41 protein-coding genes and 1 pseudogene (1 of these 42 running past the window's edge) are annotated in these 41,403 nt (G+C 74.1%); 27 read left to right on the forward strand and 15 right to left on the reverse strand.

Going from position 1 to position 41,403, the window contains the following annotated elements; translation table 11 throughout:
- The 3 genes from AB0E62_RS30730 to AB0E62_RS30740 all read right to left on the reverse strand — a co-directional run.
- Positions 1–287: the 5' portion of an alkaline phosphatase PhoX gene (locus tag AB0E62_RS30730; RefSeq protein WP_362201047.1), read on the reverse strand. 1,081 nt of this gene lie to the left of the window's left edge; 287 of the gene's 1,368 nt are visible here — the first part of the coding sequence; the start codon lies at positions 285–287; the stop codon falls past the left edge of the window.
- A 178-nt stretch (positions 288–465) separates the two neighbouring features.
- Positions 466–1,419: a LysR family transcriptional regulator gene (locus tag AB0E62_RS30735; protein ID WP_362201050.1), complete on the reverse strand. Its 954-nt coding sequence runs from the start codon at positions 1,417–1,419 to the stop codon at positions 466–468.
- A 626-nt stretch (positions 1,420–2,045) separates the two neighbouring features.
- The gene (locus tag AB0E62_RS30740) at positions 2,046–2,933 is read right to left on the reverse strand and encodes an NAD(P)-binding domain-containing protein (RefSeq protein ID WP_362201053.1); all 888 of its coding nucleotides are present in this window, start codon (positions 2,931–2,933) and stop codon (positions 2,046–2,048) included.
- Positions 2,934–3,012: 79 nt separating this feature from the next.
- Here AB0E62_RS30740 and AB0E62_RS30745 point away from each other — a divergent pair, with 79 nt between their 5' ends.
- From AB0E62_RS30745 to AB0E62_RS30755, 3 genes are all read left to right on the forward strand, one after another.
- Positions 3,013–3,363: a helix-turn-helix domain-containing protein gene (locus AB0E62_RS30745; protein ID WP_362201055.1), complete on the forward strand. Its 351-nt coding sequence runs from the start codon at positions 3,013–3,015 to the stop codon at positions 3,361–3,363.
- Between the two features lie 206 nt (positions 3,364–3,569).
- A complete protein-coding gene (locus AB0E62_RS30750; RefSeq protein WP_362201159.1) occupies positions 3,570–4,142 on the forward strand; it encodes a WHG domain-containing protein in 573 nt (190 codons plus the stop codon).
- Between the two features lie 17 nt (positions 4,143–4,159).
- Positions 4,160–5,329 (forward strand): GDSL-type esterase/lipase family protein, encoded by a 1,170-nt coding sequence (locus AB0E62_RS30755; protein WP_362201058.1) that lies wholly within the window; start codon positions 4,160–4,162, stop codon positions 5,327–5,329.
- Positions 5,330–5,331: 2 nt separating this feature from the next.
- Here the strand turns inward: AB0E62_RS30755 and AB0E62_RS30760 are convergent, their stop codons facing one another.
- Both AB0E62_RS30760 and AB0E62_RS30765 read right to left on the reverse strand, forming a co-directional pair.
- A complete protein-coding gene (locus AB0E62_RS30760) occupies positions 5,332–6,000 on the reverse strand; it encodes a class F sortase (protein ID WP_362201060.1) in 669 nt (222 codons plus the stop codon).
- Between the two features lie 157 nt (positions 6,001–6,157).
- Entirely contained in the window at positions 6,158–6,748 is a 591-nt protein-coding gene (locus tag AB0E62_RS30765; protein WP_362201063.1) for a hypothetical protein, read from the reverse strand.
- Positions 6,749–7,118: 370 nt separating this feature from the next.
- On the opposite strand from AB0E62_RS30765, the gene AB0E62_RS30770 reads away from it, so the two are divergent.
- The 5 genes from AB0E62_RS30770 to AB0E62_RS30790 all read left to right on the forward strand — a co-directional run bounded on the left by AB0E62_RS30770 (position 7,119) and on the right by AB0E62_RS30790 (position 11,204).
- Positions 7,119–7,997, forward strand: a complete 879-nt coding sequence (locus tag AB0E62_RS30770; protein ID WP_362201066.1) for a hypothetical protein — start codon at positions 7,119–7,121, stop codon at positions 7,995–7,997.
- 156 nt (positions 7,998–8,153) lie between these two features.
- Positions 8,154–8,990, forward strand: coding sequence for a fructosamine kinase family protein (locus AB0E62_RS30775; RefSeq protein ID WP_362201162.1), 837 nt, complete (start codon positions 8,154–8,156; stop codon positions 8,988–8,990).
- 99 nt (positions 8,991–9,089) lie between these two features.
- Positions 9,090–9,281: a putative ATP-grasp-modified RiPP gene (tgmA, locus tag AB0E62_RS30780; protein ID WP_020938095.1), complete on the forward strand. Its 192-nt coding sequence runs from the start codon at positions 9,090–9,092 to the stop codon at positions 9,279–9,281.
- 17 nt (positions 9,282–9,298) lie between these two features.
- On the forward strand, positions 9,299–10,282 hold the full coding sequence (gene tgmB / locus AB0E62_RS30785; RefSeq protein ID WP_362201069.1) for an ATP-grasp ribosomal peptide maturase: 984 nt from the start codon (positions 9,299–9,301) through the stop codon (positions 10,280–10,282).
- Positions 10,283–10,316: 34 nt separating this feature from the next.
- Positions 10,317–11,204, forward strand: a complete 888-nt coding sequence (locus AB0E62_RS30790; RefSeq protein WP_362201072.1) for a Gfo/Idh/MocA family oxidoreductase — start codon at positions 10,317–10,319, stop codon at positions 11,202–11,204.
- 33 nt (positions 11,205–11,237) lie between these two features.
- On the opposite strand, the gene AB0E62_RS30795 is transcribed toward AB0E62_RS30790, so the two are convergent.
- Positions 11,238–12,149, reverse strand: coding sequence for a GNAT family N-acetyltransferase (locus tag AB0E62_RS30795; protein ID WP_362201075.1), 912 nt, complete (start codon positions 12,147–12,149; stop codon positions 11,238–11,240).
- Positions 12,150–12,389: 240 nt separating this feature from the next.
- Between AB0E62_RS30795 and AB0E62_RS30800 the strand changes: the two genes are divergently transcribed.
- The 5 genes from AB0E62_RS30800 to AB0E62_RS30820 all read left to right on the forward strand — a co-directional run bounded on the left by AB0E62_RS30800 (position 12,390) and on the right by AB0E62_RS30820 (position 18,402).
- The gene (locus AB0E62_RS30800) at positions 12,390–13,532 is read left to right on the forward strand and encodes a PP2C family protein-serine/threonine phosphatase (RefSeq protein WP_362201077.1); all 1,143 of its coding nucleotides are present in this window, start codon (positions 12,390–12,392) and stop codon (positions 13,530–13,532) included.
- Between the two features lie 198 nt (positions 13,533–13,730).
- On the forward strand, positions 13,731–14,963 hold the full coding sequence (locus tag AB0E62_RS30805; protein ID WP_362201080.1) for a cytochrome P450: 1,233 nt from the start codon (positions 13,731–13,733) through the stop codon (positions 14,961–14,963).
- A gap of 401 nt (positions 14,964–15,364) precedes the next feature.
- On the forward strand, positions 15,365–15,985 hold the full coding sequence (locus tag AB0E62_RS30810; protein WP_362201083.1) for an L-threonylcarbamoyladenylate synthase: 621 nt from the start codon (positions 15,365–15,367) through the stop codon (positions 15,983–15,985).
- A gap of 309 nt (positions 15,986–16,294) precedes the next feature.
- Positions 16,295–17,050: a dienelactone hydrolase family protein gene (locus AB0E62_RS30815; RefSeq protein ID WP_362201086.1), complete on the forward strand. Its 756-nt coding sequence runs from the start codon at positions 16,295–16,297 to the stop codon at positions 17,048–17,050.
- Positions 17,051–17,202: 152 nt separating this feature from the next.
- A complete protein-coding gene (locus AB0E62_RS30820) occupies positions 17,203–18,402 on the forward strand; it encodes a glycoside hydrolase family 64 protein (protein WP_362201089.1) in 1,200 nt (399 codons plus the stop codon).
- A 58-nt stretch (positions 18,403–18,460) separates the two neighbouring features.
- Here AB0E62_RS30820 and AB0E62_RS30825 read toward each other — a convergent pair whose 3' ends face one another.
- Entirely contained in the window at positions 18,461–20,860 is a 2,400-nt protein-coding gene (locus tag AB0E62_RS30825; RefSeq protein WP_362201091.1) for a M4 family metallopeptidase, read from the reverse strand.
- Positions 20,861–21,178: 318 nt separating this feature from the next.
- Between AB0E62_RS30825 and AB0E62_RS30830 the strand changes: the two are divergent.
- The 5 genes and pseudogenes from AB0E62_RS30830 to AB0E62_RS30850 form a co-directional block, all read left to right on the forward strand.
- Positions 21,179–21,418 (forward strand): annotated as a pseudogene (locus AB0E62_RS30830) (SAM-dependent methyltransferase); the annotation flags it as partial.
- Between the two features lie 92 nt (positions 21,419–21,510).
- Entirely contained in the window at positions 21,511–22,500 is a 990-nt protein-coding gene (locus AB0E62_RS30835; protein ID WP_362201094.1) for a WYL domain-containing protein, read from the forward strand.
- A gap of 353 nt (positions 22,501–22,853) precedes the next feature.
- Complete coding sequence (locus AB0E62_RS30840) at positions 22,854–23,891, forward strand: LLM class flavin-dependent oxidoreductase (RefSeq protein WP_362201097.1); 1,038 nt, start codon at positions 22,854–22,856, stop codon at positions 23,889–23,891.
- A 68-nt stretch (positions 23,892–23,959) separates the two neighbouring features.
- A complete protein-coding gene (locus AB0E62_RS30845) occupies positions 23,960–24,571 on the forward strand; it encodes a DNA polymerase ligase N-terminal domain-containing protein (protein ID WP_362201100.1) in 612 nt (203 codons plus the stop codon).
- A 109-nt stretch (positions 24,572–24,680) separates the two neighbouring features.
- Positions 24,681–25,115: a cupin domain-containing protein gene (locus AB0E62_RS30850; protein ID WP_362201103.1), complete on the forward strand. Its 435-nt coding sequence runs from the start codon at positions 24,681–24,683 to the stop codon at positions 25,113–25,115.
- Positions 25,116–25,122: 7 nt separating this feature from the next.
- Here AB0E62_RS30850 and AB0E62_RS30855 read toward each other — a convergent pair whose 3' ends face one another.
- From AB0E62_RS30855 to AB0E62_RS30865, 3 genes are all read right to left on the reverse strand, one after another.
- Positions 25,123–25,590 (reverse strand): peroxiredoxin, encoded by a 468-nt coding sequence (locus AB0E62_RS30855; RefSeq protein ID WP_362201106.1) that lies wholly within the window; start codon positions 25,588–25,590, stop codon positions 25,123–25,125.
- Complete coding sequence (locus AB0E62_RS30860; RefSeq protein ID WP_362201109.1) at positions 25,587–25,967, reverse strand: hypothetical protein; 381 nt, start codon at positions 25,965–25,967, stop codon at positions 25,587–25,589. Before AB0E62_RS30860 ends, AB0E62_RS30855 begins: the two co-directional genes overlap by 4 nt.
- 148 nt (positions 25,968–26,115) lie before the next feature.
- A complete protein-coding gene (locus AB0E62_RS30865; protein ID WP_362201112.1) occupies positions 26,116–26,508 on the reverse strand; it encodes an ATP-binding protein in 393 nt (130 codons plus the stop codon).
- Positions 26,509–26,714: 206 nt separating this feature from the next.
- Here AB0E62_RS30865 and AB0E62_RS30870 point away from each other — a divergent pair, with 206 nt between their 5' ends.
- Complete coding sequence (locus AB0E62_RS30870) at positions 26,715–27,482, forward strand: IclR family transcriptional regulator (RefSeq protein ID WP_362201115.1); 768 nt, start codon at positions 26,715–26,717, stop codon at positions 27,480–27,482.
- Between the two features lie 43 nt (positions 27,483–27,525).
- The gene (gene glpK / locus AB0E62_RS30875) at positions 27,526–29,040 is read left to right on the forward strand and encodes a glycerol kinase GlpK (protein WP_362201118.1); all 1,515 of its coding nucleotides are present in this window, start codon (positions 27,526–27,528) and stop codon (positions 29,038–29,040) included.
- A 23-nt stretch (positions 29,041–29,063) separates the two neighbouring features.
- Here the strand turns inward: glpK and AB0E62_RS30880 are convergent, their stop codons facing one another.
- Positions 29,064–29,741: a TetR family transcriptional regulator gene (locus tag AB0E62_RS30880; RefSeq protein ID WP_362201121.1), complete on the reverse strand. Its 678-nt coding sequence runs from the start codon at positions 29,739–29,741 to the stop codon at positions 29,064–29,066.
- Positions 29,742–29,968: 227 nt separating this feature from the next.
- Between AB0E62_RS30880 and AB0E62_RS30885 the strand changes: the two genes are divergently transcribed.
- The 3 genes from AB0E62_RS30885 to hemC all read left to right on the forward strand — a co-directional run bounded on the left by AB0E62_RS30885 (position 29,969) and on the right by hemC (position 34,190).
- A complete protein-coding gene (locus AB0E62_RS30885) occupies positions 29,969–31,438 on the forward strand; it encodes an MFS transporter (protein WP_362201124.1) in 1,470 nt (489 codons plus the stop codon).
- Between the two features lie 345 nt (positions 31,439–31,783).
- A complete protein-coding gene (locus AB0E62_RS30890; protein WP_362201127.1) occupies positions 31,784–32,812 on the forward strand; it encodes an ATP-dependent DNA ligase in 1,029 nt (342 codons plus the stop codon).
- A gap of 442 nt (positions 32,813–33,254) precedes the next feature.
- Complete coding sequence (hemC, locus tag AB0E62_RS30895; RefSeq protein WP_362201130.1) at positions 33,255–34,190, forward strand: hydroxymethylbilane synthase; 936 nt, start codon at positions 33,255–33,257, stop codon at positions 34,188–34,190.
- A gap of 76 nt (positions 34,191–34,266) precedes the next feature.
- Here the strand turns inward: hemC and AB0E62_RS30900 are convergent, their stop codons facing one another.
- The gene (locus tag AB0E62_RS30900; protein ID WP_362201133.1) at positions 34,267–34,791 is read right to left on the reverse strand and encodes a hypothetical protein; all 525 of its coding nucleotides are present in this window, start codon (positions 34,789–34,791) and stop codon (positions 34,267–34,269) included.
- Between the two features lie 404 nt (positions 34,792–35,195).
- On the opposite strand from AB0E62_RS30900, the gene AB0E62_RS30905 reads away from it, so the two are divergent.
- Positions 35,196–35,987, forward strand: coding sequence for an RNA polymerase sigma factor SigF (locus tag AB0E62_RS30905; RefSeq protein ID WP_362201136.1), 792 nt, complete (start codon positions 35,196–35,198; stop codon positions 35,985–35,987).
- 22 nt (positions 35,988–36,009) lie between these two features.
- On the opposite strand, the gene AB0E62_RS30910 is transcribed toward AB0E62_RS30905, so the two are convergent.
- The gene (locus AB0E62_RS30910) at positions 36,010–36,324 is read right to left on the reverse strand and encodes an ANTAR domain-containing protein (protein WP_362201138.1); all 315 of its coding nucleotides are present in this window, start codon (positions 36,322–36,324) and stop codon (positions 36,010–36,012) included.
- 129 nt (positions 36,325–36,453) lie between these two features.
- Here AB0E62_RS30910 and AB0E62_RS30915 point away from each other — a divergent pair, with 129 nt between their 5' ends.
- The gene (locus AB0E62_RS30915; RefSeq protein WP_362201141.1) at positions 36,454–37,269 is read left to right on the forward strand and encodes a VOC family protein; all 816 of its coding nucleotides are present in this window, start codon (positions 36,454–36,456) and stop codon (positions 37,267–37,269) included.
- Between the two features lie 16 nt (positions 37,270–37,285).
- On the opposite strand, the gene glgX is transcribed toward AB0E62_RS30915, so the two are convergent.
- Together glgX and AB0E62_RS30925 are read right to left on the reverse strand one after the other, a co-directional pair.
- Positions 37,286–39,403 (reverse strand): glycogen debranching protein GlgX, encoded by a 2,118-nt coding sequence (gene glgX, locus AB0E62_RS30920; protein WP_362201144.1) that lies wholly within the window; start codon positions 39,401–39,403, stop codon positions 37,286–37,288.
- Positions 39,404–39,438: 35 nt separating this feature from the next.
- On the reverse strand, positions 39,439–39,951 hold the full coding sequence (locus AB0E62_RS30925; RefSeq protein ID WP_362201147.1) for a pep a2: 513 nt from the start codon (positions 39,949–39,951) through the stop codon (positions 39,439–39,441).
- A 302-nt stretch (positions 39,952–40,253) separates the two neighbouring features.
- Between AB0E62_RS30925 and AB0E62_RS30930 the strand changes: the two genes are divergently transcribed.
- Both AB0E62_RS30930 and AB0E62_RS30935 read left to right on the forward strand, forming a co-directional pair.
- Complete coding sequence (locus AB0E62_RS30930; RefSeq protein ID WP_362201150.1) at positions 40,254–40,553, forward strand: DUF5133 domain-containing protein; 300 nt, start codon at positions 40,254–40,256, stop codon at positions 40,551–40,553.
- Positions 40,554–40,663: 110 nt separating this feature from the next.
- Positions 40,664–41,403: maltotransferase domain-containing protein (locus tag AB0E62_RS30935; protein WP_362201153.1), on the forward strand; the 740-nt coding region annotated here is incomplete at its 3' end.

The raw sequence follows: 41,403 nt of genomic DNA on the forward strand, positions 1-41,403 counted from the left end.
GTACGACCGGCCCGGCCGGCGAAGGCGGCCATGCCGTCGTGGTGGGAGGGCACCAGGCCCTCTCCGGAGCGCAGCGGGTCGCCCTCGCGGGAGAGCACGGTGTAGCGGAAACCTTTCGGCAGGTCGAGCAGGCCGTTCGGATCGGGAACGAGCGGGCCGTGGCCGGCGTGGCCCATGGGGTGGGCGGCGGCGGTACCCGCGAAGACCTCGGACAGGGCCCCGGTGAAGGCGATCCCCGCTCCCAGGGCGCTCGCGGCGGACAGGACCTGACGGCGTGTTGCGGACATACGGCGGTGACCTTCCTGCTGGCGGACAGGAACCGTGACCCCGCCGTGTCTACCACCTGGTGCGGGCAGCGGGAACCACGCGCGGCGCACGTCCGGCTCCGTTCGGCGCAGTGCCCGTTGCCACGCGGCCGGGGCGCGGCGCGTCCGGGTCACGGGGGCGCGCCCACGACCGGGTGACCTACATCCCGGCGGCGCTCCAGGTGCGGGAGGCCCAGGCGCGCAGGTGGGGGGCCTGGGCGACCAGATCGCGGTACGCGTCCGCGGCGGACCCCACCACGGTCTCCACGAGGTCGTCGGTGACGGCGTCCGGCCGCCAGGCCAGCACATAGCGGCACCACAGCGGGGAGCCCACCAGCGGCTTGACCACGACCTGCGGGATCGGCCGCAGCGTCGGCTGCACCAGGGACACCCCCAGACCGTCGGCGATCATGCTCTGCAGCTGGGTCTGGTCGCCGAGCCACTCGTGCACGGTCCGCGGGGCGAACCCGGCCGCCGCGCAGGCGTCGTAGAACACCCCGGGCCAGCCGGCGCCGTCGTCCGGGGTCACGAACCAGGCGTCCTCGGCGAGGTCGGCGAGCTGGACCTGGGGGTGCGACCGCAGCCGGTGCCGGGCGGGCAGGGCGACGAAGGTGGGCTCGGTGACGATCCCGCGGTGCCGTACGGCGGCCGAGTGACGCAGCTCCATGCCCGGGTAGTCGGCGGCGATGGCGGCGTCCACCGCACCGTCCTCCAGCAGTTCCACGATCCGCGAGGACGCGTAGACGCTGGTCACGGCCAGGGTCAGCGCCGGCAGCCGGGTACGGACCCGGGAGACCGTGCCGGACAGCACCGGCGAGTTGGTCGCGGCCACCCGCAGGGCGCGGCGGGGGCGGGCCGCGGCCGGGCGGTGTCCAATGGCGGCGGCCCGCGCGAGCACGTCCCGGGCCTGCTCGACGACCTCGGCGCCGTACCGGGTCGGCCGGACCCCGCCCGGCCCGCGCTCGAACAGCGGCTCGCCCAGGTGGCGTTCGATGCGCCGGAGCTGGGTGCTCACGGCGGGCTGCGAGTAGCCCAGCTGGGCGGCGGCGCGGCCCACACCGCCCGCGTCGGCGATTGCGCACAGCACCCGCAGATGCCGCAGTTCCAGCTCCATCGGTCCGCTCTCCCCCGTTCGTCTCCCGCGGCCGGCCCGGCGCCGAGGCCCCGGTGGTGCCAGGCGGCACGGCCCGCGCACCGCCCTGTGCCCGCCGTAGGTCCGCGCACCGCCGGGGCCGAACGCGAGGGCGACCGGCGGACCGAAGCGTTCCACGACGTCCCGCGCGGCACAAGCCGCAGGTCCGCCAGGGTGCGGGCGGTCACACCGGACGGGTGCCGTTCGTCCGGGACGCCCCGGGGGCCGGGCGCCGGCGGTCGAGCGGGAGGGCGGCCGCGTCCACGGGCGGTGCCCGGCGGCACACATGCCGGTACCCGCCGCCAGGTGGGCGTTCGCCCGCCGGGTGATCTCCTGCCCGCCGCTCACGACGAGAGCGCCGGCCAGGCGGTCGCCGCCGCCGCCGAAGCCCGCGATGGGGGCGCGCGAGAAGAACGCGCCGGCCCGGGCGACCGCCCTTCGGACACCACCGCATGCCCGCTCGGCCGTCCGCCTTCGGACACCACCGCATGCCCGGTCGCCCGTGTCTCCGGGCGCGTGCGGCCACGCTGACACGGGGCGCGGCCGCGACGGGGCGGCCCGAAGAACCCGGGCATCCCCCGCGCCGGCCCGCCCCCGCACGCCCCGTGTCAGCGCCGTCCCAGCATCTCCGCCACCCGGATGAACCCGTCCCCGCCGTGCCCCAGCCCGATGACGCGGCGGGCCAGGCCCTCCACCGAGCGCATCACGCCCGCGTCGATGCCGTGGGACTCGGAGACGGCGACGACGTGGGACATGGTGGAGACGGCCGAGGTGATGGGGTTGATCTCGCCCGAGTAGGTGCCCTCGTCGGCATCCCGCGCGAACTCCTCGAACAGGGGCGGCAGGATCGCGCCGATGCCCTGGGCGAACGGGGCGAGTTCCCCGGCGCTGACGCCCTCCGCCCGGGCGAGCGCGACGGCGTGCGCGTACCCCGCCATCGCGGTCCAGAAGATGTCGAGCAGCGCGATGTCGAAGGTGGCCGCGCGCCCGATCTCCTCCCCCAGGTGGGTGTGTGTGCCGCCGAGCGCGTCCAGCACCGGCCGGTACCGCTCGTACAGGTCGCGTGGTCCGCTGTGCAGGAAGACGGCCTCCGGGGTGCCGATGCTGGGGGCCGGCGTCATGATCGCGCCGTCCAGGTAGCCGATGCCGTGGGCCGCCGCCCATTCGGCGGTGTCCCGGGCCCGGGCCGGGGTGTCGGCGGTCAGGCTGACGACGGTACGGCCCTTCAGCGCGCGGGTGACGTCCGCGCGGCGCAGGATCGCGTCGGAGGCGTCGTAGTCGACCACGCAGACGACGGTCAGCTCCGAGGCGCCGACCGCCTCTTCGGCCGTCGCCGCGCCGGCCGCCCCCCGTTCCGTCAGCTCCCGGTCCCTGCCGGGCGTGCGGTTCCACACCGTGGTCCGCAGGCCGGCCTCGAGGAACGCGCGCGCCAGCGAGCGGCCCATCGGACCGAGGCCGAGCACGGTGACGGCAGGAAGATTCACGGCTGTTGGCATGTTGCGACTCCAGTATGCGGTGTTCGTGGACGATGGCGGGAGCGGCCGGAGGGCCGCGGGAAAGACGAAGAGGACGACGATGACGCGCAGCCGTGCCCAGGATCCGGACGTCTGCGGAGTGACCGCCGCGATCGCGGTGATCGACGGCAAGTGGAAGACGTCGCTGCTGTGGCTGCTGGAGTCCGGCCCGCACCGGCCCGGCGAACTGCGCCGCCGGCTGGCCGGACTGAGCGAGAAGGTGCTGACCCAGGCGCTGCGCGAGATGGAGCAGGACGGACTGGTGCACCGGGAGGTGCACGATGTGCTGCCGCCGAAGACCGTGTACTCGCTGACCGCGTTCGGCCGCGACCTCGCCACGGCACTGGACCCGCTGGCCGAGTGGGGCCACCGTCGCCTGGACCTGCTGCGTGAGAGCGGGGCCGCGTCCTGACGCGCTTCGGCTGTCACCTCCTGATCCGTTGTCCGGCAGCCCCTGACCTCGGTGAACAGCCTCTCCCGGCCGGCCGGGGCTGCCAAGTACCCACAAAAAAGTGGGTGTCGGCGCCACCGCGGGCCCCTGCCCCTAATCACTGATCCAATTTGCCTAAACCCTTTAGGAAGTTTCATACTCCTCTCCTGCAGACGGGAGAGAAGATGATGGCGCGCGCGGGTCTGACCACCGAGCGGCTGGTCCGGGCCGGGGCGGAGCTGGCCGACGAGGCCGGCTTCGAGCAGGTGACGGTCTCGGCCCTGGCCCGGCGGTTCGACGTGAAGGTGGCGAGCCTGTACTCGCACCTGCGCAACTCCCAGGACCTGAAGACCCGGATCGCGCTGCTCGCCCTGGAGGAGATGGCCGACCGCGCCGCCGAGGCGCTGGCCGGCCGGTCCGGCAAGGACGCCCTCACCGCCTTCGCGAACGTCTGCCGGGACTACGCCCGCGCCCACCCGGGCCGCTACACGGCGGCCCGCCACCCGCTGGACCCCGCCACGGCGGCCGGCAGCGCGGGTGTCCGGATCGCCCAGCTGACCCGGGCCATCCTGCGCGGCTACGACCTGCCGGAGCCCGACCAGACCCACGCCGTACGCCTCCTCGGCAGCGTCTTCCACGGCTACGTCAGCCTGGAGACGGCCGGAGGCTTCGCCCACAGCGCCCCCGGTTCCGAGGAGTCCTGGGCCCGCATCCTGGACGCCCTCGACTCCCTGCTGCGCACCTGGCCCGCCCACCCCTGAGACCCCTGGCAGTCACCATGCACACCATCCCCCTCACCGCCGGCCTGATCCGCGGCGCCCTCGAACTCGAGCGCACCGCGCGCGGACTGCTGCCGCACCGGCTGCCCGCCCGGGCCCGCGCCCAGTGCGCCGACCCACAGCTGGCCCTGGCCGAGGCCCAGCCCTCCGGCGTGCGGCTGGCCTTCCGCACCCGCGCCACCGCCGTCGAACTGGACACCGTACCGACCAAGCGCGTCTACACCGGCGCGCCGCCCCGCCCTGACGGCGTCTACGAGCTGCGGGTGGACGGCCGTCCGGCCGGCAGCGCCTCCCTCGCCGAGGGCGACACGCTCACCCTCGACCTGGCCACCGGCTCCGCCGAGCACCGGCCCGGCCCCGTGGGCACCGTGCGTTTCGCGGGCCTGCCGGATGCCGTCAAGGACGTGGAGATCTGGCTGCCGCACAACGAGCGGACCGAACTCGTCGCGCTGCGCGCCGACGCCCCCGTGGAACCCGTACCGGACCGGGGCCGCCGGGTGTGGCTGCACCACGGCAGCTCGATCAGCCACGGCTCCGACGCGGCGAGCCCCACCACCACCTGGCCGGCGCTGGCCGCGTCGCTGGGCGGAGTGGAGCTGATCAACCTCGGGCTGGGCGGCAGCGCGCTGCTCGACCCGTTCACCGCCCGGACGCTGCGCGACACGCCCGCCGACCTGATCAGCGTCAAGCTCGGCATCAACGTGGTCAACACCGACCTGATGCGGCTGCGCGCCTTCGGCCCCGCCGTGCACGGCTTCCTCGACACCGTGCGCGAGGGCCATCCCGGCACCCCGCTGCTCGTGGTCTCGCCGGTCCTGTGCCCGATGCACGAGGACACGCCCGGCCCCACCGCCATGGACCTGGCGGCCCTGGGCGAGGGACGGCTGCGGTACCGGGCCACCGGGGACCCCGCCGAGCGGGCGGCCGGGAAGCTCACCCTCGGGGTCGTCCGGGAGGAGCTGGCGCGGATCGTGCGCGAGCGGGCCGCCGAGGATCCCGGGCTGCACTACCTGGACGGCCGGGAACTGTACGGCGAGGCCGACTTCGCCGAGCTGCCGCTGCCCGACGGCCTCCACCCGGACACCGCCGGCCACCGCCGGATCGGCGAACGGTTCGCGGCGCTGGCGTTCGCCCCGCAGGGCCCCTTCGCCGCGCGCGCCGCCGCCTGACCTCAGACCAGGTGGGCGAAGACGACCAGGTTGTCGGTGTAGTCGCGCACCTGACGGTCGTAGTCCCCGGCGCAGGTGATGAGCCGGACCTCGGGACGGTCGGCGTCCGCGTAGACCCGCTCGCTCGGGAAGTCGTCCTTGGCGAAGGTCTCGGCGCTGTCCACGACGAACTCCGCCGTACGCCCGTCGGCCCGCTCCACGGAGAACCGGTCGCCGGGCTCCAGCCGGCCCAGATCGGCGAAGACGGCCGCCGAGGTCACCGTGTCGACGTGCCCGGCGATGATCGCGGTGCCCCGCTCACCGGGCGAGACACCGCCGGCGTACCAGCCGACCAGGTTGGTGTCGGCCGCGGGCGGCGGTTGCAGCTGGCCCGAGGCGCCGAGGGACAGGGTGGTGAAGGGGGCGTCGACGGAGATCTCCGGGATGCGCAGCCGGGTCGGCGCGGACCGGGGCAGTGCCTCGTCCGATGGCCGGGGACCCGCCGGAACGGCGGCTTTGGCGCCCGGGGCCCGGGGCGGTCCGGGATCGGCGGCCGGCTGGTGACCGCCGAACAGGCTGACGGCGAGGAAGGCCGCCGCCACCCCCCACAGCGTCAGCCGCCCGCCGGAGCCGGAGCGCCGGTCGTCCGCGGGCGACGACGCCGCGGGGGCCGCGGAAGGATCTGCTGCCATCGGACACCACCTCACTCGGGCACGGCAGCACGGGTTTCGGGGCAGGACGGAGACGGGCGGGGCACCGCCGCGCGCAGAGCGGGACGGGGCGGTCCGGGCGCGCGGGCCGCCGGCGCGCCGGCGGTGTCCGCCGCCCCTGGCACACGGCGGCCGCCCGTCAGGACGCCGGTCCGGCGGCCTTCTTGCGGCGCAGGGTGTACGCGCCGGTGGCGGCCACGGCCAGCACGGCGAGGCCGCCCGCGGTGACACCGGGTGTGGCGAGCGCGCCGCCGCCGGTGTGCATGCCGCCGCGCGGCTTGCCGCCCTCGTCGTCCTCGCCCCACTCGCTCTTGCCGCTCCTGCCGCCCTTGTCGCCCTTTCCGCCCCCCTTCTCCTCCTTGCCGCCCTTCTCCTCGCCGTCGTCGTCCTCGCCCTTGTCGCGGTAGCTCTCGGGGTCGAACCTGCTGTCGTCGTTCTCCGAGCCCCAGCCGCCGCTGCGCACCGTGGCGAGCGCTCCGCCACCCGTGTGCATTCCGCCGCGCGGACCGTCGTGTTCCCCTCCGCCGCCGCGCTTGTTGCCGTAGTCGTTGTCCTTGTCGCTGTCGGATCCCTCGTCACGGCCGGAGTCGCTGTCGTCCTCCCTGCTGTACGAGGAGTCGTCACGACCGCTGTCGTGTCCCGCCGGAACGGCGAACGCGGCTCCGGGCGTCGCGAAGGCGAGGGCGGCCGTGGTGGCCGCCGTCGCCAGGAGCATGCGGGCAGAGCGCATAGTGATGTCCTTCCGCCGTGACCGGGCAGCGGACACCTCATCAGCTGGATGGACCCGGTCCCGACATGAACCACCGTCAGTGAGGCCTCCGGCTCCCACCATCCGAGCCGCCCAGCCGGGTCACCACGCCACCCGTCTGCCCCAGCGCGCCCGCTTCCCGGCCCCCCGTCCGGGTCAGTCGCGCGGCGGGCCGCCACCCCGCTCCCCGTCGGCCGCGTCCGGGCCGGCACCGGGTGAGGCCGGGCCCCTTGTTATGACTGCTGTCATAAAGCAGGCTGGTGCCTGCGGACGGCAGGGCGGGCATACGGTGGCGCTGCCGTACGGCAGCGGTCGGGCGGCGCTACGGCAGGCGGCATGACGGGAGGAAGCGGTGGCGGACGGAAGGGCACGCGCCCTGTGGGAGCGGTACGAGCCGGTGCACGACCTCGTGTACTTCGCGCCGGAGGCGCACCGGGCGGCGGACGCGCTCGGGCTGCGCGGGGGCTGGATGGGATATTTCGCGTTGCGCGCCGCCCCGCTCGGCGCGGTGTCCGCGTCCGTGGTGACGAGCTGTTTCTACGTCTTCCATCCCTCGCGGGTGACCCGGGCGCTGCCGGACGCCTGGGCGTACGCGGCTCCGGAGGAGGTGCTGACGGCCCGGCTGGAGGCGATGGACGCGGCGATGAGCCATCTGTTCGGGGCGGGTGTCGTCGGTGACGCCTCCTTCGCGGAGGCCGCGGACCTCGCGTGGGAGGCCGCCGCGGCGGCGGACACCACGGGCAGGGTGCTGGGCGCCGCCAACCAGGCACTCGACCGTCCGGAGCGGCCCGCCGCCCGGCTGTGGCAGGCGGTGACGACCCTGCGCGAGCACCGGGGCGACTCGCATGTGGCGGTGCTGGTCGGTCTGGGGCTGGGACCGGTGGAGGCCATGGTGCTCAAGGCGGCGGCCGGCGAGTCCGACGGGGACTTCCTGCGCGAGACGCGGAAGTGGCCGCGCGAGGAGTGGGCGGCGGCCCAGGAGCGGCTGCGCGCGGACGGCCGGCTCGCGGCCGACGGCTCGCTCACGCCCGCCGGTGCGGCGCTGCGCGCCGAGACGGAGGCGTTGACCGACGCGGCGGCCGAGCGGCCGTGGACCGTGCTGGGCGCCGAGCGGACCGAGCGGCTGGCCGCGCTGCTGGAGCCGATGGCCGGCGCGGTGGCGGAGTCGGGGCTGCTGCCGGCCAGGAATCCGGTGGGGGTGACCCGGGGGACGCGGCCCCTCGGGCGCTGAGCCCGGCGGTCACCGGCGGCCCCCGGATTCCTTCGCCGGTGACCTCATCCGTGTGACCGGCATCAGTGGTATCAATCGTTGAACTGCCTGGCGAGGCACCCTTGTTGGGGGCCGTACCCTGGGGCCGTGGTCAACCGTGCAGAGGATCCAGGACAGGTGGCGGCCCGGCTCACCGGGCGGGCCGTCACCGGGCCCCGGCCGTCGTCCGGCTCGCCCGCCGAGGTGCTGCTGGACGACGGGACTCCGGTGATGGTCAAGCGGGGCGACGGCCGGGGGGCGGTGCGTGCCGAGGTGGCGGGGCTGCGCTGGCTGGGTGCCGCGGGCGCGGTCCGGGTGCCGGCCGTGCTGGGACACGACGAACACTGGATGGTGACCGAGCGGATATCGGCCGGGTCCCCCGGGCCCGGGGCCGCGCTGCGTTTCGGCCGGGGCCTGGCCGCCCTGCACCGGGCGGGCGCGCCGCACTTCGGGGCGGCGCCGCCCGGCGGGCCCGAGGACGCCTGGATCGGCCTGGCCCCGATGCGGAACGCGCCGGGCACCGACTGGCCGGCCTGGTACGCCGAGCACCGTGTGCTGCCCTATGTGCGCGGTGCGGTGGACCGCGGGGCGCTCCGCCCGGCCGAGGCGGACGTGTTCGAGCGGGTCTGCGCGCGGCTGCCGGAGGTGGCGGGTCCGGCCGAGCCGCCCGCCCGGCTGCACGGCGACCTGTGGAACGGCAATGTGCTGTGGGGCGCCGACGGCGAGGTCCGGCTCATCGACCCGGCCGCGCACGGCGGACACCGGGAGACGGACCTGGCGATGCTCCACTTGTTCGGCTGCCCGCACCTGGAGCGGGTGCTCGCCGGTTACCAGGAGGCGGCGCCCCTGCCCGACGGCTGGCGGGACCGGGTGGGTCTGCACCAGCTGTTCCCGCTGCTGGTGCACGCGGTGCTGTTCGGGCGCGGGTACGCCGAACAGGCCCTGGCGGTGGCGCGGGAGACCCTCGCGCGGTAGGAGTCCACGGCGGCCCCCGAGCCGTGGTCACGGAGAGTGAGGAAACCAATCATCCGTTCGACACGTATAAGGACGTGACAGCCTAATCAGGGAGAGACCATGCAACCGTTCACGCTCAACTACGCGCGCCCCGCTGTGCAGTTGGACGTCACCACTCCGTATGCGTACGACTCCGGACTGCAACTGAACGTCCTCCCGGACGGGCGGATCGCCGCCACCGATCACGCGACGTTGAGAGCCCTCGGAACCACGACCTCGACCGCCGGTTCCAAGACGCACTTCGACGACTGAGCCGCGGATCCCCACAGATGACCGTACTCATCCTGACCAGTGAGGAAGACGTGACGGCGGACATGGTGGTCCTCCGGCTGGGCGAGGCCGGCGTGCCCGTCGTCCGGCTCGACCCCGCCGACCTGACCGACGGGGTGGCACTGTCGGGCGAGTACGTGCGGGGCGCCTTCAGGGGACATGTGTCCGTCGGCGGACGCCTGGTGAGCATGGACGGTCTGCGCTCCGTCTGGGTGCGCAGACCGGGCGCCCCGGCCGCCCGCGCCGCCCAGCCGTCCGCCTGGCTGACGGAGGAGTCGTCGCAGGCGCTGTACGGCATGCTGCGGTGCGGCGACGCCCGCTGGATGAACCATCCGGACGCCGCCCGCCGCGCCCGGCACAAGCCGTGGCAGCTGGGCCTGGCCCAGCGCAGCGGTCTCGCCGTGCCGGCCACCCTCATCACGACGTTCCCCCAGGCGGCGCGGGAGTTCGCGGAGCGCTTCCCGGATCTGGTGGTCAAGCCGGTCTCCGGGGCGCATCCGCAGGAGCCGCCCCGGTCCGTGCCGACCAGCCGGGTCGCGCCGGACGCCGATTTCACCGCGGTGGCCTACGGGCCGACCCTGCTGCAACGGCGGATCGCCAAGCGGGCCGACATCCGGCTCACCGTCGTCGGCGGCACGCTGCTGGCCGCCCGCAAACCCGCCGACCCGGACGCCCATCCGGACGACGTGGACGTCCGTTTCGCGCCGTCGGTCGCTCCCTGGCTGCCCGCGGACGTGCCCCCGCGCGTCGCCGAGGGCGTGCTGCGTTACATGGCGGGTGCCGAACTGGCGTACGGGGCCTTCGACTTCGCGGAGGACGCGGACGGCATCTGGTGGTTCCTGGAGTGCAACCAGTCCGGCCAGTTCGGTTTCGTGGAGATGGACACCGGTCAGCCGATCGCCGCCACCATCGCCGCGTGGCTCGCGGGGCGGGGGAACCCGGGCGGCGGGTGTGCGCGGGACGAGCGCGGCACACCATCCTGAAGAGGCGGGAACGGCTGTGAGAGAGGAACGCGACATGCGCATCGGACTGCTGGGGACGGGCCCGTGGGCGCGGGCGACGTACGCTCCCGCCCTCGCCGCGCACCCCGGGCTCCATTTCGCCGGGGTCTGGGGGCGCCGGCCGGAGGCGGCCACGGAGCTGGCGGAGCGGTACGGCGTCACGGCGTACGCCGACGTGGACGCGCTGCTGGCCGACGTGGACGCGGTGGCGGTGGCCCTGCCGCCGGCGGTGCAGGCACAGCTGGCGGTGCGCGCGGCCGGCGCGGGCCGTCATCTGCTGCTGGACAAGCCGCTGGCGGTGTCGGTGGCCGAGGGCCGGGCCGTGGTGGAGGCGGTGGAACGGGCCGGGGTGGCGTCGGTGGTGTTCTTCACCGCGCGCTTCCAGCAGGAGCCGGACGCCTGGGTGGAGGAACAGGCCGCCGTGCCCGGCTGGTTCACGGCGCGGGCGCAGTGGCTGGGCGCGGTGTTCACGGGCGACAGCCCGTTCGCGGCCTCGCCGTGGCGGCGGGAGAAGGGCGCGCTGTGGGACGTCGGCCCGCACGCCCTGTCGGTGCTGCTGCCGGTTCTCGGCGACGTACGGCGGGTCCTGGCGGCGGCGCGCGGTCCCGCGGACACCGTCCATCTGGTGCTCGAGCACGCCGGCGGCGCGTCCAGCTCGCTCACGCTGAGCCTGACGGCCCCGCCGGCGGCGGCCGGGGCCGAGGTGGAGCTGCGGGGCGAGGCGGGCGTGTCGGTCATGCCCGGGAGTGCGCAGGGGGCGGTCGCCGCGCTGTCCCGGGCCGCCGACGCCCTGATGCGGTCCGCCGGCACGGGCCGGCCGCACTCCTGCGATGCCGCATTCGGTCTCCGGGTGACCGAGGTCCTGGCCGCGGCGGAGGACCGGCTCACGGCCGCCGGGGAGTAGGCCGCCCGGTGCCGTGAGCCGGTCTTCGCGCCGTCAGCGCCCGTCGCCGGCCGCCGGGTCGGCCCAGTAGGAGACGCGTTCGCGTACGACGGGGTAGCGGGCCGCGGTGAAGTGCGCGGCCATCGGGAAGTTGCCCTGGTCGGTGGCGGCGGCGATGAAGTGGGCGCCCTGTCCGGCCAGGAAGCGGGTGCAGTCGGCGAGCAGGTCGTAGGCGTAGCCGTGGCCGCGGTGTTCGGGCACCACCCCGATGAAGCCGACGCACGGTCCCGCGGGGTTGCGGGCCGGGATGTGGATGCCGACCGGCTCGCCCGCGGGGGTGCGGGCGAGCCGCCACCAGTCGCGGGGCGAGGGGAACCAGTGGAAGAAGTCCAGTTCCTCCCTGGCCGCCCGGTCCACGCCGCCCCGCTCGACGGCCCGGCGGGCGTGGGCGTCGAGGGTGGCGGAGTGGATGCGGCACAAGAGGTCGTAGAACACGCTGTCGTCCGGTTCGGCGGTGAACACGAGGCGCCCGGGCCGTTCGGGCAGGCCCCGGTCCGGGGTCCAGCGGTAGGTGAACCGCTCCACCAAGGGGGTGTAGCCGGCCCGGCGCGCGGCGGCGGCGCCGGTGCCGGCCGCGGCCCGCCGGCGCGGGTCGTCCCGCCAGCCGGGCGGCAGGTCGAGTTCGAGTTCGGGGGTCCGCCAGGGGGCCGTCCGCAGCAGTGCGGCACCGGCCTCCTCCTCGCCCTCGGCCACGTCGAGCCAGTTGATCACCAGGGGCTCGGGGTCCTCGGGCCGGGCCCACCAGGCGGCGCGTGCCACGACGCGGCCCTCGCGCAGGGCGACGCGCTGCCAGTCGGGGCGGTAGCGGGTGTGCCGGTGCCGTTCGCCCAGGGCGAGCGGGTCGGGCATCGTGTGGAACAGGTGCGCGCTGCTGTCGTCGAGCGCGCGGATGACCAGGCCGGTCATGGATTCCTCCGGAATGCGTGGATGGGCGACGCTCCCGGTCGGATCATCGGATCAGATGTGACACGCCCGCGGCGCGGGGAGGGGGGAGCGCCTGCTGCTGTCGTGCATGACACTCGCCTCCTTCTTCCGTCCGGTCCGGGCGTGGCGGGCCCACGCTAGGCGGGCGGCCGGGCGGACGTCCACCGGTTTTCGCGTTCTCCCGCGAGGTGCGGGGCATCGGCGGCGGCGTAGCGTGGGGATGTGGGATCGGTACGCGGCCGGTGGGTGCGCGGGGAGAGCCGGGAGCGCGGCTGGCTGCGCGGAGCGCCACCGCCGTGGTGGGTGCGTGTGCTGCCCGTCCTGCTGCTCGCGGTCGTCGGCTCGGCCACGCTGATCACCCCCCACGCCCGCGATCTCGGCTTCCTGCTGGGCGCGATCCCGCCGCTGGCGGTGCTGTCGTACGGTCCGCTGACCACCGGGGTGCTCGGCCTGGCCGTGGTCGCGGTGCTCACCGTGCCGGCCACCCATCTGAACCGCCCCGGTGACACCGACCTGCTGACCGTCGTGTTCGTGGCCGCGCTGAGCGTGTTCGTGTCCTATGTGCGCAGCCGCCGGGACGCCCAGCTCGACACGGAGCGGGCGATCGGCGAGGCGGTGCAGCGGGCCGTGCTGCCGCCGCTGCCGGACCGGGTCGGGCGGATCGGGTGTGCGGCCTACTACCGGGCCGCGCAGGACGGAACTTTGGTGGGCGGGGACTTCTTCGACGTACGGGCCGGACCGTACGGGGTGCGCGCGGTGCTGGGCGATGTGCGGGGGCACGGGCTGACGGCCGTGGCCACGGTGGTGTCGCTGCTGGGGGCGTTCCGGGAGGCCGCGCTGGACCAGCCGGACCTGGAGTCGGTGGCGGCGCGGCTGGACCGCCGGCTGGCGGTGGACGCGGCGGCCGTGGGGCACGCGGAGCTGTTCGCCACGGCCCTGCTGCTGGAGTTCGCCGACGGCACGGCCGCGGTACGGGTGGTCTCCTGCGGGCATCCGGCGCCGGTGCTGGTGCGGCCCGCGGCGGCCCGGGAGGTGACCGTCGCGCCCGCACCGCCGCTGGGCATCGGGCTGACCGGCGTTGACCCGCCGAAGGAGGTCACCGTGCCGCTGCGCCCGGGCGACCGGCTGTTCCTGGCCTCCGACGGCGTGTGGGAGGCCCGGGACGCCGACGGCGCCTTCTATCCCCTGCCCCAGCGGCTGGCCGCCCTGTCAGGCACCCCGTCCGCCGAGCTGCCCGGCGCGGTGTGGGAGGACCTGGTACGACGCCGCTACCGCGTCCGCGACGACGCGACCATGCTGGTGCTGACACCGGAGGCCGGGGAGGACAGCGCCCCGGCCGGACGGGGCGTCCCGCCGGCCCGGTGACCGGCCGGCGCGGGGCGCCGGCCGGAGGGCTCCGCGCTGCCCCGGCATGCGATCGGCACGCGGTGCCGGGCCGGCGCGAAGGAGCGAACTCGGTCTGATTCCTGGCCGGATGACACCGGAACGGTGGGTACCCGCCCGGTGACGCGGTGTACTTGGAGCGGGACCGCATCAGGCAAGGCCGACCAGTCTGGAGACCGTGTGACCGTCACCGACCGCATCGCCCTCGACCCCTTCGGCTCCGACATCGCCGCGGAGGCCGCCCGGCTGCGCGCCCTCGGCCCCGTCGTCCCCGTGGAACTGCCCGGCTCCGTCCCCGCGTGGGCGCCGACCGGCTACGACTCCCTCAAGGCGCTCATCCTCGATCCCCGGGTCAGCAAGGACGCGCGCCGGCACTGGCGGCTGTGGCCGGAGCTGGAGGAGCATCCGTCCTGGGGCTGGCTGGCCAACTGGGTGAGCGTGGTCAACATGCTGACCACCTACGGCGCCGACCACATCCGGCTGCGCAGGCTGGTGGCGCCGAGCTTCACCCACCGGCGCACCGAGGCGATGCGGCCCCGGGTGGCGGCGCTGACGGCCGAGCTGCTGGACGGGATGGCGGCGGCGGGGGCCGGCGGCGCCGCGGTCGACCTGCGCGAGGGGCTCGCGCATCCCCTGCCGATGCGCATGATCGCTGAACTCCTCGGGGTGCCCGACGAGTTGCGGCCCGATGCCGCGCGTCTCATCTCCGACTTCATGAAGACCTCCGACCCGAGTCCCGAGTTCGCGGCCTCGGTGCGCGAGCGCGTCGGCTCGGTGCTGGGCGCGCTGATCGAGTACCGGCGGGCCCGGCCGGGCGACGACATCACCACGGAACTGATCCGGGTCCGGGACGAGGACGGTGGCCGCCTCTCGGACGAGGAACTGCTGCACACACTGCTGCTGGTGGTCGGCGCCGGCTTCGAGACCACCGTCAACCTCATCGGCAACGCGGTGGTCGCCCTGCTCGCCGACCCGGGGCAACTGGCAGCGGTGCGCGCCGGGAAGACCGGCTGGGGCGCGGTGGTCGACGAGACGCTGCGGGTGCATCCGTCCATCGCCGCGCTGCCGTTGCGGTTCGCGGTGGAGGAGCTGACGGTCGGGGGCGTGACGATCCCGGCCGGGGACGCGATCATCACGACGTACGCCGCCTCGGGGCTGGACCCGGCGCACTACGGCCCCGACGCGGCGGTCTTCGACGCGGCGCGGGCGGCCGAGGACCATCTGGCGTTCGGTGTCGGCGTGCACCGCTGCATCGGGGCTCCGCTGGCCCGGCTGGAGGCGCTGACCGCGCTGCCCGCCCTGTTCTCCCGCTTCCCCGCCCTGCGTCTGGCCCGCCCCGCCGGCGAACTGCGCCACGTGCCGTCGTTCATCTCCCACGGCTGGCAGGAGATCCCGGTTCTGCTGGCGGACTGAGGTCCGGGGAGCGTGGACCCTTGCGTCCGGTGGCCCGGTGACGCCGGACACGGCTCCGCCGGCGGCCCGGGGGGAGTGGGCCGCCGGCGGAGACACCGCGCCCGGGGTGGGGGGAGCCCCGGGCGTCTCAGTTGCTCGGATGCCCCGCTTTCCTGGAGGTACGCAGTCGATTTCCAGACGATCCGAGAAAATTCCCGGACGGCCCGGGAGGTGGGGAGGGCGGGCGTGGAGTGACCGGCGTGACGCCCGGCGGGCCGCCGCCGCTCCTGCGGCTCCGCGCCCCGCGCGCTCGTGTGACTCCGCGCCCGGCGGGCAGAGGGCGCCGGTGACGACGGTCGAGACGCGCGCGGGTGGGTGCCGGTGAGGCGCGTGGGGTGTGCGGGACGGCATAAGCTCGACGGGTGGCGAAGTATTTCGACGTGCATCCCGACAATCCGCAGCCGCGCAGCATCGCCCAGATCGCTGACGCGGTGCGCTCGGAAGCGCTCATCGCGTATCCGACCGACTCCTGTTACGCGCTCGGCTGCCGGCTGGGCAGCCGGGACGGCATGGACCGGATCCGTGCCATCCGCCGGCTGGACGACCGGCACCACTTCACGCTGATGTGCCGGGACTTCGCGCAGCTCGGCCAGTTCGTGCGGGTGGACAACGACGTCTTCCGGGCGGTGAAGTCGTCCACGCCCGGCAGCTACACCTTCATTCTCCCGGCCACCCGTGAGGTGCCGCGCAAGCTGTTGCATCCGAAGAAGAAGACCGTGGGCGTACGCATCCCGGACCACGTGGTCACCCAGGCGCTGCTGGCGGAGCTGGGCGAACCGCTGCTGTCCAGCACGCTGCTGCTGCCCGACGAGGAGGAGCCGCTGACCCAGGGCTGGGAGATCAAGGACCGGCTCGACCACGTGGTGGACGCGGTGGTCGACTCCGGCGAGTGCGGCACCGAGCCGACCACGGTGGTCGACTTCTCCGGCGGCGAGGCGGAGATCGTCCGGCGGGGCGCGGGCGACACCAGCCGCTTCGAGTGAGCGCGCGCGACACAGGGGCGGTTGCCCTACGGGGGCGTCCCACACGGACGCCCGCCACATGTGCTTCCCGCACATAGGTGCCCCCCACATGGGTGCCCCCCACGCATCAGCGCCGGCCGCATGGACGCGACCCGCACAGACCCGACACACGGACCCGACACACGGATCCGACCCGCACACGTCCACGCACACGCCCACGCCCACGCCGGTCAGCGCGTGGACGATCTTGCGTGACAGCATGGGCGCAGCCATGGCGCCGGAGGCCGTCGCCGCCCGGCGCCCGTTGTCCCGAGGGAGGGCTTGTCCACCATGACCGATGTCCAGCGAGACGATGTCGACATCCGGACCGAGGACGGCGTCGCCGACGCCTACCTCGTCCACCCCGCAGACGGCCGCCCCCGGCCGGGCGTGCTGTTCTACCAGGACGCCTACGGCCCGCGACCGCACCTGAAGTCGATGGCCGACCGGCTGGCCGCGGCCGGCTACACCGTGCTGCTGCCGAACGTGTTCTACCGGCTCGGCCGGGCCCCGGTCGTGGACCTGCCGGAGTTCATCGACCCGGCCGGCGACCCGACCATCTGGGAACGGCTCGGCCCGATGCTGGCCGGCCTGACGCCGGACCTGGTCAAGCGGGACGCGGGCGCCTACCTGCGCTGGCTGGCCGACAGCCCGCTGGTGGCGGACGGCCCGGTCGCGCTGACCGGCTACTGCATGGGGTCCCGGCTCGCGCTGTGGACGGCGGGCGCCCACCCGGACCGGGTCGCGGCGGCGGCCGGTTTCCACGGCGGGGGCCTGGCCACCGACGACCCGGACAGCCCGCACCTGGAGGCCCCGCGCATCACCGCGGAGCTGTACTTCGGGCACGCCGACGAGGACACGTCGCTGCCCCCGGAGCAGATCGCGCGTTTCGAGGAGGCGCTGACCGCCGCCGGCGTGCGCCACACCTGCGAGGTCTACACCGGCGCCCACCACGGTTACACCCAGGCGGACACCCCCGCCTACCACCGGGAGGCCGACGAGCGGCACTGGGCGGCCCTGCTGGACCTGCTCGGGCGCACGTTCTGACGGAACACGGCCCGGCACCCGCCGACCGGTGGGCGCCGGGCCGATCCGGTCCCGGACATTGACATGAACTCGTCGTGGCTGGAATCTGAGAGCGCTCTCAGAACTGGTACGGACCAGATCCGTACGACCCCGACCCCACACGGAGGTGGAGAGTGCCTCACAGGCTCACCCGGGGCGTGCTGCCCCTGGCCGCCGCCACGGCGCTGCTCGGCGGACTGCTCGCGCTCGGCACCCCGGGCCGCGCGGACGCCGCCGTCCCCGACACCATCCCGCTGACGATCACCAACAACTCGGGCCGTTCCGAACCGGTCTACGTCTACGACCTCGGCACCCAGTTGTCCTCGGGACGGCAGGGCTGGGCCGACGCGGACGGCGTATTCCACGCCTGGCCGGCCGGCGGCAACCCGCCGACCCCCGCACCGGACGCGGCGATACCCGGCCCGGCCGCCGGCCAGTCCAGAACCATCCGCATCCCGAAGTTCTCCGGCCGGATCTACTTCTCCTACGGCCGGAAGCTGGACTTCCGGCTGACCACCGGCGGACTGGTCCAGCCGGCCGTGCAGAACCCGTCCGACCCCAACCGCGACATCCTCTTCAACTGGTCGGAGTACACACTCAACGACGCCGGACTGTGGCTCAACAGCACACAGGTGGACATGTTCTCGGCACCGTACGCGGTCGGGGTGCAGCGCGCCGACGGCGGGGTGACCACCACCGGGCATCTGAAGTCCGGCGGCTGGAGCGGGTTCTTCTCCGCGCTGCGCGCCCAGCCGGGCGGCTGGGCGGGCCTGATCCAGACCCGCTCGGACGGGACCGTGCTGCGCGCGCTGTCCCCGCTGTACGGCGTGGAGACCGGGGCGCTGCCCGGATCCGTGCTGGACGACTATGTGAACCGGGTCTGGCAGAAGTACACGACGTCGACGCTGACCGTCACGCCGTTCGCGGACCAGCCGAACACCAAGTACTACGGCCGGGTCTCGGGCAACGTCATGAACTTCACCAACGCCGCCGGCGCCGTCGTCACCAGTTTCCAGAAGCCGGACGCGGCCAGCGTCTTCGGCTGTCACAAGCTGCTCGACGCGCCCAACGACACCGTCCGCGGGCCCATCTCCCGTACGCTGTGCGCCGGTTTCAACCGCTCGACCCTGCTGGTCAACCCCAATCAGCCGGATGCCACGACGGCCGATTTCTACCGGGACGCGGTGACCAACCAGTACGCGCGCGCGGTGCACGCGCAGATGGCCGACGGCAAGGCCTACGCGTTCGCCTTCGACGACGTCGGCCACCAGGAGTCGCTGGTGCACGACGGCTCCCCGCAGCAGGCGTACCTCACGCTGGACCCGCTCGGCTGACACGGCGCGGTCCCGCACCCGGCGCGCCGGGTGCGGGACCGCGAGCGGTGTCACATGATCAGCCGGTCGTCAGGGCCGTGTCGTCCACGACGAAGCTGGTCTGGAGGCCGGAGTCCTCCACACCGTTGAACTTCAGCGTGACCGTGGAGCCCGCCAGCGAGGACAGGTCGAAGGTCTTCTGGCTGTAGCCGGAGGCCGCGTCGAGGTTCGAGTAGGTGGCGAGGGTCTTGGAACCGGCGGTCACCGTCAGCTTGTCGTACTGGACGCTGGTGGTGGTCTCGTCGGTGTCGATGTGCAGGTAGAAGGTCAGGGTCGCCTTGCAGCCCGCCGGGACGGCCACCGACTGGGACAGCGTGTCGGTGTGGGTGGAGCCGTAGCCGTTCAGCCACGCCTTGTACGAGCCGCCGTGGGCCGGCTGGCCGCTGTCGGTGGTGATGACACCGCTGGTGGAGGTCCAGCCGGTGCTGCCGGACTCGAAGCCGGGGTTGCCCAGCAACTGCCTGGCGGAGCAGCCGCCGCCGGTCGTGCTGACCGTCCAGGCGAAGGTGGCGGTGCCGGTCGCGCCGGTGGAGTCGGTCACCGTCACGGTGGTGTTGTAGCCGCCCGCCGTGGTGGGCGTGCCGGTGATCAGGCCGGTGGAGCCGTTGATCGTCAGGCCGGCGGGCAGGCCGGAGGCGCTGTAGGTCAGCGCGCCGCCGTTGCTGCTGCTCGCCTGGATCTGCAGGCTGACGGCGGTGCCGACGGTGGCGGACTGGCTGCCCGGGTTGGTGACCGTGACCCCGTTCGCGGGCGGGTTGATGTGACCGCCGACGCCGATGCCGGCGAACGCGTTGCCCACTCCGGCGTACTGCGTGGAGTTGGTGCCGTACAGCGCTGCGGCGGCGTTGAGCGCGGCGGTGCGGGCACCGGCGTAGTTGGTGCTGGACGTCATGTACGTCGTCAGCGCCTTGTACCAGATCTTCAGCGCGGCGTCGCGGCCGATGCCGGTGACGGCGACGCCGTCGGACGTCGGGCTGTTGTAGGTCACGCCGTTGACGACCTTGGTGCCGCTGCCCTCGGACAGCAGGTAGAACATGTGGTTCGCCGGGCCGGAGGAGTAGTGGACGTCCAGGCCGCCGAGCCCGGAGTACCAGCTGTCCTTCGACGCGCCGTCCTTGCTGGGCTTGTCCATGTACCGCAGCGGCGAGCCGTCGCCGTTGATGTCGATCTTCTCGCCGATGAGGTAGTCACCGACGTCCTTGGTGTTGTTCGCGTAGAACTCCACGCCGGTGCCGAAGATGTCGGAGGTCGCCTCGTTCAGGCCGCCCGACTCGCCGCTGTACTCGAGGCCGGCGGTGTTCGAGGTGACGCCGTGGCTCATCTCGTGGCCGGCCACGTCCAGCGAGGTCAGGGCGTGGGTGTTGCCCGAGCCGTCGCCGTAGGTCATGCAGAAGCAGCTGTCGTCCCAGAAGGCGTTGACGTAGCCGCTGCTGTAGTGGACGCGGCTGTAGGCGGCGACGCCGTCGTTGCGGATGCCGCTGCGGCCGAAGGTGTTCTTGTAGAAGTCCCAGGTCTCCTGGGCGCCGTAGGCGGCGTCGGCGCCCGCGGTCTGGGTGTTGGAGCCGGTGCCGTCGCCCCAGACGTCGTCCGCGTCGGTCAGCAGGGTGCCGGTGCCGGAGGTGCCCCGGTTGAGGTTGTAGGTCTTGTGACCGCCGCGCGTGGTGTCGTACAGCTGGTACGTCGAGCCCGACAGCGTGGTGTTCAGGCTGACGGCGCCGCTGTACTGGGTGTTGCCGGTGCCGGTCCTGACCGCCTGGTAGCGGTACAGCTCCTTGCCGGTGGTGGCGTCGGTGATGACGTGCAGCCGGCTCGGGGTGCCGTCGTCCTGGAGGCCGCCGATCACCGTCTCCCAGGCGAGCTTCGGAGTGCCGGCGCCGGCCCAGATCACCTTGCGGGCGCTGTCCGTGGTGGGCTCGGCGGCCAGTGTCCGCGCGGCCTTCAGCGCCTTGGTCCCGGCGGCGGCCTTGGTGACGGTGGCCGTGGTCGAGGGCACCTTGATGGTGCGCCGGCTGTTGAAGGTGGTGCTCACGGTGCCCTTGGCCAGCGAGGCGGGCGGGGTGTGCACGACGAGGTCGCCGCCGAGGACCGGCAGTCCGTCGTAGGTGCGCTCGTAACGGGTGTGCAGGGTACCGTCGTTGTCCTTGACGACGTCCTTGACGACCAGCTTCTCCTTGGCGCCGAGACCGAGGGCGCGGGCGGTGCCGGCGGTCTCTTCCCGGGCGCTGTCGACGAGCGCCCGGTGCTGGGCCGGGCTGAGCCGGGCCTCCAGTCCGCCGGTGCGCAGCGGGCCGGGGTGGGGAGCCGCCGGGGCCGCGGTCGCCGGGACCGCCTGGAGACCGACGGCGAGGAACGCCGCGGTGGAGAGCAGGGCGGCCGCTGCCGTGGCGCGCTTGTGGGGAAGGGGTCTGTGGGGTCTCACGCGTACTCCTCCTGCCGCGGTCGCCGGTCGGCGGCCGGTGAGGTGACGGACGGGCAGCGGGGTCTGCTGCCCGGGTGAGCTGAAGCCGTGCGGGGCCGTGATCCGGGAACCGGTGGGGCGGATCAGGGTGCGCAGGGAGAATGACAGCATTGACCGAGCCATGTCACCTCCGGCCGGATCAATCGAGGGTTTTCCCTATCGGCCGGCCCGGCCGGACCGGGAGGTGAGCGGCGGGTGTCCGTGGGCGGGGCAGGGGCCGGTCAGGGCTCCGGGGAAGGCCGTGGCCGGATCCGGGTCACGCGGGAGGGAAGGAGATCGCTGACGACCCGTCCGGCATCGCGCCCGCCGGTCGGCACATCGGTACCGCACCCGGCCCGCGTCCGGAACCACTGGCTCGGCGGGAAGGACAACCACCCGGCCGACGAGGCTGCCGGGGACGCCTGTACCACGGTCTTCCCCGGCAGCGTCACCCCCGCCCGCGCAGGCCGGGCGTTCCCGCGCCGCGCCCTCGCCCACCTCGTCACCGAGGCGGGCATCCGGCAGTTCCTGGATATCGGCCGTGTGTCCGGTGCGCGGGACGCGCGTCCGGCCGGCACGGCAGTCCGGCTCCCCTGACACCTTCTGTCAGCGAGGTGCGGCAGACTCGCGTCATGCGTGCGAGCCGACTGCTGTCCGTCCTGTTACTCCTCCAGACCCGGGGCCGGCTGACCGCCCGGCAACTGGCCGACGAACTGGAGGTGTCCGTCCGCACGGTGTACCGGGACATGGAGTCGCTCACAGCCGCCGGCGTCCCCGTCTACGGCGACCCCGGTCACGAGGGCGGCTACCGCCTGCTGGACGGCTACCGCACCCGGCTGACCGGGCTGACCCGTCAGGAGGCCGAAGCGCTGTTCCCGGCCGGACTGCCCGGGCCGGCGGCGGACCTCGGGCTCGGCACCGTCCTCGCCACCGCCCAGCTGAAGCTGACGGCCGCGCTGCCCGACGAACTGCGCGACCGGACCGGGGAGATACGGCAGCGGTTCCACCTGGACACCTCCGGCTGGTACGCCGAGGCGGACACGACCGAGCACCTGGCCGCCGTGACCGACGCGGTGTGGCGCCGGCACCGCGTCCGGGTCCGCTACCGGCGCCGGCGGGCACCCCAGGAGGTGACGCGGACCCTGGACCCCTACGGCCTGGTGCTCAAGTCCGGCCGCTGGTACCTGGTGGCGGCGAGGCCGGGGCACATCCGCACCTACCGGGTCTCGCAGATCCTCTCGATCCGGGCCCTGCCGGAACAGTTCGAACGCCCGGCGGAGTTCGACCTGGCCGCGCACTGGCAGTCGTACCTGGCCGGCTTCGACGCCCGCCGGCACCGGGACGAGGCCGTGGTACGGCTCTCGCCCGCGCTGCTCGGCCGGCTGCCCGACCTCATCGAACCGGCTCTCGCCCGCGCCGCCCGGGACAGCGCGGGCCCGCCCGGTCCCGACGGGCGGGTACGGGCCGTCATCCCCATCGAGTCCGTGGACCACGCCGTCGGCATGCTGCTCGGGCTCGGCGCGGAGGCCGAGGTCGTGGCACCCCCCGAGCTGAGGACCCGCATGGCCCGCACGGTCGCCGCCCTGTCCGCCGTCTACGGCCGCCCGCCGGCCACGGGCTGACCGGCGCCGGGGCACGGCCGAGTGCCGGCCGGCCGCCGGGCGAGGGTGGTCGACGCGGCGCGGCTGCCGGGCCGTCGAGCGGGACCGGCGGTCACGGTGCCGTTGTCCGCGTGCACCGGTCGGCGGCGGCCGGCTCGCCTTCCGCAGCCGCCGGTACGGCCGACGGCCGCCGCCGCGGCGCCTGTCCCGGCTGACCGGGGCGGAGGCGGCGGTCGTCGCCGGACGGCTCGGCAGCGCACCGGCCGCGCCGGGTGAACCCGCCCGCCGTCGGCGGACCGGCCGATTGATCACACGGTTGTCACACTCGCCTGCCAGAATCGGGGCGGAGCCGACATCCGACCGCTGGAGGACCCGTGCCGTCCACCCCTCGCCCGCTGCGCAAGCTGGGCTTCCTCACCATCGGCCTGTTCGACGCGGCGGACCCCGGGCGGGGCCACGAGTCCACGCTGGAGATCATCGAGCTGGGCGAGCGGCTCGGCTTCGACAGTGCCTGGGTCCGCCACCGGCATCTGCAGTACGGCATCTCGTCCCCGGTCGCCGTCCTGGCCGCCGCCTCGCAGCGCACCCGGCGGATCCAGCTCGGCACGGCGGTGACGCCGCTCGGCTGGGAGAACCCGCTGCGGCTCGCCGAGGACCTGGCGACGGTCGACGTGCTGTCCGGCGGCCGGCTGAACCCGGGGGTCAGCGTGGGTCCGCCGATGCACTACGACCAGGTCAAGGGCGCCCTCTACCCGGACACCGGCGACGCGGAGGACTTCGGTTTCGAACGGGTGCGGCGGCTGCTGGACCTGGTGCGCGGCAAGCCCGCCACCGACTTCAGCGGGGTGGAGGGGTTCGAGGTCTTCTCCGACGTCGTCCAGCCGCACTCCCCCGGGCTCGGACGGCGGATGTGGTACGGCGGCGGCAGCCTGCGGTCGGCGCGCTGGGCGGGCGAGCACGGGATGAACTTCCTGACCAGCAGCGTGGTGAAGGTGGAGGACTCCGAGGGCGCGGACGGGCCGCCGGACTTCGCCGCGATCCAGTCGTCCCTCATCCGGGAGTTCCGGACCCACCATCCCGACGGGGAGGCGGCCCGGGTCTCCCAAGGGCTGGTGGTGATCCCGACCGACTCGGCGACCCCCGCGCAGCGCGCCAGGTACGAGGAGTACGCGGCCCGGCGGCTGCCCCGCACCGCGGCCCCGCAGGGTCCGGGACGGCAGCTGTTCGCGCCGGACCTGGTCGGCAACTCGGCCGAGCTGGCCGAACGGCTGCATGCGCACGCCGCCTTCCGCGAGGTCGACGAGGTGGCGTTCGCCCTGCCGTTCACCTTCGGGCACGAGGACTACGTACAGATCCTGACGGACATGGCGACGCGGCTCGGGCCGGCGCTGGGGTGGCGGCCCGCCGGGTGACCACGGCATCGGGGCCCCGGCCTCGGGTACCCGGCCCGTCCGTGCCGGACCCGGGAAAGGAGCCGCAGATGGCAGCGGAGGACCGGCTGCGGACGTACCGCGGCAGGCGCGACTTCGGGCGGACCCGTGAGCCGTCGGGGCAGGCGCCCCCGGCGGGCGCGGGCGAACGGCCCCGGTTCGTGGTGCAGATCCACGACGCGCGGCGGATGCACTTCGACTTCCGGCTCCAGGTCGGCGATGTCCTGAGGTCCTGGTCCGTCCCCAAGGGCCCGTCGGCCGATCCGGCGGACAAGCGGCTGGCGGTGCCCACCGAGGATCATCCGCTGGCGTACGAGCACTTCGAGGGCGTCATCCCGAAGGGCGAGTACGGCGGCGGCACGGTGATCGTGTGGGACCGCGGGACGTACGAACCGCTCAGCCATGACCGCCGGGGCCGCCCGGTGGACTTCGCGGAGTCGCTGGAGCGGGGGCACGCCACGTTCCGGCTGCACGGCGCCAAGCTGCGCGGCGAGTACGCCCTCACCCGGTTCCGCGGCGGCGGCGCGGACGAGGAGGAGGCCTGGCTGCTGGTGCGCAAGGGGGCGGCCCGGCCGGCCGGGCACGGCACGCCCGACCCCCGGCGGGCCCGCTCGGTGCGCACCGGCCGCACCCTGGCCCAGGTGGCCGCCGGCGCGGACTGAGCGTCGTACCGGCCCGCCCGCCGTATCCGGATGGGGGCGTTCCGGCCCCGGCGGGCGGGCCGCGCCGCTATGTTCGCGGCGGTATCCGCTCGCGCTCCCGGAGGCTCGCATGCGCACCGCACTCCGTACCGCCGTGGCCGGTGTCGCCACGGCCGCCGCCCTCATGACCTGCGGCTCTGCCGGGGCCACCCCGCCGGGGCCGGGGATCACCTCCCGGATCCTCGCCCGCGCCACCGTCGACGGCACCGACTACATCCTGCGGGAGGTCACGCTCCCGCCCGGCCAGACGACCGGCTGGCACTACCACGACGGTCCGCTGTACGGCGTCGTGCGGCAGGGCACCCTCAGCCACTACGACTCCTCGTGCGGTCCGGACGGCGTGTACGGCACCGGCGAGAGGATCGAGGAGCCGCCCGGCCCCGGTTACGTCCACATCGGCCGCAATCTGGGTGACGTCCCGCTCGTCCTGGACGTGCTGTACGTGCTGCCGCACGGCTCCCCGTTCTCCGAGGACGCCCCGAACCCGGGCTGCCCGTTCCAGTGACCCCCGCTCAGCCCTGACGGGCGCGGAGGGCGGCGAGGGCCCGGTCGGCGTGGGTGTTCATGCGCAGTTCGCTGCGGACGACCTCCAGGACGGTACGGTCCTCGGCGATCACGAAGGTGACGCGCTTGGTCGGGGCCAGGGAGAAACCGCGCTGGACGCCGAACCGCTCGCGGACCGTGCCGTCGGCGTCGGAGAGCAGCGGCATGCCGAGGCGGTGGCGGTCGGTGAACTCCCGCTGCCGGTCGACGGCGTCCCCGCTGATGCCGACGGGCCGGGCGCCGACGGCCGCGAACTCGGCGGCCAGGTCGCGGAAGTGGCATGCCTCGGCGGTGCAGCCGGGCGTGAGGGCGGCGGGATAGAAGAAGAGCACCACGGGGCCGCCGGCCAGCAGTTCGGTGAGCCGTCGGGTGGTGCCGGTCTCGTCGGGCAGGGCGAAGTCGTCCGCCGTGTCCCCGACCGCGAGGGGCCTGGTCACGACCGTCCCTCTCCGCCGCGGGCCACACCGCGCGCCCACAGCACCAGGGGCACCTGGAGGGGCAGCCGGGCGAGGGCCGCCGCCTTGAGCGGAGCCGGCCGGTGGCGCCAGTCCACGGCCATCCGGACGTTGGCGGGGAACACGCCGACGAAGAAGGCGGCCGCCGCCTTCGCGGCCACCGTGCGGGTGCGGGGCGCGGCGATCCCGGCCGCCAGAGCCAGCTCGACGGCCCCGCTGCCGTAGGTCCAGGCCCGGGGCGGGCCCGGCAGCGAGTGCGGGACGACCGCGTCGAACTGCCGGGGGACGGCGAAGTGGGCGGCCCCCGCGGCGGCCAGCAGGCCGGCGAGCAGCAGGGGTGAGCGTTCGGACCGGGGCACGGTTCCTCCTCTGATGGCCTGCCGCCGGATATTACTGGAGCGTAGGCCGGCACCGTGCGCGTCCCGTCGATCCGCCCGCGCGGGCGGATCGGGCGCGAGGGGTACGCCGGTGTGTCCGAGCGGGGGCCCGGGGGGCCGAAGGTCCGCCTCAGGCCGCGACGAGCTCGGCCCAGCGGGTGACCCGGCCGGGGAGGACCCGTATGCCGTGGCGGGTGGCCAGGGCGTGCACGATGGCCTCGCCGCGGCCGTGCTCGTCCGGGTCGATCCCGGCGCGGGACGGCCCCGCGGCGGGGTCGGGTCCGGCGTCGGTGACCTCGACGCGCAGGGTGGGCGGGTGGTCGCCGCGCACCCAGGCCACCCGGAGTTCGGCGGGCGGGCGGGCGTGCACGATCGCGTTGGTGACCAGCTCGGACACCACGAGCAGCGAGTCCTCGACGATCTCCGGACACACGCTCCAGTCGGCGAGGAGCGCCGCCACCCGCCGGCGTACGGCGGAGACCGCGCCGGCGACGGGCGGTACCGGGCACACGTGTTCATGCACCGCCCGAAGCAGGGTATTGAGCTGGGCCACCATGTTCTCTCCCGATCTGCTGCCGGTCTCACGCGCTGTCTCGGCGCCTTCCGGGCCTCAAAGCACGTTAGGGAGACATATCGGACGGGTCAATGAACAGGGGTCGGCATTACCGAACGCCCCGTCGCGACCCCCGCCGCGGGGCGGAGCGTCCCCGGCGGTAATAGGCTCGCCTCATGGCCGGACCGGTCCAGTCGATCGAGCGGGCGGCGGCGATCCTGCGGCTGCTCGCCGGCGGGCCCCGCCGACTCGGGCTCGGCGAGGTGGCGGCCTCGCTCGGGCTGGCGAAGGGCACCGCCCACGGCATCCTGCGCACGCTCCAGCACGTGGACTTCGTGGAGCAGGACACGGCGACCGGGAAGTACCAGCTCGGGGCCGCCCTGCTGCACCTGGGCACCAGCTACCTGGACGTCAACGAACTGCGCTCACGGTCCCTGAACTGGGCCGACGCCCTGGCCGCCCGCAGTGGGGAGGCGGTGCGCCTGGGCACCCCGCTGGAGGGCAGGGTCCTCGTCGTCCACCATGTGTTCCGGCCGGACGACAGCTTCCAGACGCTGGACGTGGGCGCGCTGCTGCCGCTGCACGCCTCCTCGCTCGGCAAGGTGCTGCTGGCCTTCGGCACGGCCACGGCCGAGCCGGCGCAGGAGCCCGGGCCGGAGGCGTACACCCGGCACACGCTGGTCGACCCCGAGCGGCTCGGCCGGGCGCTCGCCGCCGTCCGGGAGGCCGGCTGGGCGGCCGAGATCCAGGAGATGAGCATGGGCGAGGCCGGCATCGCCGCGCCCATCCGGGGGCACGGCGGGCTCGTCGTCGGCGCCATCGGGCTGTCCGGGCCGGTGGAGCGGATCTGCGACGGCCAGGGCCTGCCCCGCCCCGCGCTGATCAGCCTGGTCCGTGAGGCCGCCCGGGCGGTCTCCAGAGACCTGGGAGCCGCCCGCTGGTAGGCCGCGACCGCCGCCCCAGATCCGTCGGAAGGCAGACCCGATCATGGCTGAACGGTATGTGATGTCGGTCGATCAGGGCACCAACTCGACCCGTTGCATCCTCTTCGACCACCGGGGCCGGCTGGTCTCGGTCGCGCAGCGGGAACACCGGCAGCACTTCCCGCGGCCCGGGTGGGTGGAACACGACGCCGTCGAGATCTGGCAGAACCTGCGCCGGGTGATGCCCGAGGCGCTGTCCGCCGCCGGCATCGACCAGGGGCAGGTGGCCGCCGTCGGGCTGGCCAACCAGCGGGAGACGACGGTGGTGTGGGACCGGCGCACCGGTGCCCCGCTGGGCCGGGCGATCGTCTGGCAGGACACCCGTACCGCACCCCTGGTCGAGGAGCTCCTGCGCCGTCCCGGCGAGGCGTTCTTCCAGGAGCGGTGCGCCCTGCCGCCCTCGACGTACTTCTCCGCGCTGCGGCTCCGCTGGCTGTTCGACCACGTCAAGGGCCTGGAGCAGCGTGCCCGGGACGGCGAGGTGCTGTTCGGGACGATGGAGAGCTGGCTGCTGTGGAATCTCACCGGGGGCGCCGACGGCGGCCTGCACCTGACCGACGTCACCAACGCCGGCCGCACGATGCTGATGAACATCCACACGCTCGCCTGGGACGACGAGCTGCTGGACTTCTTCGGCGTGCCCCGCCCGGTGCTGCCCCGGATCCGCCCCAGCGCCGAACGGTACGGCGAGACGCGCGCCCTGCTGCCGGGCATCCCGCTCACCGCCGCCCTCGGCGACCAGCAGGCCGCGCTGTTCGGCCAGACCTGCTTCTCCCCCGGCGAGGCCAAGTGCACGTACGGCACCGGGAGTTTCCTGCTGCTGAACACCGGAGGCGAGGTCGTACGGTCCCGGCACGGGCTGCTCACCACGGTCGCCTACCGCATCGGGGACCAGCCCCCGGCCTACGCCCTGGAGGGGTCGATCGCGGTCACCGGCGCGCTCGTCCAGTGGTTCCGCGACCGGCTGGGCCTGATCGGCAGCGCCCCGGAGATAGAGACCCTCGCGCGCACGGTCGAGGACAACGGCGGCTGTTACATCGTCCCCGCCTTCTCGGGCCTGTTCGCGCCGCACTGGCGCAGCGACGCGCGCGGGGTCATCGTCGGCCTCACCTCGTACATCACCAAGGGACACCTGGCGCGGGCGGTGCTGGAGGCCACGGGATGGCAGACCCGGGAGGTCGTCGACGCGATGAACGCCGACTTCCCGGTGCCGCTGCCGCAGCTGAAGGTGGACGGCGGCATGACCGCGGACAACCTGCTCATGCAGTTCGTGGCCGATGTGCTCGACGTGCCCGTGGTGCGGCCCATGGTCGCCGAGACGGTCTCCCTCGGCGCCGCGTACGCGGCCGGTCTCGCCGCCGGCTACTGGCCGGACCTGGAGGTGCTGCGCCGCCACTGGCACCGGGCCGCGCAGTGGCTGCCGGGCATGGACCCCGGGCGGCGGGAGGCCGAGTACGCCAACTGGAAACGGGCCGTCGAACGGTCCCTGGGCTGGGCCGGACCGCCGCACGCCTCCTGACCCCGCCGTTCCCCGCGCGCTCCTCAGCCCGAAAAGACGCCTCCCGGTGCCGCCGCCCGCGCGCTGACGGGTGCCAGCCACAGGCCCACGATCGCGTCGGCGAGCCCCGTCGCGGCCTCGCTCCAGGCGGCATGCGGGGCCGGGGCGGACTCGGCCAGCGCCCGCTCGCGCTCGGCGCAGGTGTGCAGGATCAGCAGCCGGACCATCTGGCCGCGTTCGGCGCGGACCTCGGGCGGCAGGTCCGGCAGGGTGCGGTTCAGGCCCTCGACCGCCTCGCGCAGCGCCGGCGAGGCCAGGGACTCCTCGACCATGATCTCGTGCAGCGCCGGGTCGGTCATCACCTGCGCGCAGAACCGGGCGTACCAGGTGGGGCTGCCGAGCCCGGCCAGGTGCTCGGTGACCGGGCGGACCAGGCAGTCGACCCAGTCGCGCACGTCCGTGGAGCCCGCGGTCCGCCGCAGGGCCCGCTCCCGCAGCGTCTCGATGTGCCGGGTGTGCCGCCGGGCGACCGCGCGGACCAGGTCGGCCTTGGTACCGAAGTGGTAGCCGACGGCGGCGTTGTTGCCCTGTCCCGCGGCCTCGCTGACCCGGCGGTTGGAGACGGCGTACACGCCGTGCTCGGCGAACAGCCGTTCCGCCGCGGTCAGGATCGCCTCCCGCGTCGCGTTCACCTGCTCGGTCCGCGCCGTCCTGCGCGCCATGCTCACCACCGCTCCGGGACGTGCGCCACCCCGGGGGCGGTCCGTCCCGCACTCCGCCCCGGGCCCTCGGCCGGGGCGGGCGAGGTCCAACCGGTCACAGCCTACGGCGCGCGGGCCGCCTCCCCGGACCTGCGCCCGCGCCGGGCCCGCTAATGTAAGTCAAGCAGTTGACTTAAAAAGGTCCCGCGGCGGTTCGCCGCTCCCGCTCTCCGGAAGGTTGCCCCTTCATGCCCGACGCCCCCGCCCGGCCCGCCGAGGCCGGACGCACAGCACCGTCCCGGCCGGGTGCCGTGGTCGCGGTGCTGGCCCTGGCCGGTATCACCGTGTCGCTGATGCAGACCCTGGTGATCCCGATCGTGCCCGAGCTGCCCGGCTATCTGCACGCCTCGCCGTCCGACGCCGCCTGGGCGGTCACCGCCACCCTGCTGGCCGCCGCCGTCGCCACCCCGGTGGCCGGCCGGCTCGGCGACATGTTCGGCAAGCGGCGCCTGCTGCTGGCCAGTCTGGTCCTGCTGGTGGCCGGCTCGGCGGTGTGCGCGCTCAGCGACCGGCTGGTCCCGATGATCACCGGCCGCGCGTTGCAGGGCCTGGCCGCCGCCGTGGTCCCGCTCGGCATCAGCATCATGCGGGACGAGCTGCCGCCGGAGAAACTGGCCGGCTCCACCGCGCTGATGAGCGCCTCGCTCGGGGTCGGCGGCGCGCTGGGGCTGCCCGCGGCGGCGTTCATCGCCGACCACTACGACTGGCACGTGCTGTTCTGGACCTCCGCGAGCCTCGGCGTGGTCGCGGCCGTGCTGGTGCTGGGCCTGGTACCGGAGTCCAGCGTGCGCACCGGCGGCCGGTTCGACCTGGCCGGCGCGCTCGGCATGGCCGTCGGGCTGGTCTCGCTGCTGCTCGCCGTCTCCAAGGGCGCTGACTGGGGCTGGGGCAGCGGCACCACCCTGGGCCTGTTCGCGCTCGCCGTGGTGGTCCTGCTGGGCTGGGGCTTCTTCGAGCTGCGCACGGCCCGGCCGCTGGTCGACCTGCGCACCACGGCCCGCCGCCAGGTGCTCTTCACGAACCTGGCCTCGATCGCGTTCGGCTTCTCCATGTTCGCGATGGCCCTCGTTCTGCCCCAGTTGCTCCAGCTCCCCGCGCAGACCGGCTACGGCCTGGGCCGGTCCATGCTCGCCGCCGGCCTGGTCATGGCCCCGCAGGGCCTGGTGATGATGGTCATGGCCCCGGTCTCCGCCCTGATCACCAAGTCCCGGGGCCCGAAGACCACGCTGATGACCGGTGCGCTGATCGTCGCCGCCGGGTACGTGCTCAACATCGTGCTGATGAGCGAGATCTGGCACCTGGTGCTGGTGTCGTGTGTCATCGGCGCGGGGGTCGGCTTCGCCTACGGCGCCATGCCCGCGCTGATCATGGGCGCGGTCCCGCCCTCGGAGACGGCCGCCGCGAACAGCCTCAACACGCTGATGCGGTCGATCGGCACCTCGGTGGCCAGTGCCGTGGCGGGCGTCATCCTGGCCCAGATGACGACCAGCCTCGGCGGTCACGCGCTGCCCTCCGAGAACGGCTTCAAGGCCGTCATGGCGCTCGGCGCGGGCGCGGCCGCCCTCGCCTTCCTGCTCGCCGGGTTCCTCCCCCGGCACCGCCCGGCCGGCGCCCCGGCCACGACGGCAGCGGAGGCCTCGGCCGAGCCGGTGGGCTGACGCCGCGAAGGGGTGCCGGTGAGCCGACTCCGGGAAGCCGAGGCGGCGCGCGTGCCGGCCGGCCGACAACCGGGGCCTGGGCACGGGCGGTGGCCGTCGGGGACGCCCGGGGTCTGGCGCGGGGCGGTGGCGTCGGGGACGCCCGGGACCCGGACGCGGTGCGGTCGCCATCGGGGACGCCCGGGGCCGGGTGCAGGACACCGAACCGGTCGGCTGACGCCCGGTGGTCATGGCACGGGGCACGAGCCGGTGGGCCGAGTCCGGGACGCCGAGGCGACGCACTGGCCGGCCGGCTGACGACCGGGAGGCCGGGCGCGGGGCCCGTTCAGGGGAACCGTGGGGCAAATGCGCGTGAGCGGGCCGGGGCCGGTCGAGATCTCTGCCGTGACCGCCGCGCCCCTGCCGTTCATCGCGCCGATGCTCGCCACCCCCGGGAGCCTGCCGCCCGCCGCTCAGGACCCGCGGTGGGCGTACGAGACGAAGCAGGACGGCCAGCGGGTGATGGTGTACCTGCCCGGCGACGGCAGCGTGCTGCTGCGCGCCCGCTCCGGCGAGGACATCACCGCGGCCTACCCCGAACTGGGGCCGCTGGGCGCCGCGCTGGGCCCCGCGCCCGCCGTGCTGGACGGCGAGGTACTGGCCCTGGACGAGCGGGGGCGGGCCGATTTCCAGCTGTTGCAGAGCCGGATGGGCCTCGCGCACGCCCCCGCGCGGGCGGCGCGCCGGGCCGCGCAGGTACCGGTGCACCTGGTCGTGTTCGACGTCCCCTATCTGGCCGAACCGCTGCTCCGGCTGCCGTACGCGCGGCGGCGGGCCCGGCTGGAGGAGCTGGACCTGGCCGGACCGTACTGGTCGACGCCGCGCGCCGTCACCGGTCACGGCGCCGAGGCGCTGCGCGCCACCCGTGAGCACGGGCTGGAGGGCCTGGTGTGCAAGCGGCTGGACTCGGTGTACGAGCCCGGGGTCCGCTCGCGCGCCTGGATCAAGATCCGGAACATGCGCGCCGAGGACGTGATCATCGGCGGCTGGCTGCCCGGGAAGGGCCGGCTGACCGGACTGCCCGGGGCCGTACTGGCCGGGCAGCGCGACGCGCGGGGCCGGCTGCGCTACGTCGGCGGGGTGGGCACCGGCTGGAGCGAGGCGGAACGGGTCCGGCTGGCGGAACTGCTGCGGGACGCGGCCAGCGACCGGTGCCCCTTCGACCCGGCGCCGCGGGTTCCCCAGGCGCGCTGGGTGGTGCCCCGGCTGGTGGGCGAGGTGAGTTACAGCACCCGCACCCGGCACGGCATGCTGCGCCAGCCGTCCTGGCTGCGGTCCCGCCCGGACCTCACACCGGAGGAGTCGGCGGCGGACCTGCCGGATGAGCCGGGATAAGACCGTGGAAAGCGCGGACGCGGCCGGACAGCCATGGGTCGCGCGGCCGGCGACCCCTGACAGGCGCGGACCGACGGGCCGCAGGACCCGCGGCCGGCGGACGTGGAACGCACAGCCGACGAACCAGAGCGGCAGCCACGGCCCACGGACCGTGCGACGCACAGCCCGCACACCGGGGCGGAAGACAGGCCGGCGAACCCTGGCAAACACGGCCGCAGACCACAGGACACACAGCCGGCGGACGTGGAACGCACAGCCGACGAACCAGAGCGGCAGCCACGGCCCACGGACCGTGCGACGCGCAGTCGGCGAACCAGGGCGGCAGGGCGCGTCCGGCGGGCCCCGGCGCGCGTGGCCGGCCGGGCGAACTCCCCGCGGCTCGGCGGTTCGTAGGGCGGCCTGCGACCGGAGCCGGACCGGCCCAGGGTCTATCGTGTCCCTCATGTCTGCACCGGAACTGATCCGTATCGTCTCCCGCGACTCGCCCATGGCCCTGGCCCAGGTCGAGCGGGTCCGCGCCGAGTTGGCCGTGCTGCACCCGGGGGTGCGGACCGAGGTCGTCCCGGTGAAGACGACCGGCGACAAATGGCTGGGCGATCTCTCCCAGGTCGAGGGCAAGGGCGCGTTCACCAAGGAGGTGGACGCGGCGCTCCTCGCCGGGGAGGCGGATCTCGCGGTGCACTGCGTGAAGGACGTGCCCGCCGACCGGCCGCTGCCCGCCGGCACGGTGTTCGCCGCGTTCCTGAAGCGGGACGACATCCGCGACGCGCTGGTGCACCCGGGCGGGCTGACCCTGGACGAGCTGCCGGCCGGCACCCGGATCGGCACCTCCTCGGTCCGCCGGATCGCCCAACTGGCCGCGACCCACCCGCATCTGGAGTGCGTGCCGTTCCGCGGCAACGCCAACCGCCGGCTGGAGAAGCTGGCCGCGGGCGAGGCGGACGCGCTGCTGCTCGCGGTGTCCGGTCTGGAGCGGATCGGCCGGGCCGACGTCATCAGCGAGGTGCTGTCGACGGAGACGATGATGCCGCCGATCGGCGCGGGCATCCTGGCCCTGCAGTGCCGGGAGGGCGACACCGGGCTGATCGACGCGGTCAGCGGGCTGGGCGACCCGGACACCCACCGGGAGGCGACGGCCGAGCGGATGTTCCTGCATGTGCTGCAAGGGCACTGCAACAGCCCGATCGCCGGGTACGCGCGCGTGGACCGCAGCGGCGAACTCTCGCTGCGTGCCTGCGTGTTCACCGCGGACGGCAAGACGCGGCTGAACGCCCACGAGTGGGCGGGCCGGCTCGATCCGGCCACCCTCGGCACCTCGGTCGCGGTCGCGCTGCTGCGCCAGGGCGCCCGGGAGATCATCGACGGTATCCCGCACTGAGCCCCGTACGGCGTCCCGCACTGAGCCCGGTACGGCGTCCGGCACCGGGCCGCGCACGGCGTCCCGTCGGTGCGCGTCAGGCCGAGCCGGGTTCCGCCTGGTCCCGCAGGAAGGCGGAGACCTGGTGGGCCAGGCCGCCCTGCCCGCCGGCCGCGGGGGTGGCCGCCGGGGCCGGCTCCAGGACGCCGGTGCCGCCCGCCCACAGCCGGCGGCCGGTCCACTCGTCGTCGACCCGCAGCTGCACCTGCACGTCCACGTGGCTGAGGGCGGTCTCGGGCGCGGCGGCGTAGAGCACGGCGGTGGCCCGGCGCAGCGGATAGACGTCGAAGCCCTCGATGAACTGGGAGTTGCGCCAGTCGATGAAGGCGCCCTCGCCGTCCGGGCCGACGCGGACGTCGATCTGGCCGTCCTCCAGGTGGATGCCGTAGGGCCGCGCACCCCGGTTCTCCACGGTCACCCGGACACTGAAATACGTCAGCCCGGCGGCGGCGTCGTCCCGTCCGCGCGGCGGCTCGGCCGCTTCCAGGCGGTGGACGCGGACCCGCAGACCGGCATGCTCCTCGTACTCCTGCCAGTCCCCGACCACGTTCGGCTCGTACACAGTGCCCCTCTCGACCCTCGAGAGCTGCTGTCTATCTGTGCGCCGAGCGCACTGTCAAATGGCCGGAACGCTCCGTGGTCAGGGGAATCGGAGCCCGTCGGCCGGTGATCAAGCGCTGCCCAGGAAGAACTCGCCCGCGGCGGGTTCCGGCCGCTTCTCCGCGCGTGCCACATATCACGTCCGCGACAAGATCGGCGATCTTGCCGCACCTTTCTGCCCCATTCGCTACATTTATTATTATTTGTTTGGAGGTGTCCCTCAGCGGGAAAGGGCACAGCAGTGCTTCGGACAGGAGGCACGTCCGTGGGAGACGGCATGGCCCGCCCCCGGTGTCCCACTCCATGCTCCGAGCGCACCTCCCACGGTGTCTGTCCCATCAGCACCTGCCGAGAGAGGTGCGCGCGATGCGTGTCACTGGCAGCACGAAGTCCCATCCCCACGACGACGCCCCGGACACGGGCGCCGCCTTCGAGCGGCTCGCCCTGCTGCCCGACGGCCCCGAGCGCCGGGCCCTCAGGGACGACCTGGTCCGGTTGTGGCTGCCCATGGCCGAGCGGATCGCGGTGCGGTTCCGCGGCCGCGGCGAGGCCCTGGAGGACCTGTACCAGGTGGCCGCGCTGGGCCTGGTCAAGGCCGTCGACCACTACGACCCGGACCGTGGCCGGGCCTTCGAGGCGTACGCGGTGCCCACCATCACCGGCGAGATCAAGCGTCACTTCCGGGACCACATGTGGACCCTGCACGTGCCCCGCCGGGTGCAGGACCTGCGCAACCGGGTCCGCGGCGCCGTGAAGGAGCTGGCCCAGACCACGGCGGGCCGGGCGCCCACCGTCGCGGAGATCGCCGCCCACACCCGGCTCACCGAGGACGAGGTGCGCACCGGCATGGAGGCGCTGGAGTGCTTCACCGCGCTGTCCCTGGACGCCGAGGTCACCGGCACCGACGGATACGCCCTCGGGGACTCGCTGGGCTGCCCGGATCCCGGCTTCGACCTCGTGGTGGACCGGGCCGCGGTCCGGCCGTGCCTGGAGGCGCTGCCCGAACGTGAGCGGACCATCCTCTACCTGCGGTTCTTCCGGGGCATGACGCAGAGCTGCATCGCCGCCCAGCTCGGCATCTCGCAGATGCACGTGTCGCGGCTGCTCAGCGGCTGCTTCGACCGGCTCCGCGAGGAACTGCTCGCGGAGATCCGCTGACCCCGGCCCCGCCCGTGCGCCCCTACTGCCCCTCGGTGCCCGGTACCTGCGCGGGCCCGTACCGGTCCAGGGCGTCCTCCAGCTCGGTCCGGATGTGCTCGGGGAGATCGCCGCGCCGCCCCCAGATCAGGAACAGCTCGGCGATGTGGCGCAGTTTGATGTTGGTGTGCTGGGAGACCTCCTTGAGGACCTCCCAGCCCTGGTCGGGGGTGACCCGGGCGAGGGCCACCACCATCCCGATCGCCTGGTCCACGACCGCGTGCGAGGCCATGGCCTCCTTCAGCTGGTCGACCTCCGCCTGCAACGCGGCGATCCGGTCCGGCTCGCTCTCTGCCATCCCTCCATCGTGCGCAGCGGCCTGCGCCCCTGCCACCCGGGGTACTCGGCAGGCGTGTCGACCCCGTCGGGCCGGACACTGGTGGCATACCGGTGGCCACCCGGCCCCCGAGAGCAGGACGCGACTGCCATGAACCACGAAAGCCCCACCGGCGGCGCGCCGCGCGGCAAGGACGTCGTCTCCACCCACTCCGTGTTCGGCGCACCGTGCTGGGTGAGCCTGACCAGCCGTGACCTCACGGCCACCCAGGAGTTCTACACGGCCGTGCTGGGCTGGCACTGGCGCACCGCCAAGCTCGGCGAGCACTTCCGGATCGCGCTCGTGAACGGGGTCCCGGTCGCCGGGATCGCCGCCGTCGCCTCCATGTGGCAGATGGCGGTGGCCTGGACGCCGTACTTCGCGGTGCGGGACGCGGACCTGGCCGTGTCCCGGGTCCGGGAGCGCGGCGGTACGGCGGCGGTCGGGCCGCTGTCCTTCCCGCCCGGCCGGGCGGCGCTGCTGGCCGACCGGGACGGCGCCACGTTCGGGATCTGGCAGGGCGACCTGGTCACCAACTGGGAGGCGTGGCGGCAGGCGGCCCCCGCCTTCGTACGGCTGCACACCCGGGACGCCTTCGACGCGGCGATGTTCTACGGCGAGGTCCTGGACTGGGCGACCGGGCAGCCTGGCTGCTGCGAGGTGGAGTACGACGGCGGCGAGGTGCTGCTGCGCAGCGAGGGCGATGTGGTGGCGCGCATCGACTCGGGCGCGGTGGAGGCCGCCCCGGACCCCTCGGTGCGCCCGCACTGGCAGATCCACTTCGCGGTGACCGACGTGCCGGCCTGCGCCCGCGCGGCGGAGAAGCACGGCGGCAGCGTGCTGCGCGAGGACGGCGAGCGGGAGGCGATCCTGCGGGACGCCGACGGCGCGCAGTTCACGGTGACCGCCCGCGGCGTCTGCTGCTGAGACCGGCGGCCCCCGGTCAGCCCGTGGCGCGGGACGGGCGGGACAGCAGGACCAGGCCGCGGGCCTCCACCCGGAGCCGGGTGGCCGCCTTGCGTTCGCGCTCGTCGGGGATGCCCTCGGGGTCGGCGGTGTCGATCAGCGTGGTCCAGCGCTCGCCGAACGACTCGTCGGGCAGGCGGAAGACGACCGGCTCCCAGTAGCCGTTGACCAGCAGCAGGAAGGAGTCGTCGGTCATGCGGCGGCCGTGCGGGTCGCGCTCGGCGATGGCGTCGCCGTTGAGGAACGCGCCGACCGAGTGCGCGTCCGCGCGCTGCCAGTCCCGGTCGGTCATCTCGCGGGCGTCCGGCCGCAGCCACACCAGGTCCGGCAGCGGCTGGCGGGCGTTGGTCGCGGTCTCGCCGCGGAAGAAGCGGCGCCGGCGCAGCACCGGGTGCGCGGCGCGCAGCGCGATCAGGCGCCGGGTGAACTCGGTGAGGGCGCGCTGCTCGTCGGTCAGTTCCCAGTCGACCCAGGAGATCTCGTTGTCCTGGCAGTAGGCGTTGTTGTTGCCGCGCTGGGTGCGGCCGAGTTCGTCGCCGTGGCACAGCATCGGGATGCCCTGGGACAGCAGCAGCGTGGCCAGCAGGTTGCGCTGCTGGCGGGCACGCAGTTCGAGGACGGCCGGGTCGTCGGTGCCGCCCTCCGCGCCGCAGTTCCAGGACCGGTTGTGACTCTCGCCGTCCCGGTTGTCCTCGCCGTTGGCCTCGTTGTGCTTGTCGTTGTACGACACCAGGTCGCGCAGGGTGAAACCGTCGTGCGCGGTGACGAAGTTGACGCTGGCGCGCGGCCGGCGCCGGCTGTGCTGGTAGAGGTCGGAGGAGCCGGTGAGCCGGGAGGCGAACTCGCCGAGCGAGCCGGGTTCGGCCCGCCAGAAGTCCCGTACGGCGTCCCGGTACTTGCCGTTCCACTCCGACCACAGCGGCGGGAAGTTGCCCACCTGGTAGCCGCCCTCGCCCACGTCCCACGGCTCGGCGATCAGCTTGACCCGGCTGATCACCGGGTCCTGCTGGATCAGGTCGAAGAACGCGGAGAGCCGGTCCACCTCGTGGAACTGCCGGGCGAGGGTGGCCGCGAGGTCGAAGCGGAAGCCGTCGACGTGCATCTCGGTGACCCAGTAGCGCAGCGAGTCCATGATCAGCTGGAGCACGTAGGGGTGCCGCATCAGCAGGCTGTTGCCGGTGCCGGTGGTGTCGTAGTAGTGCGCCCAGTCGCCGTCCACCAGACGGTAGTAGGAGGCGTTGTCGATGCCCCGGAAGGACAGCGTGGGGCCCAGCTCGTTGCCCTCGGCGGTGTGGTTGTAGACCACGTCGAGGATGACTTCGAGGCCGGCCGCGTGCAGCGCCTTCACCATGGCCTTGAACTCGTTGACCTGCTGGCCGCGGGTGCCGAAGGCGGCGTAGGCGTTGTGCGGCGCGAAGAAGCCGATGGTGTTGTAACCCCAGTAGTTGGACAGTCCGCGGTCCTGGAGGATGCCGTCCTGGACGAACTGGTGCACCGGCATCAGCTCCACCGCGGTCACCCCGAGCGAGGTGAGGTGCTCGGTCACGGCGGGGTGGGCCAGCCCGGCGTAGGTGCCGCGCAGCCGCTCGGGGATGTCCGGGTGGGTGCGGGTCAGCCCGCGGACGTGGGCCTCGTAGATCACCGATTCCGCGTACGGCGTGCGGGGCGGGCGGTCGTCGCCCCAGTCGAAGAACGGGTCGGTGACCACGCCCAGCATGGAGTGGCCGGCGCTGTCGGCCGGGGCGGGCCCGTCGGGGGCGCGCTCGTACAGCGAGGGGTGGTTGTCGATCTGGCCGTCGACGGCGCGGGCGTACGGGTCGAGCAGCAGCTTGGCCGGGTTGCAGCGGTGGCCGAACGCGGGCTGCCAGGGGCCGTGCACCCGGTAGCCGTAGCGCTGTCCGGGGCCGACGCCGGGCAGGAAGGCGTGCCAGACGAACCCGTCGACCTCGTGCAGCCGGACGGGGGTCTCGGCGCCGGAGTCGTCGACGAGGATCAGGTCCACGCGCTCGGCGACCTCGCTGAACAGGGCGAAGTTGGTGCCCTGCCCGTCGAAGACGGCACCCAACGGGTAGGGGTGCCCGCTCCAGACGGGCACCCCTGCGCGTGCGCGTGCGCGTGACGTGCGGGGGGTCACCGGCCGCCCTCCGGGGTGGCGTCACCGGTGGGCGCGGAACCGGCCAGGACCGTCACCGGCCGGTCGCGCGGGACCTTGAGGTCCGTGCGCAGGACGGGGTGGGGGGCGAGGGGCACCAGCGGGACGCGCTGGCCGGCCCGGGCGCGCTGCGAGAACCAGATGATCAGGCCGCCGGTGCCCGTGGCGCAGCAGCCCCAGCCGTCGCTCATGGCGGCGATGTCCGCCAGGCAGGACCGCAGGTCCGCCTCCGGCCGCAGATCGGGGTCGTCACCGCCGAGGGCGGTGATGAGGTGCTGGCCGTTCCACCACATCTCGATGGAGGCGTGCTTGTTCCTCGCGTGCGCGTCGATCGCCCGCAGCAGCAGTTCGGTGCCGTGGCGGACGGGCTCCACGAGGTTGTCGAGGTCCCAGTAGCGCAGATGGGCGGCCAGGATGCGGCTGACCTGTCCCACCCGTTCCGGGCCGACCTCCACGTCGAGGTGGTAGTAGCAGGGCACTGCGGTCTTCATCGTCGCTTGCTCCTCACCGGCGAAGCTCTCGCTCCCCTCGCCCGCCCGGAAGGGTTCCCGGACACACAGCGTGAGCGTTGATCGCTTCAGAGTCATCTCCACGGTGCGCGCACTACGCCATTCGTGCAACACGAGGCTCCGGACGTCACCCTCGTTGAAGGTCCAACAAGACGCTGCGTCGTCACGCGTGCACCATGAGTGAAAGCCTCGATCGCCGTAACGGTGCCGTGCCCTCCCCTGCGCGGACACCACCCGACCGTCGGGAACGCGCCCAGTCGAGAGCGTGGAGGGTGAAGAGGGCCATGCTGCTACCCGCCAAGGCCGAAGTGGCCCGGCAGTTGCGGCGTTACCGGGCGTGGGAGCGGGTGATGCTCGCCGCGCCGCACGACCGCACGGTCCGGGCCACCTTCGAGGACTCCGGGTACACCCTGTGCGTGCTGATGGGCAAGCGCTGCGCCCGCGAGGCCGCGGAGGCAGCCGAGCGCTATCTCCGCACGAACCTGGTCACCTATCTGCGGGAGCAGGACGGGCGGCCGCAGCCGCGCCGGACGGCGAGAAGAGCGCCGCCGTCGGAGCGGCGTTCCACGGCGCCAAGCCCCTGACCTGGCACCGTACAAGGCGTTCCCTCGGGACCGGCGAGCGGCCGGCCCGATTTCTCGGATCGCGGAGCCGGGCCGGGCGCCCGGCTCCGCGCACGGCGGAGGTGAGATACATGCGCAGGACCCCGGCCATCGGCCGTGTACCGGTACGTGACGTCCGGCCGGCCGTGGAGTGCGGCAGGCGCCCGGCGAAGGCGGTGGCCGGGGAGACGTTCGAGGTGTCGGCCACCGTGTTCCGCGAAGGGCATGACGCCGTGGGCGCGAACGTGGTCCTGCGCGATCCGGCGGGCCGGCGCGGCCCCTGGACGCCGATGCGGGAGCTGTCGCCGGGCAGCGACCGCTGGGGGGCGGAGGTCACCCCCGATGTGACGGGGCGCTGGACCTTCCGGGTGGAGGCGTGGAGCCATCCGCTGGCGACCTGGCGGGAGACCGCGTCGGTGAAGGTGCCGGCCGGGATCGACACCGGCCTGGTGCTGGAGGAGGGCGCGGAGCTGTACGAGCGGGCCGCCGCCGGGGTGCCGAGGGGCCCCGACAGGGACCTGGTGCTGGCCGCGGCGCGCGCCCTCGGCGACGACACCCTGTCGGTCCACCACCGGCTGAAGGACGCGCTGTCCCCCCAGGTGGGTCAGGTGCTGGCCCGGTATCCGCTGCGGGAGCTGGTCACCGCCTCGGACGCGATGCCGTTGCTGGTGGAGCGCGAACGCGCCCTGTACGGCTCGTGGTACGAGTTCTTCCCCCGCTCCGAGGGCACTGCCGAACGCCCCCACGGCACCTTCCGCACCGCCGCCCGCCGGCTGAAACCGATCGCGGACATGGGATTCGACGTCGTCTACCTGCCCCCCGTCCACCCCAT

The sequence above is a fragment of the Streptomyces sp. NPDC038707 genome (genome assembly GCF_040636485.1).
GTDB lineage: Bacteria > Actinomycetota > Actinomycetes > Streptomycetales > Streptomycetaceae > Streptomyces.

Bases quoted from the DNA above. Each gene is read 5' to 3' on its own strand.
- AB0E62_RS30905 (WP_362201136.1), top strand. From the start codon at position 35,196: ATGCGTGTCACTGGCAGCACGAAGTCCCATCCCCACGACGACGCCCCG.
- AB0E62_RS30925 (WP_362201147.1), bottom strand. From the start codon at position 39,951: ATGAAGACCGCAGTGCCCTGCTACTACCACCTCGACGTGGAGGTCGGC.
- AB0E62_RS30885 (WP_362201124.1), top strand. From the start codon at position 29,969: ATGCCCGACGCCCCCGCCCGGCCCGCCGAGGCCGGACGCACAGCACCG.
- tgmB (WP_362201069.1), top strand. From the start codon at position 9,299: ATGACCGTACTCATCCTGACCAGTGAGGAAGACGTGACGGCGGACATG.
- AB0E62_RS30745 (WP_362201055.1), top strand. From the start codon at position 3,013: ATGACGCGCAGCCGTGCCCAGGATCCGGACGTCTGCGGAGTGACCGCC.
- AB0E62_RS30845 (WP_362201100.1), top strand. From the start codon at position 23,960: ATGGCAGCGGAGGACCGGCTGCGGACGTACCGCGGCAGGCGCGACTTC.
- AB0E62_RS30750 (WP_362201159.1), top strand. From the start codon at position 3,570: ATGGCGCGCGCGGGTCTGACCACCGAGCGGCTGGTCCGGGCCGGGGCG.
- AB0E62_RS30765 (WP_362201063.1), bottom strand. From the start codon at position 6,748: ATGCGCTCTGCCCGCATGCTCCTGGCGACGGCGGCCACCACGGCCGCC.
- AB0E62_RS30915 (WP_362201141.1), top strand. From the start codon at position 36,454: ATGAACCACGAAAGCCCCACCGGCGGCGCGCCGCGCGGCAAGGACGTC.
- AB0E62_RS30790 (WP_362201072.1), top strand. From the start codon at position 10,317: ATGCGCATCGGACTGCTGGGGACGGGCCCGTGGGCGCGGGCGACGTAC.
- tgmA (WP_020938095.1), top strand. From the start codon at position 9,090: ATGCAACCGTTCACGCTCAACTACGCGCGCCCCGCTGTGCAGTTGGAC.
- AB0E62_RS30880 (WP_362201121.1), bottom strand. From the start codon at position 29,741: ATGGCGCGCAGGACGGCGCGGACCGAGCAGGTGAACGCGACGCGGGAG.
- AB0E62_RS30735 (WP_362201050.1), bottom strand. From the start codon at position 1,419: ATGGAGCTGGAACTGCGGCATCTGCGGGTGCTGTGCGCAATCGCCGAC.
- hemC (WP_362201130.1), top strand. From the start codon at position 33,255: ATGTCTGCACCGGAACTGATCCGTATCGTCTCCCGCGACTCGCCCATG.
- AB0E62_RS30890 (WP_362201127.1), top strand. From the start codon at position 31,784: ATGCGCGTGAGCGGGCCGGGGCCGGTCGAGATCTCTGCCGTGACCGCC.
- AB0E62_RS30910 (WP_362201138.1), bottom strand. From the start codon at position 36,324: ATGGCAGAGAGCGAGCCGGACCGGATCGCCGCGTTGCAGGCGGAGGTC.
- AB0E62_RS30835 (WP_362201094.1), top strand. From the start codon at position 21,511: ATGCGTGCGAGCCGACTGCTGTCCGTCCTGTTACTCCTCCAGACCCGG.
- AB0E62_RS30740 (WP_362201053.1), bottom strand. From the start codon at position 2,933: ATGCCAACAGCCGTGAATCTTCCTGCCGTCACCGTGCTCGGCCTCGGT.
- AB0E62_RS30755 (WP_362201058.1), top strand. From the start codon at position 4,160: ATGCACACCATCCCCCTCACCGCCGGCCTGATCCGCGGCGCCCTCGAA.
- AB0E62_RS30760 (WP_362201060.1), bottom strand. From the start codon at position 6,000: ATGGCAGCAGATCCTTCCGCGGCCCCCGCGGCGTCGTCGCCCGCGGAC.
- AB0E62_RS30870 (WP_362201115.1), top strand. From the start codon at position 26,715: ATGGCCGGACCGGTCCAGTCGATCGAGCGGGCGGCGGCGATCCTGCGG.
- AB0E62_RS30795 (WP_362201075.1), bottom strand. From the start codon at position 12,149: ATGACCGGCCTGGTCATCCGCGCGCTCGACGACAGCAGCGCGCACCTG.
- AB0E62_RS30930 (WP_362201150.1), top strand. From the start codon at position 40,254: ATGCTGCTACCCGCCAAGGCCGAAGTGGCCCGGCAGTTGCGGCGTTAC.
- AB0E62_RS30850 (WP_362201103.1), top strand. From the start codon at position 24,681: ATGCGCACCGCACTCCGTACCGCCGTGGCCGGTGTCGCCACGGCCGCC.
- glpK (WP_362201118.1), top strand. From the start codon at position 27,526: ATGGCTGAACGGTATGTGATGTCGGTCGATCAGGGCACCAACTCGACC.
- AB0E62_RS30815 (WP_362201086.1), top strand. From the start codon at position 16,295: ATGACCGATGTCCAGCGAGACGATGTCGACATCCGGACCGAGGACGGC.